This window comes from Cohnella sp. GbtcB17, from assembly GCF_019091135.1.
In the GTDB taxonomy this organism is placed as follows: Bacteria; Bacillota; Bacilli; order Paenibacillales; family Paenibacillaceae; genus Cohnella.
On record NZ_JAGXJW010000007.1, the window covers coordinates 113,430 to 166,894 of the forward strand.

General features: G+C 59.8%; 64 protein-coding genes, 1 tRNA gene and 2 pseudogenes (1 of these 67 only partly in view). 64 read left to right on the forward strand and 3 right to left on the reverse strand.

Annotated elements, in window-relative coordinates:
• The 10 genes from ytfJ to KVT38_RS05710 form a co-directional block, all read left to right on the forward strand.
• Positions 1 to 143, forward strand: partial view of a GerW family sporulation protein gene (ytfJ, locus tag KVT38_RS05665; protein WP_217592713.1) — the end only. The gene continues 346 nt to the left of window position 1, outside the view; the window shows 143 of its 489 coding nt (coding positions 347-489); the start codon falls outside the window, past its left edge; its stop codon occupies positions 141 to 143.
• 297 nt (positions 144 to 440) lie between these two features.
• Complete coding sequence (locus tag KVT38_RS05670; RefSeq protein ID WP_254639028.1) at positions 441 to 1,469, forward strand: D-alanyl-D-alanine carboxypeptidase family protein; 1,029 nt, start codon at positions 441 to 443, stop codon at positions 1,467 to 1,469.
• Positions 1,470 to 1,482: 13 nt separating this feature from the next.
• The gene (locus tag KVT38_RS05675) at positions 1,483 to 2,157 is read left to right on the forward strand and encodes a nucleoside recognition domain-containing protein (RefSeq protein ID WP_217592714.1); all 675 of its coding nucleotides are present in this window, start codon (positions 1,483 to 1,485) and stop codon (positions 2,155 to 2,157) included.
• Between the two features lie 42 nt (positions 2,158 to 2,199).
• Positions 2,200 to 2,730, forward strand: coding sequence for a spore maturation protein (locus tag KVT38_RS05680; protein WP_217592715.1), 531 nt, complete (start codon positions 2,200 to 2,202; stop codon positions 2,728 to 2,730).
• A gap of 78 nt (positions 2,731 to 2,808) precedes the next feature.
• On the forward strand, positions 2,809 to 3,549 hold the full coding sequence (locus KVT38_RS05685; RefSeq protein ID WP_217592716.1) for a pseudouridine synthase: 741 nt from the start codon (positions 2,809 to 2,811) through the stop codon (positions 3,547 to 3,549).
• Between the two features lie 130 nt (positions 3,550 to 3,679).
• The gene (locus KVT38_RS05690; protein WP_368859056.1) at positions 3,680 to 4,210 is read left to right on the forward strand and encodes a redoxin domain-containing protein; all 531 of its coding nucleotides are present in this window, start codon (positions 3,680 to 3,682) and stop codon (positions 4,208 to 4,210) included.
• A gap of 24 nt (positions 4,211 to 4,234) precedes the next feature.
• Positions 4,235 to 5,914: a cytochrome c biogenesis protein ResB gene (gene resB / locus KVT38_RS05695; protein ID WP_217592718.1), complete on the forward strand. Its 1,680-nt coding sequence runs from the start codon at positions 4,235 to 4,237 to the stop codon at positions 5,912 to 5,914.
• Positions 5,911 to 7,173: a cytochrome c biogenesis protein CcsA gene (ccsA, locus tag KVT38_RS05700; RefSeq protein WP_217592719.1), complete on the forward strand. Its 1,263-nt coding sequence runs from the start codon at positions 5,911 to 5,913 to the stop codon at positions 7,171 to 7,173. The genes resB and ccsA overlap by 4 nt, the downstream gene beginning before the upstream one ends.
• Positions 7,174 to 7,223: 50 nt before the next feature.
• Positions 7,224 to 7,940 (forward strand): response regulator transcription factor, encoded by a 717-nt coding sequence (locus tag KVT38_RS05705; RefSeq protein ID WP_282912790.1) that lies wholly within the window; start codon positions 7,224 to 7,226, stop codon positions 7,938 to 7,940.
• A 3-nt stretch (positions 7,941 to 7,943) separates the two neighbouring features.
• Positions 7,944 to 9,371, forward strand: a complete 1,428-nt coding sequence (locus KVT38_RS05710) for a sensor histidine kinase (protein ID WP_217592721.1) — start codon at positions 7,944 to 7,946, stop codon at positions 9,369 to 9,371.
• 179 nt (positions 9,372 to 9,550) lie between these two features.
• On the opposite strand, the gene serA is transcribed toward KVT38_RS05710, so the two are convergent.
• Positions 9,551 to 11,143 carry a phosphoglycerate dehydrogenase gene (serA, locus tag KVT38_RS05715; RefSeq protein WP_217592722.1) on the reverse strand — a complete coding sequence of 531 codons (1,593 nt, stop codon included), beginning with the start codon at positions 11,141 to 11,143 and terminating at the stop codon, positions 9,551 to 9,553.
• Between the two features lie 182 nt (positions 11,144 to 11,325).
• On the reverse strand, positions 11,326 to 12,249 hold the full coding sequence (locus tag KVT38_RS05720) for a hypothetical protein (RefSeq protein WP_217592723.1): 924 nt from the start codon (positions 12,247 to 12,249) through the stop codon (positions 11,326 to 11,328).
• A 94-nt stretch (positions 12,250 to 12,343) separates the two neighbouring features.
• Here KVT38_RS05720 and KVT38_RS05725 point away from each other — a divergent pair, with 94 nt between their 5' ends.
• Positions 12,344 to 12,940: a type II CAAX endopeptidase family protein gene (locus tag KVT38_RS05725; RefSeq protein ID WP_217592724.1), complete on the forward strand. Its 597-nt coding sequence runs from the start codon at positions 12,344 to 12,346 to the stop codon at positions 12,938 to 12,940.
• Positions 12,940 to 13,245 (forward strand): hypothetical protein, encoded by a 306-nt coding sequence (locus KVT38_RS05730; RefSeq protein WP_217592725.1) that lies wholly within the window; start codon positions 12,940 to 12,942, stop codon positions 13,243 to 13,245. The genes KVT38_RS05725 and KVT38_RS05730 overlap by 1 nt, the downstream gene beginning before the upstream one ends.
• A gap of 63 nt (positions 13,246 to 13,308) precedes the next feature.
• Here KVT38_RS05730 and KVT38_RS05735 read toward each other — a convergent pair whose 3' ends face one another.
• On the reverse strand, positions 13,309 to 13,941 hold the full coding sequence (locus KVT38_RS05735) for a polysaccharide deacetylase family protein (protein ID WP_254639022.1): 633 nt from the start codon (positions 13,939 to 13,941) through the stop codon (positions 13,309 to 13,311).
• On the opposite strand from KVT38_RS05735, the gene KVT38_RS34665 reads away from it, so the two are divergent.
• The 52 genes and pseudogenes from KVT38_RS34665 to KVT38_RS05990 all read left to right on the forward strand — a co-directional run.
• Positions 13,934 to 14,251, forward strand: a complete 318-nt coding sequence (locus tag KVT38_RS34665; protein WP_254639023.1) for a hypothetical protein — start codon at positions 13,934 to 13,936, stop codon at positions 14,249 to 14,251. The two genes, KVT38_RS05735 and KVT38_RS34665, sit on opposite strands and share 8 nt — an antisense overlap.
• A gap of 152 nt (positions 14,252 to 14,403) precedes the next feature.
• Positions 14,404 to 14,751: a hypothetical protein gene (locus tag KVT38_RS05740; protein WP_217592727.1), complete on the forward strand. Its 348-nt coding sequence runs from the start codon at positions 14,404 to 14,406 to the stop codon at positions 14,749 to 14,751.
• A gap of 248 nt (positions 14,752 to 14,999) precedes the next feature.
• The gene (locus tag KVT38_RS05745; protein ID WP_217592728.1) at positions 15,000 to 15,602 is read left to right on the forward strand and encodes a genetic competence negative regulator; all 603 of its coding nucleotides are present in this window, start codon (positions 15,000 to 15,002) and stop codon (positions 15,600 to 15,602) included.
• A 105-nt stretch (positions 15,603 to 15,707) separates the two neighbouring features.
• Positions 15,708 to 16,397 (forward strand): glutamic-type intramembrane protease PrsW, encoded by a 690-nt coding sequence (prsW, locus tag KVT38_RS05750; RefSeq protein WP_217592729.1) that lies wholly within the window; start codon positions 15,708 to 15,710, stop codon positions 16,395 to 16,397.
• A 56-nt stretch (positions 16,398 to 16,453) separates the two neighbouring features.
• Positions 16,454 to 16,612 (forward strand): hypothetical protein, encoded by a 159-nt coding sequence (locus KVT38_RS05755; RefSeq protein ID WP_217592730.1) that lies wholly within the window; start codon positions 16,454 to 16,456, stop codon positions 16,610 to 16,612.
• Between the two features lie 64 nt (positions 16,613 to 16,676).
• On the forward strand, positions 16,677 to 18,053 hold the full coding sequence (gene ypeB, locus KVT38_RS05760; protein ID WP_217592731.1) for a germination protein YpeB: 1,377 nt from the start codon (positions 16,677 to 16,679) through the stop codon (positions 18,051 to 18,053).
• A gap of 175 nt (positions 18,054 to 18,228) precedes the next feature.
• Positions 18,229 to 18,885 (forward strand): flagellar brake protein, encoded by a 657-nt coding sequence (locus KVT38_RS05765; RefSeq protein ID WP_217592732.1) that lies wholly within the window; start codon positions 18,229 to 18,231, stop codon positions 18,883 to 18,885.
• An 18-nt stretch (positions 18,886 to 18,903) separates the two neighbouring features.
• The gene (locus tag KVT38_RS05770; RefSeq protein WP_217592733.1) at positions 18,904 to 19,101 is read left to right on the forward strand and encodes a hypothetical protein; all 198 of its coding nucleotides are present in this window, start codon (positions 18,904 to 18,906) and stop codon (positions 19,099 to 19,101) included.
• A gap of 211 nt (positions 19,102 to 19,312) precedes the next feature.
• A complete protein-coding gene (gene cmk / locus KVT38_RS05775) occupies positions 19,313 to 20,017 on the forward strand; it encodes a (d)CMP kinase (protein WP_217592734.1) in 705 nt (234 codons plus the stop codon).
• 3 nt (positions 20,018 to 20,020) lie between these two features.
• On the forward strand, positions 20,021 to 20,608 hold the full coding sequence (locus KVT38_RS05780) for a lysophospholipid acyltransferase family protein (RefSeq protein WP_217592735.1): 588 nt from the start codon (positions 20,021 to 20,023) through the stop codon (positions 20,606 to 20,608).
• A 114-nt stretch (positions 20,609 to 20,722) separates the two neighbouring features.
• Positions 20,723 to 21,964 carry a 30S ribosomal protein S1 gene (gene rpsA / locus KVT38_RS05785; RefSeq protein ID WP_217592736.1) on the forward strand — a complete coding sequence of 414 codons (1,242 nt, stop codon included), beginning with the start codon at positions 20,723 to 20,725 and terminating at the stop codon, positions 21,962 to 21,964.
• A gap of 136 nt (positions 21,965 to 22,100) precedes the next feature.
• Positions 22,101 to 23,021 (forward strand): YIEGIA family protein, encoded by a 921-nt coding sequence (locus KVT38_RS05790; RefSeq protein WP_217592737.1) that lies wholly within the window; start codon positions 22,101 to 22,103, stop codon positions 23,019 to 23,021.
• The gene (locus tag KVT38_RS05795; RefSeq protein WP_217592738.1) at positions 23,014 to 23,193 is read left to right on the forward strand and encodes a capping complex subunit for YIEGIA; all 180 of its coding nucleotides are present in this window, start codon (positions 23,014 to 23,016) and stop codon (positions 23,191 to 23,193) included. Before KVT38_RS05790 ends, KVT38_RS05795 begins: the two co-directional genes overlap by 8 nt.
• A gap of 105 nt (positions 23,194 to 23,298) precedes the next feature.
• Positions 23,299 to 24,621, forward strand: coding sequence for a ribosome biogenesis GTPase Der (der, locus tag KVT38_RS05800; protein ID WP_217592739.1), 1,323 nt, complete (start codon positions 23,299 to 23,301; stop codon positions 24,619 to 24,621).
• 12 nt (positions 24,622 to 24,633) lie between these two features.
• Positions 24,634 to 25,254, forward strand: a complete 621-nt coding sequence (gene plsY, locus KVT38_RS05805; RefSeq protein WP_217592740.1) for a glycerol-3-phosphate 1-O-acyltransferase PlsY — start codon at positions 24,634 to 24,636, stop codon at positions 25,252 to 25,254.
• A complete protein-coding gene (locus KVT38_RS05810) occupies positions 25,244 to 26,287 on the forward strand; it encodes an NAD(P)H-dependent glycerol-3-phosphate dehydrogenase (RefSeq protein WP_217592741.1) in 1,044 nt (347 codons plus the stop codon). Before plsY ends, KVT38_RS05810 begins: the two co-directional genes overlap by 11 nt.
• A 94-nt stretch (positions 26,288 to 26,381) precedes the next feature.
• Entirely contained in the window at positions 26,382 to 26,657 is a 276-nt protein-coding gene (locus KVT38_RS05815) for a stage VI sporulation protein F (protein ID WP_217592742.1), read from the forward strand.
• 179 nt (positions 26,658 to 26,836) lie between these two features.
• On the forward strand, positions 26,837 to 27,457 hold the full coding sequence (locus KVT38_RS05820; protein WP_217592743.1) for a nitroreductase family protein: 621 nt from the start codon (positions 26,837 to 26,839) through the stop codon (positions 27,455 to 27,457).
• A gap of 187 nt (positions 27,458 to 27,644) precedes the next feature.
• Positions 27,645 to 27,824 (forward strand): DUF2768 family protein, encoded by a 180-nt coding sequence (locus tag KVT38_RS05825; protein ID WP_217592744.1) that lies wholly within the window; start codon positions 27,645 to 27,647, stop codon positions 27,822 to 27,824.
• A gap of 29 nt (positions 27,825 to 27,853) precedes the next feature.
• Complete coding sequence (locus KVT38_RS05830; protein ID WP_217592745.1) at positions 27,854 to 28,150, forward strand: 2Fe-2S iron-sulfur cluster-binding protein; 297 nt, start codon at positions 27,854 to 27,856, stop codon at positions 28,148 to 28,150.
• Positions 28,151 to 28,163: 13 nt separating this feature from the next.
• A complete protein-coding gene (locus KVT38_RS05835) occupies positions 28,164 to 28,787 on the forward strand; it encodes a hypothetical protein (protein ID WP_217592746.1) in 624 nt (207 codons plus the stop codon).
• A complete protein-coding gene (locus KVT38_RS05840) occupies positions 28,777 to 29,136 on the forward strand; it encodes a 2Fe-2S iron-sulfur cluster-binding protein (RefSeq protein ID WP_217592747.1) in 360 nt (119 codons plus the stop codon). Before KVT38_RS05835 ends, KVT38_RS05840 begins: the two co-directional genes overlap by 11 nt.
• A gap of 43 nt (positions 29,137 to 29,179) precedes the next feature.
• A complete protein-coding gene (locus KVT38_RS05845) occupies positions 29,180 to 29,932 on the forward strand; it encodes a DUF3939 domain-containing protein (RefSeq protein WP_217592748.1) in 753 nt (250 codons plus the stop codon).
• 256 nt (positions 29,933 to 30,188) lie between these two features.
• Positions 30,189 to 31,667 (forward strand): stage IV sporulation protein A, encoded by a 1,479-nt coding sequence (gene spoIVA / locus KVT38_RS05850; RefSeq protein ID WP_217592749.1) that lies wholly within the window; start codon positions 30,189 to 30,191, stop codon positions 31,665 to 31,667.
• Between the two features lie 245 nt (positions 31,668 to 31,912).
• Positions 31,913 to 33,073 (forward strand): sugar ABC transporter substrate-binding protein, encoded by a 1,161-nt coding sequence (locus KVT38_RS05855; RefSeq protein WP_368859057.1) that lies wholly within the window; start codon positions 31,913 to 31,915, stop codon positions 33,071 to 33,073.
• Between the two features lie 86 nt (positions 33,074 to 33,159).
• Positions 33,160 to 34,677 (forward strand): annotated as a pseudogene (locus tag KVT38_RS05860) (sugar ABC transporter ATP-binding protein).
• Complete coding sequence (locus KVT38_RS05865; protein ID WP_217592750.1) at positions 34,674 to 35,660, forward strand: ABC transporter permease; 987 nt, start codon at positions 34,674 to 34,676, stop codon at positions 35,658 to 35,660. Before KVT38_RS05860 ends, KVT38_RS05865 begins: the two are co-directional and overlap by 4 nt.
• A gap of 125 nt (positions 35,661 to 35,785) precedes the next feature.
• Positions 35,786 to 36,058, forward strand: coding sequence for an HU family DNA-binding protein (locus KVT38_RS05870; protein WP_090112863.1), 273 nt, complete (start codon positions 35,786 to 35,788; stop codon positions 36,056 to 36,058).
• Between the two features lie 281 nt (positions 36,059 to 36,339).
• Entirely contained in the window at positions 36,340 to 37,008 is a 669-nt protein-coding gene (locus tag KVT38_RS05875; RefSeq protein ID WP_217592751.1) for a hypothetical protein, read from the forward strand.
• Positions 36,998 to 37,522 (forward strand): accessory gene regulator B family protein, encoded by a 525-nt coding sequence (locus KVT38_RS05880; protein ID WP_217592752.1) that lies wholly within the window; start codon positions 36,998 to 37,000, stop codon positions 37,520 to 37,522. Before KVT38_RS05875 ends, KVT38_RS05880 begins: the two co-directional genes overlap by 11 nt.
• The gene (locus KVT38_RS05885) at positions 37,519 to 37,641 is read left to right on the forward strand and encodes a cyclic lactone autoinducer peptide (RefSeq protein WP_090112858.1); all 123 of its coding nucleotides are present in this window, start codon (positions 37,519 to 37,521) and stop codon (positions 37,639 to 37,641) included. The genes KVT38_RS05880 and KVT38_RS05885 overlap by 4 nt, the downstream gene beginning before the upstream one ends.
• On the forward strand, positions 37,638 to 38,018 hold the full coding sequence (locus KVT38_RS05890; RefSeq protein WP_217592753.1) for a LytTR family DNA-binding domain-containing protein: 381 nt from the start codon (positions 37,638 to 37,640) through the stop codon (positions 38,016 to 38,018). The genes KVT38_RS05885 and KVT38_RS05890 overlap by 4 nt, the downstream gene beginning before the upstream one ends.
• Positions 38,019 to 38,155: 137 nt before the next feature.
• Positions 38,156 to 38,232: transfer RNA gene (locus tag KVT38_RS05895), tRNA-Pro, on the forward strand.
• A 114-nt stretch (positions 38,233 to 38,346) separates the two neighbouring features.
• The gene (mtrB, locus tag KVT38_RS05900) at positions 38,347 to 38,574 is read left to right on the forward strand and encodes a trp RNA-binding attenuation protein MtrB (protein ID WP_217592754.1); all 228 of its coding nucleotides are present in this window, start codon (positions 38,347 to 38,349) and stop codon (positions 38,572 to 38,574) included.
• An 86-nt stretch (positions 38,575 to 38,660) separates the two neighbouring features.
• Positions 38,661 to 39,179 (forward strand): hypothetical protein, encoded by a 519-nt coding sequence (locus tag KVT38_RS05905; protein WP_217592755.1) that lies wholly within the window; start codon positions 38,661 to 38,663, stop codon positions 39,177 to 39,179.
• Positions 39,180 to 39,280: 101 nt separating this feature from the next.
• A complete protein-coding gene (locus KVT38_RS05910; protein WP_217592756.1) occupies positions 39,281 to 40,159 on the forward strand; it encodes a heptaprenyl diphosphate synthase component 1 in 879 nt (292 codons plus the stop codon).
• 5 nt (positions 40,160 to 40,164) lie between these two features.
• Positions 40,165 to 40,884 carry a demethylmenaquinone methyltransferase gene (locus KVT38_RS05915; protein WP_483298162.1) on the forward strand — a complete coding sequence of 240 codons (720 nt, stop codon included), beginning with the start codon at positions 40,165 to 40,167 and terminating at the stop codon, positions 40,882 to 40,884.
• The gene (locus KVT38_RS05920) at positions 40,881 to 41,756 is read left to right on the forward strand and encodes a UbiA-like polyprenyltransferase (protein ID WP_217592758.1); all 876 of its coding nucleotides are present in this window, start codon (positions 40,881 to 40,883) and stop codon (positions 41,754 to 41,756) included. The genes KVT38_RS05915 and KVT38_RS05920 overlap by 4 nt, the downstream gene beginning before the upstream one ends.
• Entirely contained in the window at positions 41,753 to 42,373 is a 621-nt protein-coding gene (locus KVT38_RS05925; RefSeq protein WP_483298161.1) for a UbiX family flavin prenyltransferase, read from the forward strand. The genes KVT38_RS05920 and KVT38_RS05925 overlap by 4 nt, the downstream gene beginning before the upstream one ends.
• Complete coding sequence (locus tag KVT38_RS05930) at positions 42,363 to 43,244, forward strand: menaquinone biosynthesis protein (RefSeq protein WP_217592760.1); 882 nt, start codon at positions 42,363 to 42,365, stop codon at positions 43,242 to 43,244. Before KVT38_RS05925 ends, KVT38_RS05930 begins: the two co-directional genes overlap by 11 nt.
• A gap of 15 nt (positions 43,245 to 43,259) precedes the next feature.
• The gene (locus KVT38_RS05935) at positions 43,260 to 44,234 is read left to right on the forward strand and encodes a polyprenyl synthetase family protein (RefSeq protein ID WP_217592761.1); all 975 of its coding nucleotides are present in this window, start codon (positions 43,260 to 43,262) and stop codon (positions 44,232 to 44,234) included.
• Between the two features lie 77 nt (positions 44,235 to 44,311).
• Positions 44,312 to 44,755 carry a nucleoside-diphosphate kinase gene (gene ndk / locus KVT38_RS05940; RefSeq protein ID WP_217592762.1) on the forward strand — a complete coding sequence of 148 codons (444 nt, stop codon included), beginning with the start codon at positions 44,312 to 44,314 and terminating at the stop codon, positions 44,753 to 44,755.
• A gap of 33 nt (positions 44,756 to 44,788) precedes the next feature.
• Positions 44,789 to 45,601 (forward strand): CheR family methyltransferase, encoded by an 813-nt coding sequence (locus KVT38_RS05945; RefSeq protein WP_217592763.1) that lies wholly within the window; start codon positions 44,789 to 44,791, stop codon positions 45,599 to 45,601.
• A gap of 53 nt (positions 45,602 to 45,654) precedes the next feature.
• On the forward strand, positions 45,655 to 45,846 hold the full coding sequence (locus KVT38_RS05950; protein ID WP_217592764.1) for a hypothetical protein: 192 nt from the start codon (positions 45,655 to 45,657) through the stop codon (positions 45,844 to 45,846).
• A gap of 135 nt (positions 45,847 to 45,981) precedes the next feature.
• A complete protein-coding gene (gene aroC / locus KVT38_RS05955) occupies positions 45,982 to 47,157 on the forward strand; it encodes a chorismate synthase (protein ID WP_217592765.1) in 1,176 nt (391 codons plus the stop codon).
• Positions 47,158 to 48,270: a 3-dehydroquinate synthase gene (aroB, locus tag KVT38_RS05960; protein WP_217592766.1), complete on the forward strand. Its 1,113-nt coding sequence runs from the start codon at positions 47,158 to 47,160 to the stop codon at positions 48,268 to 48,270.
• 5 nt (positions 48,271 to 48,275) lie between these two features.
• Positions 48,276 to 48,647 carry a chorismate mutase gene (gene aroH, locus KVT38_RS05965; protein WP_217592767.1) on the forward strand — a complete coding sequence of 124 codons (372 nt, stop codon included), beginning with the start codon at positions 48,276 to 48,278 and terminating at the stop codon, positions 48,645 to 48,647.
• A 348-nt stretch (positions 48,648 to 48,995) separates the two neighbouring features.
• The gene (trpE, locus tag KVT38_RS05970) at positions 48,996 to 50,579 is read left to right on the forward strand and encodes an anthranilate synthase component I (RefSeq protein WP_217592768.1); all 1,584 of its coding nucleotides are present in this window, start codon (positions 48,996 to 48,998) and stop codon (positions 50,577 to 50,579) included.
• A gap of 34 nt (positions 50,580 to 50,613) precedes the next feature.
• The gene (trpD, locus tag KVT38_RS05975) at positions 50,614 to 51,663 is read left to right on the forward strand and encodes an anthranilate phosphoribosyltransferase (protein ID WP_217592769.1); all 1,050 of its coding nucleotides are present in this window, start codon (positions 50,614 to 50,616) and stop codon (positions 51,661 to 51,663) included.
• Positions 51,653 to 52,465, forward strand: a complete 813-nt coding sequence (gene trpC / locus KVT38_RS05980) for an indole-3-glycerol phosphate synthase TrpC (protein ID WP_217592770.1) — start codon at positions 51,653 to 51,655, stop codon at positions 52,463 to 52,465. The genes trpD and trpC overlap by 11 nt, the downstream gene beginning before the upstream one ends.
• A gap of 50 nt (positions 52,466 to 52,515) precedes the next feature.
• The gene (locus tag KVT38_RS05985; RefSeq protein ID WP_217592786.1) at positions 52,516 to 53,223 is read left to right on the forward strand and encodes a phosphoribosylanthranilate isomerase; all 708 of its coding nucleotides are present in this window, start codon (positions 52,516 to 52,518) and stop codon (positions 53,221 to 53,223) included.
• Positions 53,220 to 53,465, forward strand: a pseudogene (locus KVT38_RS05990) (tryptophan synthase subunit beta); the annotation flags it as partial. The gene KVT38_RS05985 and the pseudogene KVT38_RS05990, both read left to right, overlap by 4 nt.

Consider the following 53,465-nt stretch of genomic DNA (forward strand, 5'->3'; position numbering starts at 1 on the left):
CGCATCTGTTCGAACGGCTGATCGATGCCGCGCCGACGTGGGTCGACAAGCTGCAGCGCATGTTCCGCGGCGACAAGGACGAGCTGATCGAGGGACGCGGGATCGCTTCGATGCCGGCCGATCCGGAACGCAACTCGCACTGAGCCCGTGCGCGCGAGCAAGCGAAAAAAACAAGCGCAAGGCTTGCCCGAACGGGCGTACGCCTTGCGCTTCTTTTTATGCGGACAAGCGCGAGGCAGCCGCATAAGCGCGGACATGCCCGCATACAATGGAGAGACGGTTGGCAGACAAGCAAGCCCGCAGGGAGGAAACCGTTGATGCAAGCTCGAACGAAAAGCCGCGTCCGCTCGCGCGTCGCGGGGATTGCGGCGGCCGGGGCGGCCGCGCTGTCTTTGTTTTTATCGCCCCATCCGGCAATGGCTTCCGCTTCGTCGTCCGGAATGAACGGAGCGCCGTCATCGGCGGCAACGCCCGCACTATCCGAACCTGTCAAGCCAACGACGCATGCGAAGGCGGCCGCGCTGATCGACGTGACCAGCGGCCGGCTGCTCTATAGCAGCCGCGGCGACGAGCCGATGCTGATCGCAAGCACGACGAAGATTATGACCGCGATCATCGCGATCGAGCAAGGCGATCTGGACAGCCTCGTAACGGTCAGCAGCCGTGCCGCAGGCAAGGAGGGCTCTTCGATTTATTTGAAGGCCGGCGAAAAAATGAAGCTGAAGGACATGCTGTACGGGCTCATGCTGCGCTCGGGCAACGACGCCGCGACGGCGGTCGCCGAGCACGTCGGCGGCTCTTTGGAAGGCTTCGTCTTTTTGATGAACGCCAAGGCCGAAGAGATCGGCATGTCGAACAGCCACTTCGCCAATCCGAGCGGGCTGGATCAAAAAGGCCACTATGCCAGCGCGAACGACATGGCCAAGCTCGCGGCCTATGCGCTGCACGACCCGACGTTCCGGGATATTGTGAGCACCAAGGTGAAAACGGCGCCGAATCCGGACGAGGAATGGGATTACAAGTGGGTCAACAAAAATAAAATGCTTCAATTATATGAAGGCGCCGACGGCGTCAAGACGGGTTATACGAAGCAGGCGCTGCGGACGCTCGTCAGCTCCGCGACGCGGGACGGCAGGCAGCTGGCCGCCGTGACGCTGAACGACGGGAACGACTGGAACGACCACGCCAAGCTGCTCGACTACGGCTTTTCCGCGTACCGGCTCGAGCAGGTGATCGGCAAGGGCGCCGAAGTGCAAAATTATCCTTTTGTAGCCGCATCGACGCTGCGCTATCCGTTCGCGGCAGGCGAGCGGGAAAAGGTCGAGCTGCGCGTTGAACTGTACGGCCCCGATTCGACCGATTACAAGTTTGGCTACAGGGGCAGACTCTCGTACCGGTTAAACGGTGAGCCGATCGGCGCCGTCGAGCTGTTGCCGCGGACGCCGGCACCCGAAGAGCGATCCGATTAAAGGAGGCGGTCTTATGGTCAATTGGATCTGGCTCGGCATGATCGGGCTCAGCGTGCTGTTCGGCGCGGCCAACGGGCGCATCCAGCAAGTGACCGAGGCCGCTTTTTCAGGCGCGCAGACAGGGGTCACCGTATGCTTCGGCTTGATCAGCATCCTCGTATTCTGGATGGGGCTGATGAAAATCGCGGAGGTATCGGGCATCGTGCGGCGCTTGTCGCTCCTGATGGCGCCCGTCGTGCGCTGGCTGTTCCCGGACGTGCCGAAGGACCATCCCGCGCTCGGCTACATCCTTTCCAACTTGAGCGCCAACTTGATCGGGCTCGGCAACGCGGCCACGCCGATGGGGATTCGCGCCATGCAGGAGCTGCAGAAGCTTAATGCAAACCCGGCCGTCGCGACGCCGGCGATGTGTACGCTGTTGGCGCTGAACACGGCGAGCATCACGATCGTGCCGACGACGCTGATCGCGATCCGGATGAATTTCGGCTCGGCGCACCCGGCGGATATTATCGGACCGACGCTTCTCGCGACCGCCATATCGACCGGAGCGGCCATCGCGGCCGATCGCTGGTACCGGCGCCGTCAAAGGCGCGGGGCGCCGCCAATGCTGCCGCCGATACATTCGCCGGTGCATCCGCCCGTCGCTGCGCCAAGCGGCCAGCCGGACCGTCCGCCTGCGTCGCTTTAGAACTACGGATTCTAGATTTCGAGGGAGAAAGGAGCGTTCGCCATGGTTGCCGCCTTGAACGCGCTCTCCGCTTGGGCGATACCCATGTTCATCGTCCTTATCCCGCTCGTCGCCGCTTTCCGCAAGGTTCCTGTGTACGAAACGTTCGTCGACGGCGCCAAGGACGGCTTCCAGACGGCGATCGCCATCATTCCCCACCTCGTCGGCATGATGACTGCCATCAGCATGTTCCGCGCGTCCGGCGCGATGGACATGCTGATCGGCTGGGTCGCCCCTTTATTCAGCGGGCTCGGCATCCCCGCCGAAGTGCTCCCGCTCGGCCTGCTTCGCCCGATTACCGGCGCGGGCTCGCTCGCTTTTGCGACCGACCTCATCAAAACGTACGGTCCCGACTCCCTGATCGGCCGGATCGCCTCCGTCGTCCAGGGCAGCACGGACACGACGCTGTACGTCGTCACGGTGTACTTCGGCGCCGTCGGCATCCGCAACGCCCGGTACGCGCTTAAGGTCGGGCTCTTCTCCGACGCGGTCGGCTTCTTCGCGGCCGTGTTCGCCTGCTGGCTCCTTTTTTAATCCGCCTCTCTCGGAATCCCCGCCCAAGTTGTGCAAATCCCGCCATCGGAGTATGATGGGGGATGAGGTGAACCATCAGTGGAAGAACGATTGCAAAAAATACTCGCGAACGCCGGCGTCGCATCCAGACGCAAGTGCGAGGAGCTCATCGCGGCCGGTAAGGTGACGGTTAACGGCGAGGTGATCAAGGAGCTCGGCGTCAAGGCCGATCCCGCTAAGGATGCCATCGCGGTGAACGGCAAAAAGATTAAATCCGAGAGCAAGCTTTACTTGCTGTTCAATAAGCCCAAGGGCGTCATCACGAGCATGCACGACGAAAAGGGTCGCACGGTCGTAACCGACTTCCTCAAAGGGGTCAAGGAACGCGTCTATCCGGTCGGCCGGCTCGATTACGACACCGAAGGACTGCTGCTGCTTACGAACGACGGGGAGCTCGCCAATCTGCTCACCCATCCGCGCCACCACGTGGCCAAGACGTATTTGGCGACCGTCGAGCGGGTGCCTCACGGCGACGCGCTGGACAAGCTCCAGAAAGGGATCAAGCTTGAGGACGGCATGACCGCGCCCGCCGAGATCGAATATCACGACGTCGATCCGGAAGGCAAGCAGGCGACGATCTCGATCACGATTCACGAAGGACGCAACCGCCAGGTGAGACGGATGTTCGAGGCGATCCATCATCCGGTCATCCGGCTGAAGCGCGTCTCGTTCGGCGGACTCACGCTGGACAACCTTCAGCGCGGCAAATACCGCAAGCTAACGGAGTCAGAGGTCCAATCGCTGCGCGACGCCGCCAAAAAAGCGGAGCGGGGCGGGTAAAGACGTTCTCGGCACAGGACACTAACGTGTCACGGCGTGTCACACAATGTTCAAAACCGGAGCTCCGGGCGCCTGCCTGCGAATCCGGTATTTTCGCTATAATGGAACAAAAGACGCTGGTGGTGACATAGTGAAGCGTTATCGCAAACCGATTCAATACATCATTCTGGCCGTCGTGCTGCTCGTCGGGGGATACGCGATCGGCCAGTCTTTTTTGAAGCCGAATAAAGCGCTTAAACCCGGCAGCGAGGCGCCCGCGTTCGAATTGCTCGGCCTCGACGGCCAGGCGCACAGCCTCGATTCGTACCGCGGCAAGCCGCTCGTGGTCAATTTCTGGGGGACGTTTTGTCCGCCCTGCCGCAATGAAATGCCTGCGCTTCAGGCGCAGTACGACAAATGGAAGGAACAGGGCGTCCAGCTTGTCGGCATCAATCTGAGCGAGGACCGGGTCAGCGTCGGCAGTTTTCTGAGGTCCTACGACATCGACTTTCCCGTGTTGCTCGACAAAAACAAAAAAACCGAACGCAAATACGGCCTGAAGGAATATCCGACGACTTTCTTCATCTCGGCCGACGGCAAGATTCAGGATATCGTCATCGGCGGCCCGATGAGCGAGGAGACGATCGAATCCCGCGTCAGACTGCTGCTCGGCAAGGATTAGGGCTCTGACAGGAGGCAGCAACAGTTGATACACAATACGAAGTGCGAGTGCGGTCACCAGAATCCGACGGGAACCGTGCTCTGCGAATCCTGCGGCAAACCGCTGGTGGACGATCTTCCGCTCGATTCGCCGCTGGAGATGCGCTACGACGGCGCGGCCAGACGCTCGCAGAAGAAAAACCCGGCGCTCATCGACCGCGTATGGAATTTCTTTTCGTCGGTCAAGATCGCCATCTGGCTCATCATTCTCACGCTGCTCGGTGCGGCGATCGGGACGATTTACCCGCAAGAAAGCACCTTTATCAACCTTGACGAGCCGGCCGCTTTCTACAAAGAAACGTACGGTACATGGGGTGCGATCTATCAGGCGTTGGGCTTGTCCCGCACGTACGAATCCTGGTGGTTCATCGGCCTGCTCGTCATGATCGGCACGTCGCTCGTCATCTGCAGTCTGGACCGCGTGCTGCCGCTCTACAAGGCGCTGTCCAAGCAGCAGGTCCGCAAGCATCTTACGTTCCTCACCCGTCAGCAGACCGTGCTTACGGCCGATATTCCCGGGGATGCGGAAAAGTGGGTCGCGGACTTCGGCGCCCAGCTGAAGCGCAAACGCTATCGTGTATGGACGGAAGGCACCGCTCTGCTCGCAGAGAAAAACCGGTTCAGCCGATGGGGGCCGTACATCAATCACATCGGATTGATCCTCTTTCTACTGGCCGTGCTCGGCCGGAGCGTGCCGGCGTGGCATATGGATCAGTACGTCAGCATCGACGAGCATCAGGTCAAACAGATTCCCGGCACCAATTATTACGTCGGCAACGACAAGTTTACCGTCGATTACTACAAGGACGAAGAGCTGCCGACACAGCTGAAGGGCACGCTTCGCGCCAAGCTTTATCAGACGCAGGCGACGCTGTACGCGTGCACGCAGTATTGCGACGACGACCCGCTGCACGATCCGGTGCTCGAGAAGGTAGAGTCGCACAATATCGAGGTCAACTCGCCGCTCGAATACAAAGGGCTCAAGCTGTATCAGTACAATTTCGAGCAAAAAATCCGGCTTATCGAAGTGAAGCCGATGCTGCTCGATGCCAAGACCGGCGATTCGTACGGACCGTTCGACCTGAAGATGAACAATCCGGCGGAAAAGTCCCAGGCAGGTCCCTACACGCTGACGCTGAACGACGTTTACCCCGACTTCGGTCTCGACGAAGAAGGCCGCCCGATGACGAAGTCCCGCGACTTCAACAATCCGGCATTCGTCTTTCGGATTACAGGTCCCGACCTGGACGAGAAGGGGGAGCTGTACATCTACTTCCCGATGCCGAGCGCAAGCGACAAGGGCGTTCAGCAGCAAATCAACGACAGCTTCGAGAAGCTCGGGAGCAATACGGGGCGCTTCAACTTCGAGGTCGGCAAAATGGAAAACGTGACATTTTCGCAGTACACGACTTTTCTTAACGTTCGGGTCGACCGGGCGATGCCGTACGTTTGGGTAGGGGCGGCGATCTCGATGATCGGTCTCGTGATGGGCTTCTACTGGCATCACAGGCGCATCTGGCTGCGCATCGACGACGGCAAGCTCACGCTGGGCGCGCATACGAACAAGAACACGTACGGCATCCGAAACGAAACGGCATCGGCGCTCGCCAAGTGCGGCATCGTCGTCGATCCGAAGGCGCTCGATAACAGGAGGAATTCACGTTGAATCACTGGCTCGATATCAGCAGCACCGCATTCCAGGCAGCCTTTTACCTGTACTGCGCATCCTTTATCTGCTATGCGATCGCGGTGGCCGGCAAGCGCTGGAGCAACCGGGAGCCCGAGCTCCACAACCGCCGTTGGGGCCGCTTCGGCTTCATTCTGGCGGTCGCCGGCTGGGTGTGCCATCTCACCTTCTTTTTCACCCGCTGGAAGGGCGGCGGCCATATTCCGACGAGCAACATGTACGAGTTTATGACGTTTCTGGCGATGGCGATCGTCTTCGCCTTCATCATCGTACATCTGATCTATCGCAACAACCTGCTCGGCGCGTTCGCCATTCCGCTCGTCGTCATCATCATCGCTTACGCGGCCGTGTTCCCGTCCGAGGTGCAGCCGCTCATCCCGGCGCCCAACAGCTACTGGCTCAAGATTCACGTCACGACAGCCGCTACGGGCGAAGCCTTCTTCGCAGTCGGCTTCGCCGCCGCGCTCGTGCAGCTGCTGCGGGTCATCGACTTCTCGCGCAAAGACAAAGCCGGCCGCCGCGAGCAGAGATGGGTCGAGTTCGTCCTGTTTTTCATGGTCGTCATCATCGGCTTCCTCGTGTCCGTGTTCGCCTTCCGCGGCGGCGGCTACGAAGCCAAGTTCCAGCAGGAAAAGGTGAGCATCGACCAGCAGGGCGTCCAGCAGAGCGTCACGCAAACGGTCGAATACGGACTGCCGCCGATCGTAGCGCCTTACAACAGCGAAAAGCTGTCCATGCAGCCGTATCTCGGCATTAAGGACCCGCTGTTCGAGGCGCCGTCCTGGATGAACGGCGTCAACGCGGGCCGCAAGCTGAACACCGTCATCTGGTCGCTGCTGTCCGGCGCGATTCTGTACGGCCTGCTCCGGCTGATCGCGCGCAAGCCGATCGCCGCCGTTATTCACCCGCATCTGTCCGACATCGATCCGGAGGACCTGGACGAGATCAGCTACCGGGCGATCGCGATCGGCTTCCCGGTGTTCACGCTCGGCGCGCTAATATTTGCGATGATCTGGGCGCAGATCGCCTGGTCGAGATTTTGGGGCTGGGATCCGAAGGAAGTATGGGCGCTTATCACCTGGCTGTTCTACAGCGCTTATCTGCATCTGCGGCTGTCGAGAGGCTGGCAGGGCACCCGTTCCGCATGGCTCGCGGTCATCGGCTTTATCGTGGTGCTGTTCACGCTGATCGGCGTCAACCTCGTCATAGCCGGCCTGCATTCCTATGCTGGCGTTTAACCGTTATAATAAGACAAGCTGACTTATAGTGAGGAAAGGGGCCAAACCCGATCATGAGCGCCGGAAATCGCATATTGGTAGTGGACGACGAGGAGCGTATCCGTCGCCTGCTGCGCATGTATCTGGAAAAGGAAGGCTATGTCATCGAGGAAGCGGAGGACGGCGAGACGGCGCTGAAGCTGGCGCTTCAGGAAGAATACGACCTGATCGTGCTCGACCTGATGCTGCCCGGCATCGACGGCATGGAAGTATGCTCGCGCCTGCGCCAGTCCAAGGCGACGCCGGTTATCATGCTGACGGCAAAGGGCGAGGAAGTGAACCGCGTGCAGGGCTTCGAGGCCGGCGCCGACGATTATGTCGTCAAGCCGTTCAGCCCGCGCGAGGTTATCTTCCGCATCAAGGCGATTTTGCGGCGGTCGTCCGCGACGGCTTTCTTGTCCAAAGAGCTGAACACGAGCAACAATATCGTCTTCCCGCATCTGGTCATCGAGCATGACGCGCACCGCGTCACCGCCGGCGGGCAGGAAGTGAACCTGACGCCCAAAGAATACGAGCTGCTGCATTATTTGGCGAGCTCGCCGGACAAGGTGTTCTCCCGGGAGGATCTGCTGAAGGACGTCTGGAATTACGACTTCTTCGGGGATCTGCGCACGGTCGATACGCACGTCAAGCGGCTTCGCGAAAAGCTGAACCGCGTCTCGACCGAAGCCGCCGCGATGATCACGACCGTATGGGGCGTCGGCTACAAGCTCGAGGTGGCGAAGTAAGCGATGGCGATCTGGAGAACCGTAGTCGGCAAGCTGTGGCTGACGATCATCCTGCTGGTCGCCGTCGTCATCTCGACGGTCGGCTTGTTCTTGCTCAAGATCGTCGACGTGACGGTTAGCGCGGACTCGCTAGCCGAGATCAAGCATTTATTCATTTATTCGGGCGCCGTAGGCTTCTTGCTTACGACGTTCTTCGCGTTTTTCCTGCTTACGAAAATCACGCAGCCGCTGCGGGAGATGAAGCAGGCCGCGAATCGGGTCGCCCAAGGGGAGTACTCGACGCGCCTCGTCGTCCGCTCCTGGGACGAGATAGGCGAACTGGCCAATAGCTTTAACCAGATGGCCTCCGAGCTTAATACGCTGATCCGCGACATTCAGCACGAACGGGACCAGCTCGACGGCGTACTGCGCAGCATGAGCGACGCGGTGCTGCTGTTCGACGCGAACGGCCGGGTCAAGCTGACGAATCCGGAAGGGCAGCATCTGCTCGAGATTTGGCGCGGACTGAAGTGGGAGGACGAGGGCGAGCCGGACGAACGGGTGACGGTACCGGACCCGCTGCGCGACATCTACGACACGCTTATTGCCAAAGGAACGACCCATACCGGCAAAATCCATGTGCAGAGCGGCGTATGGTCGGTCGTCATGACGCCTGTCGCCTCCGGCGAAGGCAGCGGCGGCGGTGCGGTCGCCGTGCTCCGCGACGTGACCGAGGAGTTCAGAGTGGACAAGATGCGCAAAGACTTCGTCGCCAACGTCTCGCACGAGATTCGCACGCCCGTCGCGATGGTGCAGGGCTACAGCGAAGCGCTGCTCGACGATATCGCACAGACGCCGGAGGAGCGGCGCGAGCTCGTCCAAGTCATCCACGACGAGTCGCTGCGCATGGGCAGGCTCGTGAAGGACCTGCTCGACCTTGCCCGCCTCGAAGCCGGCTACCTGGACATGACGATGCAGGAGGTCGACGTCAACGCGCTGCTGCAGCGCGTCCATCGGAAGTTCTCCGCGCTGGCGAAGGAAAGAGGCATTGAGCTGATCCGATCGGGCGAGGATAGCGGCCTGCTGCTGCGGCGGGCAGACCCCGACCGACTGGAGCAGGTGCTTACGAATTTGCTCGACAACGCGCTGCGCCACACGGCGTCGGGCGCGTCCATCACGCTCGGCGCATGCACGAGGAGCGGCGACAAAGGCGACAGGCAGATCGAGATCGTCGTCAAGGACGAAGGCGAAGGCATTCCGACGGAGGACCTTCCTTATATTTTCGTGCGCTTCTACAAGGCGGACAAGGCGCGCAAGCGCGACTCCAAGGTCGGTACGGGGCTTGGCCTCGCGATCGTGCGCAACCTGGTCGAGGCGCACGAGGGCACCATTCGCGTGTCCAGCGCGCTGGGCGAAGGGACCGAGTTCAAACTGCTGATCCCGGCCGGGTGAACGAGGGGGGAGCTCGCGCCTATGGCAGTGGTCGATAGCGGCACGCAATACCGCTAAGCTCGCCAATGTCACAACGACAACAAATACCTGTCTCTCTGTTTATACGCGTATTCGCGACAGCTTGAACATAGAAAAACCGCCAGCAACGAGGCTTGGCGGTTTTTCTCCGTAGTAAAGCATTATACGAGCTGAATTTCCTTCGCCGAGTTGAGGTCCGGCAGTTCTTCAAGCTGCGCCAGCACTTCCTTCGGGACGGCTTTGTCGACGCCGAGCACCATGATCGCAGCGCCGCCGACGATCTTGCGGCCGACCTGCATCGTCGCGATGTTGACATCGTTCGTGCCGAGCAGCGTGCCGACACGGCCGATAATGCCCGGCTTGTCGTGGTGGGAGATGAGCAGCAGGTGGCCCTGCGACTCGACGTCGACCGGGTACTTGTCGATCTGCGTGATGCGCGGACCGAAGCCGTTGAGCAGCGCGCCGGCGGCGGACCGTTCTTCGCGACCGGTCTTCAGCGTGACCGTCACCAGGTTGGTGAAGCCCTTCGCAGCCTGGGACTTGGTCGTGACGATATTCACCTCGCGCATCTTGGCCAGGTGCATGGCGTTGACGGCGTTCACTTGATCCGAGCCGAGATGGTGCGCAAGCACGCCTTGAACGACTTGACGCGTCAAAGGCTGTGTGTCCACGTCGGCCAGCTCGCCCGCATAGGAAACGCTGATCTCCTTGACCGGTCCTTCGGTAATTTGCGCCGCAAAGCTTCCGAGCTTGCGCGCGAGCGTAAAGAACGGCTCGAGCTTCGCGAGCAGGTCGCCGGGTACAGGGGGCATGTTGACGGCGTTTTTGTATGGCTCGTTGCGCAAAATGTGCAGCAGCTGCTCGGAGACGTCGATCGCGACGTTCTCCTGCGCTTCGACCGTCGAAGCGCCAAGATGGGGGGTTACGATCACCTTGGGGTGCTTCAGGAACGGGTGGTCGGCAGCAGGCGGCTCTTCCTCGAATACGTCGAAGGCCGCGCCTGCGACGCGTCCGGCGTCGATCGCCTCGATCTGCGCCTGCTCGTCGATGATGCCGCCGCGTGCGCAATTGACGATCCGAACGCCCGGCTTAATCACTTCGAATTGGGCCTTGCCGATCATATGGCGGGTCTCCGGTGTCAGCGGCGTGTGGACCGTGATGAAGTCGGCTCCGCGCACGACATCGTCGACGGTGGCCAGCGTGACGCCCAGCTTGTCTGCACGCTCTTCGGTCAGGAACGGATCGTAGCCGAGCACCTTCATGCCGAACGCCTTGGCGCGCGCAGCCACCTCGCTGCCGATGCGGCCCATGCCGAGCACGCCCAGCGTCTTGTTGCGCAGCTCGACGCCGACGAACGACTTGCGGTCCCATTCGCCGCCGATCGTCTTGGCGTAAGCTTGCGGAATGTGACGCGCCAGCGCCATCATCATCGCGAACGTATGCTCGCAGGTCGTGATCGTATTGCCGTCCGGCGCGTTGATGACGACGATGCCGCGCTTCGTGGCGGCGTCAAGGTCGATATTGTCCACGCCGACGCCGGCGCGGCCGATGACCTTGAGCGACTTGCCCGCGGTCATGATCCGTTCGGTGACGCGGGTCTGGCTGCGCACGAGCAGCGCATCGTATTCGCCGATGATGGCGACGAGCTCGTCTTCGGACAGACCGGTTTTCTTATCGATCGAAATGTCGCTTGCCTCGACGAGGAGCGAGATGCCGAGATCGCTGATCGGATCCGATACCAACACTTTAAACATAGTAATCCCCCTGTACTACGAAGTGATGAATATATAGAAAACACCCTAAAACCCCCGCGGCCCTACCGGACCAACAGCGTTTTGAGGGTGATCTCGTAAAAGCGGCGATTCTTATTGTAAAGCAACGCGCCTTGAAAATGCAATGGAAAATGTGGAACAATCGGCGCCCGTTCGACGTAATATTACGTGTCGGAAGAGAAGAAGGGCAGAAGCGGAACGAGCTCCTTCGCGTAATACCTGGATTTAAGGGACAAATAGTCCCCGCTGCGAATCGCGTCCGTGCTGTTCAGCATATCGACGATCGAACGGATCGTTTTTTGCTTCATTTTGGCGGCCTGACCCGAATTGATGAATTGATCGATCCTGGCGGTCAGATCCTGCGGCAGGTAATCGTACTCGGCCCGGTTCAGGAACATATACTGCGCGGACACCGTATTTTTGACGAGCAGCGGGAGTTTGGACCATTCCGCATTCGCGAGCACGTTAGGCAGCTCGTAGTTGTCAGGCAGGGATAGGTTGACCGTGGAGCCCCATTTGAGCATCGAATCGTAATATTGACTCTGCGCGAGCAGACCGAGCCGGACAGCTTCCGTAAAATAAGCGTTTTTGGAGACGCGGGCGAGCGCTTCCGCCGCCGAGCCTTCGTTCGCCTGCGCGGCGAGCTGGCCGAAGCTGCTCTCGTACAGCTTCAGGCTTTTCAAATAATTGTTCTGCGCGTTCATGAGACCGGGCGTCAGGCTAGACACGGTCGTCACTTTGGACTCGTTGTACTTGCTCGCGGCCAGCTTCGCCAGTTCCTTCAGTGAGGAGGCGCGGTCGACCGTATCGTCGGTCTGCCAGCGGGTGCGGGCGGCGGACCACTCGGCCATCCATTCCCGATGAGGCTGAAATACGTTATGATAGAAGGATACGAGATCCTGCTGGGAGTACGCTTTGGGAGATTCGGCCGCTTTGGAAGCCTGGGCGCCGGCCGGCTTCGCATACAGCGCTTCCGTGCGGTCGGTGCCGACCTTGACCCCGCTGAAGAAGGCGGCGATTGCGACGATCAGAAAAAACAAAAAGCCCAGGGCGAAGATCAGGTCCGTTCTTGATAGACGTTTTTCCATTGCAGACTCCTCGTGTAGATCGACATGAATAGATTAAGTATAAGGAAATGATTAGCATCCGTACATAACAAAAATTTACATCAGACGAGGTAACATGCCTAAATTCGACATCAAAAACATTAAATTAAGAAAAGTGACCGTGGACGAGCTCAGTGACAAGCTGCTTTTGGTCAATCTGTACGCCACGCAGGCGCTTACTGTCATTATCGGATTGGCTTGGGTATTTTTTCAGGGGCAGAATATATTGGAAATTTTCCGAATTCAAGGCTCGCTTTCGTTTCTATATTGGGGGGCCGGCTTGGCCGCTCTTGTCGTCGCGTTCGACATCGGCATATCGCGATGGATCCCCGATGAAGCGAAGGACGACGGAGGTGTCAACGAGCGTATTTTTCGCAACCGGCCGCTGTGGCATATCGCATTGATATGTGCGGTCGTCAGCGTTTGCGAAGAGCTGCTGTTCCGCGGCGCGATGCAGCACGCTTTCGGTCCGTATTGGACGAGCATCATTTTCGCCGCCATTCACGTCAGATATTTGCGCCACTGGATTCCGACCGGCATGGTATTCGCCATCAGCTACGGACTCGGATGGCTGCTGATGTACACGGGCACGATTTGGGCGCCTATTTTTACCCACTTTCTAGTCGATCTGACGATGGGGATCATCATAAAGTACCGGAGGGAAGAGGAGTAATGAGCGAGGAGCGTCTTCCGACAGCTTGGGATAAATACGTAGAAGCCAAGCGACATGCGCTGTCGCCGGTCGAGAAGGAAGCCGCCGTTAACGAACCGATGTCGATCGAACAGCTTGAGCTTGCGATTGCGGAAGCCGCGGCCGCTTCGGGATTGCCGGAGACGGGCATGCCGCCGAGAGCGGTCGTTCATCCGTCGGTCCGCAAAAGCTACAGCAAATGGTTTTACCGCCTGCTGCTGGTCCTGTTCTACGCGCTTGTCGGCTTTTTGCTCTGGTGGGGCTACGAACATTATTCAACGGTTTAAAACTTGAAGCGACGCCTCCGAATTCGCGCGAGCGAATCGGACGGCGTCGCTTCGTCGTCTCGTCTACGAGTCGGTCTCGATCGCCTTAGGATCGACGAACGAATACCCTTTGCCTTCAAGCGTCGTCAGCAGCTGGTCCAGCGCGGCCGCCGTCCACGCAAGCTCGTGCATCAAAATGTTGCTGCCCGCATGTAGCTGCTCCGTTACGTTGTCGATGATCGCCTTCGTTTTGTCTTTGATCTTGGTGCCGGACATCGTCCAATCCAACGAACCGTTCGACCAGGTCATGAAGAGAAGGCCGTTGTCGGCCGCGATCTTATGTACATCGTCGTTCGCGGAGGCGTTGGGCGGCCGGAAGAAAAGGGGGCGCTTGCCGATCGTAGCTTCGACGATATCCTGCGTCTTCCCGATCTGCGCTTTGATCGATTCCGCGTTCTCCTTGCCAAGCTGGATATGATCGTACGAATGATTGCCGATCGTCTGGCCTCTCCGGTCGATTTCCTTCAGCAGCTCGGGATGCGCCTTGACGCGATAGCCGTTGACGAAAAAGATCGCTTTGGCATGATGTTGATCCAAAATGTCGAGAATCGGCTTCAGCGTTTTTTCGTCCTTCGGACCGTCGTCGAACGTGAGCAGCACGACCTTGGCGCTGCTGGCGGACTTGTCGATCGGCACGATGTCATAATTTTTGTTCATTTTGTACGTTTTCGAGGCGGACTGCGGCGCTGACGTCGCGGTCGGTGAAGCCGACGGAGACGGCGAGGGCGAGACCGAGGCAGACGGCTTCGGCGTTAAAGCGGCAGATGCCGAAGGCGCAGAAAAAGCCGACGGGCTGGGAGCCGACGTGGACTTGGCGGTCGGAGCCGCGCCGGTGGCCGCCACGGTGGGAGACGCTTGCTCGTTTGCATTGCCGCCGCAAGCGGACAAGGCGACGGCCAGCACGCCGACGGCATACAAGCCTTTGGCGATTGTGGGCATGTGCATGACTTCCTTTCGGCTAAGCTGAAGCTTTCATCGATTGTACCATACCCGTCGGCTCGGGCGTCCAATCTTCTTCCTGAATTTAAGCCGGATGACGCAGCCCGGCGAAGCCAAACTAAGCGTGGATTCGCTGCACGCATTTTGGCGGTCAACTATTCGTGAAGAGGAGGCGATAGCATGAAAATGGCTGCATTCATCATGGGCGGCCTCGCGGGAGCGGCCTTGACTGTCGCGATTCGCCGCAGTCCAAGGTGGTCCGTCGCTGCCGGCATGCTCGGTCGCGAGCTAAAAAACCGCTCCTTCGGCATGAAGGAGGGAGCGCTCGGCAAAATGTTCGACATGCGCTTTAGCGCCGATCATTCTGAACGCAAAGGCGAATCCGGGAGCGAAGGCTACAAGCGGTCGGCTTCTAAAAAGTCCGACTCCGACAGCCTCGGAGAGCTTGCCGGCATCGTCTCCAAAGATCCGGGCGTACGCGAAGAAGTGAACGAGATTCTCGCGGAGAGCGGTCAGCATCGAATTTGATCGGCCAGCGGCGGCGTCGCGGCTTCCTTCCCCTTCGGGAGGCGCCAGACGCCGTTTTTTAATGCGGACCGGCCTCAGTAGGCAAAATTTCGCGTATACGGTTCGTTCCATACTTAAAATTGTGGGTTTTGGCTAGTGCATTTCGAGGGTAGAAGTGATAACATATGTTAAAGCACAAAATTCACACGTATCGCCTGCCGCGTCATACGCTGTTAACACCCATCGTGTGCAGAAGGGAGGATCCTGTCATGAGGATGGAGCGGCTTAGCCAAGACAAGATTAGGATTTTCCTTACCTTTGACGATCTGTCGGAACGCGGGATCCAGAAGGAAGACATGTGGCGGGAAATTCCGAAGGTACACGAGCTTTTCAGCGAAATGATGGATCAGGCTTACAGCGAGCTTGGCTTCGACGCTTCCGGTCCGCTGGCCGTCGAGGTGTTCGCAATGCCCGCGCAAGGCATGGTCGTCATCGTCACGAGGGGCAAGATGGAGAGGGATTCCGAGGCGGGCGCCGAGGAAGAGCTCGACGAAGAAGTGTACGAAATGGAAGTCACGCTTGAACAAAGCGAAGCCATTATATATCGGTTCCGGGACATCGAGGACGCCATTGGCGCCGCCAAGATGCTGAAGTCCCAGATCACGGACGAAGGCCGGATGTACAAATATCAGAATCACTGGATTTTGTGCTTCGATCCATCCTCCGGCGAAAACGCGAACGACAATGCGCTGATCGCGATTCTTGCGGAATACGGCGAAGCGACTTCCGTCACGCCGGCCGTGCTCGAAGAATACGGCCAGTTGGTCATCCCGGCCCATGCCGTGCAAGTGCTGACGGAGCATTTCGCCTGAATCGGGCGCTCTCAGACGGACATGCTGCATAAAAACGGCGATCGTTTTTAATGCGGCTGTCCTTTTTTGCGCTTAGGATACTCGTATGAAAGGAGGGGATTCGCCGTGCTGATCTTCTCCGTGCTGGCTGCGGCCATCGCGCCCGGCCTCGCCTTGCTCGCTTATTTTTACTGGAAGGACCGATACGATACCGAGCCGCTGTCGATGGTGTCCAAAATGTTCGTGACCGGCGCGCTTATCGTGCTCCCGATCATGATCGTGCAGCGCGGACTGCTGATCTGGCTTGGCGAATCGCCCTTCGCTTTCTCGTTCGTGATCTCTGCGGGCGTAGAGGAATTTTTTAAATGGTTCGTTCTCTATCATATCGTCTTCAATCATACCGAGTTCGACGAGCCGTACGACGGTATCGTTTACGCGACGGCGGTATCGCTCGGATTCGCGACGATCGAGAACGTGATGTATGCGTTCGCCGAGCCCGCCACGTTCGGGTCGCTGCTCGTTCGCGCGCTGCTGCCGGTATCCGGACATGCGCTGTTCGGCGTCGTCATGGGCTACTTTATGGGCAAGGCGAAGTTTTCGACGGGCAAACAAGCCCGCTTGTTCCAGTCGATGGCGTTCGTACTGCCTATCGCCTGGCACGGCATATACGATTTTCTGATGCAATCGCTGCCCAAGACCTGGATGTGGATCATCGTGCCTTTTATGCTCCTGCTATGGCTGCGCGGCATTCGCTACGTTCAAAGCGCCAACGACGTCTCGCCCTTCAGGCTCATGCATCGCGAAGAAGGCGGTTAAGGCGCGCCCTTCGTGGCTATAATGGTTTTTAGTAGATTCGGGAGCGAGGGGAACCATTGAACAGCGCGCGCGTCAAAGTGACGATCCGATGCAGGTCCTGCGGCGACAAGTTTGTATTAAGAGGCAAGCGCGAACGCGGGAAAATCGATACCGGATTCAGACAGTGTGTCTGCGGCAACGCGGACCGATTCGACATCGAAGAGAACGATGCATAAAGGCGGCTCCTCATACCCAAACTAACGGCAATCCGTAGTCTGGGAATGAAAGGGGCCGTTTTTCATGTACAAACGCTTGAGCGCCGTTATGTTTCCGCTTTGCGCGCTGCTGCTCGCTGGCGCCGTATTCTGGGGATACCAGGAGCATCAGGAAAAAAACGCGGTGCTGATCAAAGCGGAAAATCAATATCAGCGGGCATTCCACGATTTGACGAACCATATGAGCAGCCTGCAGGAGCAGCTCGGCAAGACGCTTGCGGTCAACAGCGCCTCCTACCGCATGCAGCGCAAAGGCCTGGTCAACGTCTGGCGGCTGACGAGCCAGGCGCAAAACGAGGTGAACCAGCTCCCTCTCGCGCTGCTGCCGTTTAATCAGGCGGAAAGCTTTTTGAGCCGTATTTCCGATTTTGCGTACCGCACGTCGGTAAGGGACTTGACGAAGGAGCCGCTGTCCGAGAAGGAAACGCGGACGATGCAGTCTCTTTACGCGAAGGCGGCCGACATCAACAAAGAGCTGGGCAAAGTTCAGGACGCGGTATTGTCCGACCATCTAAGGTGGATGGACGTCGAGGTCGCGATGGCGAGCGCCGATCAAACAGCGGACAATTCCATTATCGACGGCTTCAAGACCGTTGACAAGAAAGTATCCGCCTATCCGGAAAACGACTGGGGCCCTTCTTCCGCCTCCCAGCATGTCCAGCGCGCGCGCGCCAACGTCTCAGGACCGAGGATCACGGCGGAGGAGGCGCGTCGGAATGCGCTCGATTTCCTCGGTCTTTCCGCACAGGCCGCCGGCCGCGAGATCCATGTTACCGAGAACGGCGCCAAAACCGATCATCCGACCTATACGGCTACCGTAACAACGGGCAAAGGCGCATCAAAGACCGAGGGACAGCGAATCGTCATGGACTTTACGGCGAAGGGCGGCAAGCTGCTCTGGTACATGAATCCGCGTCTCGTCAAGACCCGGAGCTTGAGCGTAGGCGCCGCCAAACAAAAAGCGATCGAATTTCTGAAAAACAAGGGCTACCCGTCCATGACCCCGGTCACGTACGACGAATACGACCATGTCGCAGTCTTTACGTTCGTCGCCGAGCAAAACGGCGTATTGATCTATCCCGACAAAGTGACGGTGCGCATCGCGCTCGACAACGGGGAAGCAGTCGGTCTCCAGGCGGCCGACCATGTCTACCACGAAGCCAGCATCGGTGTAGGCAAAGCGACCGTCGACGAAGCTAAAGCCAAATCCGCGCTTCACCCGAAGCTGCAAGTGAGCGGCCATCGTCTGGCGGTCATCGAGAACGACGAGGACAAAGAGGTGCTGTGCCACGAATATACGGGCAAAATCAACGGCTCGCAATATCGCATTTATGTGAACGCAGGCACGGGCATCGAAGAAAAAGTGGAGCAAATTCCCGATTCGGCAAGAGCGATTTTGTAGCCTCGCTGCCGATGAAGCGCCGGACCGTAAGCCGGTCCGGCGCATTTCTGCATTTTGACCGCTTGGCATCTGCCGCCAGACAGACGATCGTGCTATAATGCAAAGGATAATGCGGACAAGAGGACGAAGTTCGCATTATTAACGGCATTATACAGCAGTCGCATGGAGGTGCAGCGTGCTTCCCAAGATAGGTCAAATGCTTTATATTCAGCCCCATGCGGCGACGAACGACGGCGGGACGCCCGGCATGCTCAGATCGCGCGTCATGGACGCGGACGATCGCTTCTTGTATGTGGATATCCCGATGGACGAACAAACGCGCAGGCTGCATCGGACCCAGCCAGGGGACGAGCTCAGGCTTACATACTTTACGTCCGAAGGCGTCAAGCACCAGTTCGCCGCCCATGTCCAATCGATACGCAGGGAAGGCACCAGCCAACTCGTCATCCCGAAGCCCGACCCGGATCAAATCACCAGGGAGCAGCGCAGAAGCTTCCTGCGGGTCGAGGCGCAGCTCGAGATTGCCGTCCGGCTCGGGGAGAAGCTGCGATTTACGGCGCTTACGGACGATGTCGGCGGCGGCGGCGTATCGTTCCGATGCGACCGCAAGTGGCCGATTACGCCGAACATCAAAGCGAGCTGCTGGCTGCTTCTGAACTACAAATCCGGTGCGGTCTCGCATGCACAGTTCGAGGCGGAGATCGTTCGGATCGTGCCCGTCGAACCGCATCACAACTTGGTCATGATGCGATTCCAGGACATTCTGGATACCGATCAGCAGAAGATTATCCGTTACTGCTTCGAAAAGCAGCTCGAACGCAGGAAGGATTAGCGAAAGAGAGGCCAAAGCATGAGGGACGGTCAAGGTCGCCGCCGGCGAACGGACGCCGGACAGGCGGCTGAGCGCTTCGACGGATACTTGCGTGCGGCGGCTTTGGCCTGCGTCGTCTTGCTCGTTATCGCGCAGTTGCTCCTGCGTATACCCGCGATCAGAGCGTGGATCGCGCCCGGCGAACGCGCCGAAGGAATACGTTACGAAGCCGGATAGACCCTCGTCTGTTCGGCTTGCTTTTTTGCATCTGAAAATAGGCTGTGGTATAATTTGTTCATTCGTGCGCAGGCGGTCGCCGGCTGGTTTTATGCTTATGCAGGCGTTGCCGGACAGCTTCGTCTCCGCCTTGCCGCAGGCCGATGGACCTCCTGTCTGATCGACCGGATGCATCAATGTTTGTGCGCTCTAGGAGGCTTGTTGCTACTTCATGAATGAACGTTATCCGCACCGCATCAACATCGCGATCGACGGACCGGCCGGAGCGGGCAAGAGCACGGTTGCCAGGCTGGGCGCAAGCACGCTTCGATACGTATATGTGGACACCGGCGCCATGTACCGCGCCGTCACCTATGTCGCACTCTCTCGCGGCGTCCGTATAGACGACGAGGCGGGTCTGGCGTCGCTCGCGTCCGGACTGGACATCGCGCTCCTTCCGGGCGAAGACGGCCAGATCGTATTGGCGGACGGCGACGACGTCACCGGATCGATCCGTACGCGCGAGGTCACGGCATCCGTTTCGCTCGTGTCCGCGAATGCCGCCGTACGGTCGCGAATGTCCGAGCTTCAGCGCCGGATGGCTGCCGCCAAGGGCGTCGTCATGGACGGCCGCGACATCGGTACGCATGTGCTCCCCGACGCCGAGCTCAAGGTGTTTCTGACCGCGTCTCCGAGGGAACGCGCGACTCGCCGGTTTTTGGAGCTCGGGGATAAGCCCGGCGTGACGCTCGATCAGCTCGAAGAAGAGATCGCCCTGCGGGACCGGATGGACAGCGAACGCGATATCGCGCCGCTTCGCCAGGCCGAGGACGCATTGCTGATCGACTCGACGGGCCGCTCGATCAATGAGATCGTGGACGAGATCGTCTCGCTCGGCCTTGCGGCCGCGCAGGCGGTCGGCACAAGGGAGAATTGACCGATGCTGTACCGATTCGCGAGAGTGCTGCTCAGAGTCCTGTTCAAGCTTCTTTATCGCTTTGAAGCCGTCGGCGCGGGGCGAATTCCCGCGGAGGGCGGCGTGATCTTGGCGAGCAACCATACGAGCCTTCTCGATCCGATCGCGCTCGGCATCGGCGTCGATCGGAAGGTTCACTATATGGCGAAGGCGGAGCTGTTCAACATTCCCGGCTTCGGCGCGATGATCACGAACCTGGGCGCGTTTCCGGTCAAGCGCGGCGGCGTCAGCAAGGAGGCGATCCGCACGGCGATCGGCATTCTGCGCGAAGGCAAGGTGATGGGGATCTTCCCCGAAGGAACGCGCAAGGACGTTGGACTCATGGGCAAGCGGGGCGCGATGAGCATGGCGCTGCGGGCCGGCTCGGCCGTGGTGCCCGTAGCGCTCATCGGCAGCTACCGCCCTTTTACGAAGATGAAGGCCGTATATGGCGCGCCGCTCGATATGGAGAAGCTTGCCGGCGACGGTTCGCCGGAGGCGCAGGAAGCCGCTACCGAGTTGATGATGTCGAAGATCAGAGAAATGCTGAACACGGGCAAGCCCGCGCAATAATTTAATTCTTTCGGCACATACTACGGTCGTTCGTCCTATTTTTATACTTAAGTGATTTAAACCCCGCGATGCGGGTTTAAATAAAGTTGTGGTAGAACTGTGGAGGTTATTTCCATGTCTGAAGAAATCAATGTCCAGGAATCCGCCGCGCAGGAGCCTGTCGCTGCCGACAACGCCGCAGAGACGGTCACGCAAGACGCGCTGGAGAACGTTGTATCGCTGAAGAAGGGCGATACCGTGAAGGGAACCATCGTTAAAATCGAAGACAACCAAGCATACGTAAGCCTTGGATATAAATACGACGGTGTCATCCCGCTCCGCGAGCTCTCCAACGTCAACCTGGAGAATGCTTCCGACGCCGTGCAAATCGGTCAGGAAGTCGAAGCGAAGGTCGTCAGCATCAACGACGAAAAGGCGAGCCTCGTCCTCTCCAAGCGTCAAATCGACGGCGCGAAGGCTTGGGATGATCTCCAAAGTAAGTTCGACAACGGCGAAGCTTTCGAAGTTACGGTCGCCGACGTCGTCAAAGGCGGTCTTGTCGCCGACGTGGGCGTTCGCGGCTTTATTCCCGCGTCCATGGTCGCGCGTACGTTCGTCGAAGACTTTTCCGATTACAAGGGCCGTACCCTTCGCGTTAAGGTGAAGGAGATCGACCGCGAGAACAATAAAGTGATTCTGTCGGCCAAGGAAGTGCTCGAGGCCGAATACGAAGCGCAAAAGCAATCGGTCATGGCGTCGCTGCAGCCGGGCCAAGTGCTCGAAGGCACCGTTCAACGCCTGACCCCGTTCGGTGCATTCGTCGACATCGGCGGCGTAGACGGTCTGGTTCACGTTTCCGAGATCGCTTGGACCCACGTGGCACACCCGGCCGACGTCGTCTCCGAAGGCCAGAAGGTCAACGTGAAGGTGCTGAGCGTCGACCCGTCGATCGGCAAGATCAAGCTGAGCATCAAGGCCGCCCAACCGGGTCCTTGGGAATCGGTTAACGGCAAGTTCAACACCGGCGATACTGTGACGGGCGTCGTGAAGCGTCTTGTTAGCTTCGGCGCATTCGTCGAGATCGCGCCAGGCGTCGAAGGCCTCGTGCACATTTCCCAAATTGCACACCGCCACGTCGCTACGCCGCATGAAGTGCTGAAGGAAGGCCAAGAAGTTCAAGCGAAAATTTTGGACTTCAACCCGGCCGAGAAGCGCGTATCGCTCTCCATCAAGGAGACCGAAGAAGCGCCGGCTCAACCGGAGCGCGCACCGCGCGAGCCGAGAGGCAGACGCGAAGAAGCGAACCTTCCGGCTCCGGAAAGCATGAGCTTTACGCTTGCCGAGAAGTTCGGCGACAAGCTGAGCAAGTTCAAGTAAGTTCGAACCATACACAGTTTAGGCGCTGCAGGAGTTTTTCCTGCAGCGCTTTTTTGCGTTCGCCGTTTTTTTGGCATACGGTCAAGCTGCGCATACTAACGAATGGAACGGGATCCGATTCGAGGAGGACTAGGGCATGATTACGGCAAAGTGGCTGGCCGGCCACCACGAATTGATGGGCGTAACCCTGGGAACGCTATTCGGCTTTTTGGCCCGGGTAGTGATGCTGCGCAGCGACTACAGGCAGTACCCGGCCTATCCGCACGGGAAAATCATTCACCTGGCGCTCGGCTTGATCGCAGGCGCGCTTGGCGCGGTCGCCGTCCCCGCATTGATGAGCAAGGATTATACGGCCATTACATTTCTATCGCTCGCTGCGCAGCAGTTCAGGGAGGTGCGCAACATGGAGCGGGGGACGCTGACGGCCATCGATCATCAGGAGCTCGTTCCCCGCGGCGCCACCTATATCGAAGGCATCGCCGTCGTTTTCGAAGGACGCAATTATTTGTCGATCGCGACAGCGTTGCTCGTCAGCTTCGCGGCGACGATAATAGGCTGGATCTGGGGCGTTCTGCTCGGCGTCGTATGTATGGCGATCGTGCTGAGGTTCATGAAAGGGAAGACGATCGAGGACATCGCAATTGTCTCTTTCGCGCCGGTCGAGGCGAAGAACGCAAGCGTCACGGTGGGCAATGTCTACATCATGAACGTGGGGCTTGAACCCGACCTTGCCGTCATCCGCAAGCAGGCGATGGGCTTCTTGCTCACGCCAGTGAGCGACGACGCCAAAGTGACGCTCTCCAACCTGGGACTCAGGCAAGCGATATTGCACGACCTGTCGACAAGACTCGGCGTATATCGGGACGACGGCGAGCCGGCGCTTGTACCCATCGCGAAGCTTGACCTAAGCACAGGAGCGCTCGCCGTGCTGCTGCTGCCCAGGGAACAAGACAAGGACAAGGCACTCAAGGCGATGCGCGATGTGCCGCTGCTCGAATCGGCCGTCCGCAGGCCGACGAAGGCCAACAAAACGAAGGGAGAACCGAACTATGGCTAAAATCGTCATGTTTCTCACGACGGATCCGACCAATGTGTCGGAAGGCTCAGCCGCGCTGATCGCCAAGTCGGAGGAGGAGCTGCAAAACTTGACGAATTTGCTGGAAAAAATATTGGACTGCGCCGCACATAAATTGAAGGATGGGCTGTACATGGTCGTCGATCGGCACTAACAAAAACGCGGGCGATCGCAATTGAAGGTACCGTTAGCCAAGGCGGGGTATTTTTGTTATGATACTCTTTGTATGATTCAGAGGAATCCCTTAAGGAGTGAAAGCATGGCAAGACCTGTCATTGCCATCGTAGGACGACCCAACGTCGGGAAGTCGACGATTTTTAATCGCATAATCGGTGACCGCCTGGCCATCGTGGAAGATAAGCCGGGAATTACGCGCGACCGCATTTACGGTACCGGCGAATGGAGCGGCCGCAGCTTCAGCGTGATCGATACGGGCGGCATCGAGATCGACGGCGAAGACGGCATGCTTCGTCTGGTTCGCATGCAAGCCGAGCTCGCGATCGAAGAAGCCGACCTCATCGTATTCATGGCCGACGCCAAGTCTGGCGTCACGAACGCGGATGAGGAAGTCGCCCAAATTTTGTTCCGTTCCGGCAAGCCGGTCGTCGTAGCGGTTAACAAGGTGGACAATCTTCAGCGCATGGACGATATTTACGAGTTTTACAGCCTCGGCTTCGGCGACCCGATCGCGCTGTCCGGCTCGCACGGCATCGGCATCGGCGACTTGCTCGAAGCTTGCGTGGAACGGCTGCCCGCCGGCGAAGATCAGGAGTATGACGACGACGTGATCAAGGTCGCCCTGATCGGTCGCCCGAACGTCGGCAAGTCATCGCTCGTCAACGCCATTCTGGGCGAGGAGCGCGTCATCGTCAGCGAGGTCGCCGGCACCACGCGCGACGCCATCGATACGCCGTTCGTCAAGGATGACCAGCGGTATGTGCTGATCGATACGGCCGGCATGCGCAAGCGGGGCAAGGTGTACGAGACGACCGAGAAGTACAGCGTGATGCGGTCGATGAAAGCGATCGAGCGCGCGGACGTCGTGCTCGTCGTCATTAACGGCGAAGAGGGCATCATCGAGCAGGACAAGCATATTGCCGGGTACGCGCACGAAATGGGCAAAGCGTCCGTCTTTGTCGTCAACAAGTGGGACGTCGTCGAGAAGGACGACAAGACGATGCAGCACTTTACCAATTCGATCCGCGATCACTTCCTGTTCATGTCTTATGCGCCGATCGTATTCCTGTCAGCGCTCACGAAGTCTAGACTGCATCGGCTGCTGCCCGTCATCGACCGCGTCGCCGAGCAGCACGCGATGCGCGTGCCGACGCATCTGCTCAACGACGTCGTCGCGGACGCGGTGGCGATCACGCCGCCGCCGACGGACAAGGGCCGGAGATTGCGCGTGAACTACGCGACCCAGGTGTCGGTCAAGCCGCCGACGATTCTGATTTTTGTGAACGATCCGGAATTGATGCACTTCTCGTACGAGCGTTACTTGGAAAACAAGATTCGGGCCGCGTTCGACTTCGAGGGCACGCCGCTGCGCCTCTTTACGCGTCGCAAGTCCGACCAGGAATAGGAGAGAACCGTGTTGCTGCCAGCCGTCATCGCTGTCGTCGTCAGTTATTTGCTCGGTTCCGTATCCTTCAGCATTCTGTTTGCCCGCTGGCTGCGCAAGATCGATATTCGCCAGCACGGAAGCGGCAACGCCGGCGCGACCAATACGCTGCGCGTGCTCGGCAAAGGGCCGGCGATCGCCGTGTTCGTGCTGGACATCGCCAAGGGACTCGTCGCCGTCGCGATCGGCCAAGCGATCGCGGGCGAGCAAGGCTCCTGGCTCGCGGTCGCCTGCGGCCTGGCTTCCATCGCCGGCCACAACTGGCCGCTCTATTTCCGCTTCAAAGGCGGGAAGGGGATCGCGACGACCGTCGGCGCGCTCATCTATCTGGCGCCGCTGCCGGTCGTGGCAGCGGGCGTCGTAGCCATTATCCTTATCGTCATTACGCGGTACGTTTCGCTCGGATCGATGGTATTCGCCGCGCTCGTGCCGGTTATTCTCGGCTTGGCGGGCGAGATCGGCCCCGTGTTCTGGGGCTCGCTCGTCTTGGCGCTGCTCGCGATCGTCCGCCATCGCAAAAACATCGTCAAGCTGATGAACGGCACCGAAAACAAAATCGGCGCCAAAAAGAAGGAGGATTCGCATGGCATCTAGCCAAGTTAGCCAAGTTACCGTCCTGGTAGCCGGCAGCTGGGGCACGGCGCTGGCTTGCGTGCTCGCGGACAACGGCCACCGCGTGACCGTCTGGACGCGCGGCGCCGCCCAGGCGGAGGAGATCAACGAATCCCATACGAATCGCAAATATTTGAAGGATGCCGAGCTGCCGCATACGCTGCGCGCGACGACGGACATGGCCGAGGCGTGCCGCGATGCGGACGCCGTCGTATTCGTGGCGCCGTCGTCTGCCATGCGCGAGGTCGCAAAAGCGGCCGTACCGCATCTCAAGCCAGAGGCGCTTGTCGTCCATGCGACCAAAGGCTTTGAGACGGGCAGCTTAAAGCGGATGACCCAGGTGCTCTCCGAGGAGCTGGGTCGACCGGAAGGCTCCATTGTCGTGCTGTCCGGACCGAGCCACGCCGAAGAGGTCGTGCTGCGTTTGCCGACGACGGTCGTCGTTGCCGCGAGCGAGCTCGAGCAAGCGGAAGCCGCCCAGGATTTGTTTATGAACGACGCCTATTTCCGCGTCTATACGAATCCCGATTATGTCGGCGCGGAGACGGCCGGCGCCATTAAGAACATCATCGCCCTTGGCGCGGGGCTGTCCGACGGTCTCGGCTTCGGCGTAAACGCCAAATCCGCGCTCGTCACGCGCGGTCTGGCCGAGATTGGCCGTCTAGGCTCCGCCATGGGCGCCCATATGCTCACTTTTGCGGGCCTCGCGGGCGTCGGCGATCTGATCGCGACGTGCACGAGCAGGCATAGCCGGAACTATCGGGCCGGCGAGCTGCTGGCGCAAGGGCTTGGCTACGAAGAGGTTCAAGAGCAAATCGGGATGGTCGTCGAAGGCGTCCGCACGACGCTCGCCGCGTCCAAGCTCGCAGTGCAGTACGGCGTCGAGATGCCGATTACGGCGCAGCTTCACGCCGTGCTGTTCGAAGGGAAGCCGCCGCTGCAGGCGGTGGAAGCGCTCATGGGAAGAGTGCGCACGCACGAGATCGAAGAGACCGTCCTTTTTAACCGTACATAACGGCTGTGAAGCTTAATACGTCTGCGAGCCCGCCCACACCGCCGCCCTCCGTGCCTCATAGGATACAAAGCATGAGCTGCGGAGGAGGGGAAGCATGGACAAGAAGATCTCCAAAGATGTTCTGAATTCGGTGAGCAAGAAGACGGGCAAGCCCGTCTCGGAAGCGTCGCTCAAAAAAATCGCGCAAAAGGTGTCCCCGGACATCATGCAAAGCGAAGCGCAAATCCGCCAGCTGATCAAGCAGGTATCCAGCACGGCGGGCGTGCCGGTGTCGGAAGATACGATCAAAGAGATCGTGGGCGCCGTCAAAAAAAGCGGGTTGAACATCGGCAATCTCGAAGGACTTATGAAAATGATGCTCAAAAAATAAGGGACGAAGCCGTAGAAGCCCCCTTCCTTTCAAAGGAAGCGGGGCTTTTTCGGCATTTGGCGCATTCGATTCGCAGCGCCGGCTTTGGCGAATCATTCCATTCATTGATTTCGCGCAATCGGGCAACCTGAAGCAGAACGTCATTCAGAACCGATTGCCGAAAGGGGATGCAAACTGCTATGACGACGGATACGAACGTCCGCGACCACTTTCTGACAGCCGTCAGACAGCGTCGCAGCTTTTACGGCATCAACGACGAAGCGATCGTGCCGGACGAGCGGATCGAAGAGATCGTCAAGGAAGCGGTGAAGCATACGCCGTCTTCGTTCAACTCCCAGAGCGCCAGAATCGTGCTGCTGCTGAAGAAGGAGCACAAAAAATTCTGGAACATCACGACGGAGACGCTTCGCAAGGTCGTCGCCGATCCCGAGCAATTTCAAGCGACCCAGGAGAAAATGAACGCGTTCGCCGCCGGCTACGGCACCGTGCTCTTTTTCGAGGACCAGACGGTCATTGAGGATTTGCAGCGGCAATTCGCATCGTACAAAGACAACTTCCCGAAGTGGTCGGCGCATTCCTCGGGCATGCATCAGTTTGTCGTCTGGACGGCACTCGAGACCGAGGGGTTAGGCGCTTCCCTGCAGCATTACAACCCGCTCGTAGACGAAGAGGTTAGGCGGACGTGGGGATTGCCGGACAGCTGGCTGCTGATCGCGCAAATGCCGTTCGGCAAACCGGTCGCGCAGCCCGGGGAGAAAACGTACAAGCCGCTCGAGGAAAGAATCAGGATTTTTAAATAACAACGACAGGCCGCCTTTGTTCGCCAAGGCGGTTTTCGTCATTTTTGCCGGCGAAACGCGAATGTCCGCCAAGAATGTGGTATAATATGTTCCGTTTTATAGCATCGAATGCCGATCGTTCGCTTCATCGCGCAAGGATCGTCGTTATACATAGCTGCCGGGTCAGGGAAGGGACTGTTCGCTCGTTATGGATCCGATGATGAAAATGTGGGTGTCGTTCGTCGGCATCGGACTGATGGTGCTGTCCGCGGTGCTGATCATGCTCGCGCGGGCAAAGACGAAGGGCGCGCTGCGGTTCGCCATTTCTTTCGTTTCTTTTATAATGCTGCTCGTCGGCATGGTATGCGGACTTATATCGATCATTTGACAACGAAGAATCGGGCCGGAGGATTAATGATGCTGACGTTAAAAGGTAGGACGATCGAAAAGCGTATCGAGCCCCGGGCGGGCGCTACGCTGCTGGAGCTTGCGCTCGGCGCCGGCGTCGATTGGCAGTTCAACTGCTCGAGAGGCACTTGCGCACGCTGCCGCTGTCTCGTCACCGAAGGCGGCGAGCATCTGGAGGAGTCGACCGATGCCGAGTGGGACCGTCTCGGTCCGGACGAGCTGGACGCCGGATACCGCCTCGGCTGTCAGGCGCGCGTCGCGGCGGACGGCGGCGCGATCGCGGCCGTCAATCGGACGTACTTCTAAGGAGCTGACAACCATGCCGACTGGAGGAGCGGGCGAGAGCATAGTGCAAGCGTTGTCCGCATTTGCGGCGATGACGGAAGCCTGCGGTGCGCGATGGGTGGTGGGCGGCAGCGCGGGACTCGCGCTTCGGGGAGCGCGGCTTGCCGCAGCGCCGAGAGACCTGGACATTTATGCGGACGCCGCGTCCATCCCCGCTTTGCATGACCGCGTTGCCGGATGGACCGTGGACGAGCCCGCATGGGACGAGAGTGGGCGATACCGGTCGCTGCTGTCACACTACCGGTACGGCAGCGTCACGATCGAGCTGGTCGGCGACTTCGAGATTCGAGCGCCCGGCTCTATTTATCGGACGGAAGTCGACGCTTTTTTGTACGCGCACGGAGACGATTGGACCCCGATCGATGGCGGCCGGCCGATCCGCCTCATGCCGCTCGGACATGAGCTGATCTTTAACCTGCTGCGCGAACGCCGTGACCGCGCGCTCGAGGCCGCCCGGCTGATCCGGGAGGCGCGGGGCTCGCACTTGATTGCGCTTCGGCAGCTGGTCGCCGGACAGTCGCTGTCCGACGGCATCAAGAGCGAGTTGTCGTATCTGACGGCCGCGGAGCCGAAGGAGGGCGCGCGAGATGGGCGATAAAGGCGGTTGCGACGTCGAGTTCGGACCGGAAGGGCAGATCGTCAGCGTCAGGACGGGCACGACGCTGCTCGATGCGGCCAGACGGGCGAGAGCGCCGGTTCGCACGCGATGCGGCGGCGTGGCGGGCTGCCTCATGTGCAAGGTGGACGTGCCTCCGGCATACGCGGATGCCCTCTCGCCGCCGACGGAAGCGGAACGGCGCAAGCTCGGGCCGCTGCTGGAGCAAGGCGTCAGGCTGTCCTGCCAGGCGCGGGTCCGTCGTCCGATTCGGGTCGAGGTTCCCGAGGATCCGCTCAAGGCGGCCGTTCGGCGTCAGCTCGAGCGGCAGCGCTCGGACGATCTATGGTAAACGAAATGCCGATACAGAAGGCGAACACGGGGGGCTTTTACAATTGATCAGATCGCAATGGATGATTAACGGCCGGCTGGCGGCCAAGCGAGCCGCGGCGTTGGCAGCCGCGATTATGCTGCTGCCGCTGGCAGGCTGCTTGTATCCGGACGAGTATACGCCTTCCAATCAGGTGTCGGCCAAAGAAGCGGTGAGCGCCATCCAGGCAGCGGTCGACAGCTATCGCAAGGATACGGGACTCCTGCCGATCGAGAACGCTTCGGAGGGAACGCCGCTATACGAGAAGTTTCGTTTGGACTTCGCCAAGCTCAAGCGAATGGGCTACGTCACCGATATTCCGAAGGAAGCTTTCGAGAGCGGAGGCGCCAATCAATTTCTTATCATCGACGAAGAAAGCGATCCCAAAGTGAAGCTGCTCGATCTGTCCGTCTACCAGACGATCGGCACGGTTCAGACGAAGGTGAACGCTTACGTGCTCAAACATAAAGGGAAGCAGCCGGTGTCGGACGAGAAGTATCCCGACTTTCGCGCCATCGATTACAAGGCGCTCGGCATCGACGATCCCGCGATCCGCAGCATGTATACGGGCCGGGTGCTGGAGCTGATGATCGATCCGGGCAGCACCGTGTACGCGGATTACGGCATCGACATCGTCAAGGCGCTGGAAAAATCCGCGGCGAAGCCTAGCGAAAGCGACGATCTGCGGTCACTGCTCGCGGACGAATCGTTTTACGTGCCCGTCAAGTCGCCGGTATACCGCCTGGTCGGCGGCGAGCCGCAGGCATTTCTCAAATAGCGCCGGCCGCGTGAAGGACAAGCCGAACCGTTCCGCTGTCGGAACGGTTTTTTTGTTGTTTCTTCGGACATAGGCGCCCCTTTCCCGACATAAGATCATTTGGATGAGCGAACGGCAGGCGGGACGTTTAAAAATTACGATCTCCCGTCATATTCGCCGGCATGGCACATACAATGATACTAGTCCAAGTTCATGTACGAGTCCGTCGCGCTGGCGGAACCGCAGGCTTCGCGATTACGATGGGGAGGGAATCTCAGTGGAAAAAGTGGATATTTTCAAAGATATCGCCGAACGTACGGGCGGCGACATCTACCTCGGGGTCGGCGGCGCCGTCCGGACAGGCAAATCGACCTTTATCAAGCGCTTTGTGGAGACGGTCGTGCTGCCGAACATCGCACATGAAGCGGATCGCGTCAGGGCCGTCGACGAGCTGCCGCAAAGCGCGGCGGGCCGTACGATCATGACGACCGAGCCCAAGTTCGTGCCGAACAACGCCGTTCAGATCAAGGTCGGCGAAGGCCTCGAAGTCAACGTCCGGCTTGTGGACTGCGTCGGCTACGCGGTCGAGGGCGCCAAAGGCTACGAGGACGAAAACGGTCCTCGCATGATCACGACACCTTGGTTCGAAGAAGCGATTCCGTTCCAGGAAGCGGCCGAGATCGGCACGCGCAAGGTCATCCAGGAGCATTCGACCTTGGGCGTCGTCGTGACGACCGACGGCACGATCGCGGAAATTCCGCGCAGCTCTTATGTGGAAGCGGAAGAGCGCGTTATCGCAGAGCTTAAAGAGGTCGGCAAGCCGTTCGTGCTGATCGTCAACTCGACGAAGCCGAAAAGCGATGAAGCGCAAGCGCTTCGCGCCGAGCTTGCCGCCAAATACGATATCCCCGCCATTACGCTGAGCGTGGCTTCGATGGGCGAAGACGAAGTGCTCGGCGTCCTGCGCGAGGTGCTGTACGAGTTCCCCGTGCACGAAGTCAACGTCAACCTGCCGAGCTGGGTCATGGTGCTTCAAGAGCAGCACTGGCTGCGCTCGAGCTACGAAAATTCGGTCCGCGACACCGTGCGGGACATTCGCCGCCTGCGCGACGTAGACCGGGTCGTCTCGCAGTTCCTCGAATACGACTTCGTCGACCGCGCCGGCCTCAGCGGACTGAATATGGGCCAGGGCGTCGCCGAGATCGACCTGTACGCGCCGGACGAATTGTACGACCGCATCCTGCAGGAAGTCGTCGGTACGGAAATACGCGGTAAAGATCATCTGCTGCAGCTGATGCAGGAGTTCTCCCATGCCAAACGGGAGTACGACCGGTTCGCGGAGGCGCTCGAGATGGTGAAGACGACCGGCTACGGCATCGCCGCGCCGACGCTGGCGGAGATGCAGCTCGACGAGCCGGAGCTGATCCGGCAGGGCTCCCGCTTCGGCGTGCGGCTCAAGGCGACGGCGCCTTCGATCCACCTCATCCGTGTCGATGTCGAGTCCGAGTTCGCGCCGATCATCGGTACGGAAAAGCAGAGCGAGGAGCTCGTGCGCTATCTGATGCAGGACTTCGAGAAAGATCCGATCAAAATTTGGGATTCCGACATCTTCGGGCGCTCCCTGCACTCCATCGTGCGGGAAGGCATTCAAGGCAAGATCGCCATGATGCCGGACAATGCCCGCTACAAGCTGCAGGAAACGCTCGGCCGCATCATCAACGAAGGCTCAGGCGGTCTCATCGCCATTATCCTTTAAATGCAAAAAGCCCGCGCGCCGTCCAAGGCGTGCGGGCTTTTTGCATGGCGAGGATCGAACAATATCGGGATGCGGTCAGGTACTTATTTTATTCTTGTTAAATCGACATTGTTCGCCTAAAATAGACTCTTGTGTATACAGCACTCTCGACGCCACTGATAATCTTAAAAACCAATTGACATACTTGGTAATAATCCTTATGATAATTTATCAGAAGGATTTAATAGATTAGGGAGGCCATTCTAGTGAAAAAGCAATTTCGATTCGGGACGTGGCTCGCGCTGACGATGGCGCTTGTGCTGCTTCTGGCCGCATGCGGCAACAAAAACAACAACAGTGCCGCGCCAAGCGGCTCGGCATCGGCATCGCCGTCCGCTTCTGCATCAGCGTCGCCGTCCGCATCTGCATCGCCTTCCGGCTCCGAAGCCGGCGGAGAAGCCGAAGCGCTTAAAGGCAAGAAGATCGCGCTTATCATGCGCCTGAACACGGGCACCTTTTCCGCCCAATACGTCGACGGCGTCAAAAAGCAAGTCGAGAAGTTCGGCGGCAAGGTGACCGTCATTCCTTCCGACAACAAGCTCGACGTCATGGCCACGAACCTCGACGCAGCCGTTACCCAGAAGTACGACGGCATTCTGATCGACCATGGCGATGCGAACGCGCTGACCTCGGGTGTCGACAAGGCGATCGCGGCCGGCATCCCGGTCGTCGCGTTCGACTCCGGCCTGACCAACACCGGCGTCACGAGCCTCGCGCAAAACGACCAGAAGATGGCCGAGCAGACGCTCTCGGCGCTCGCGAAGGATGCGGGCGGCAAGGGCAGCATCGTGAAAATTTGGGTCGCCGGCTTCCCGCCGATGGAGTCGCGCCAGATCGCCTACAAGGCATTTCTGGACGCCAACCCGGACATGAAGGAGCTGGCGGCTTACGGCACCGCGGACGGCGCGCAGTTGGACGCGCAGACGAGAACCGAAGCGATCTTGAAGCAGTATCCGGAAAAGGGCAGCATCACTGCCATCTGGGCGGCCTGGGACGAATTTGCCAAAGGTGCGGCCAACGCGGTCAAGCAAGCCGGACGCGACGAGATCAAGATCTACGGCATCGACCTGAGCGACGAAGACCTTGCGCTCATTCAAGATCCGACGAGCCCATGGGTCGCTTCCGCAGCCGTCGATCCGGCAACGATCGGTCAAGTCCAAGTTCGCTACCTGTACCAGAAGCTGCACGGCGACGAAACGCCGCCGACGGTTCAGCTCGACTCCGTCTACGTGAGCCGCGACGCGCTCCCGACGGACAAAAAAGTAACGACCGCCGATCTGTCCCAGTACGTGGACGGATGGGGCGCGAGCGACACCGGCAACACGGATTATCTCAAGGCGCTTGAGCAATCCGTCGGCGCCAAGTAAAATAAGCTAGGGACGAGGACGGCGCGGGATTCTGACCGCGCCGTCCTGTATTGCGATCGGAAGGAAATGCGCAAGGAGGAGCGGATATGAGCGTCGCCTTACAACTAGCGATGAACGATATATCGAAGTCGTTCGCCGGCGTCAGCGCGCTCGGCGGGGTGGATTTCACGCTGCGGCCGGGGGAAGAGGATGCGCTGCACGGCGCGAACGGCGCCGGCAAGAGCACGCTGATGTAGATCCTGTCCGGCGCCGACGCGGCGGACGGGGGCACGATCCGGATCGGAGAGCGCGAGCTGTCGATCGCCTCCCCGGCGGACGCGAAGGCGGAAGGCATTCACTGCGTTTACCAGGAAGTCGATACTTCACTCGTGCCGCATCTCACCGTAGCGGAGAACATGATGCTCGACCGGATCGCCGCCGACAAAGGATCGATGTGGATGAACTGGTCCGCGATCGGCAGGGAAGCAGAAGCGGTGCTTAGCCGCATCGGATCGCGCATACCGGTCGCGCGCAGGGCGGACGAGCTTACCCTGGCGGAAAAGCAGATCGTGCTGATCGCCAGGCTTCTCGTGCAGGAGGCCAAATTCGTCATTCTCGACGAGCCGACGGCACCGCTGAGCCTGGAAGAAGCGGACAGGCTGTTCGGCATTATGGACGAGCTGAAAAAGCAAGGCATCGGCATCGTCTTTATTTCCCACAGGCTGCCCGAAGTCAAGCAGGTCAGCGACCGGATCACCGTCATGCGCGACGGCAAGGTCGTGCTGTCCGAGCCGGCTGCCGCCGTGGAAACGGGTGATATCGTCCGGGCGATGCTCGGCCGCAGCTTCGAAGAGGAATATCCGAAGGCGACCGTGCCGATCGGAGAGACGCTGCTTGAGGTCGAGGACATCGCCGCGGGACACCGCGTCCGTGGCGTCAACCTGAGCGTCCGCCGCGGCGAGATCGTCGCCGTCGTCGGCCTCGTCGGCGCGGGCAAGACGGAGCTGTCGAGGCTGCTTTTCGGCGCGGATCCGGCAGATCGGGGCAACGTCAAAATCGCCGGCAAGACGGTGAGCGCGGCTTCGCCGGCGGACGCCGTCCGCGCCGGAATCGCGCTTGTGCCGGAAGAGCGGCGCAAGGAAGGCATTCTGGTCGGCTCTTCGGTCCTTCATAATCTGAGCTTGCCGATTTTGAAGCAGCTCAGCGGCGCGCTGGGCTTTCTCTCGCGGCTGTCGGAGCGCAAGCACGCGGAAGGCATGGTCGGCCGGCTTGGCATTCGCACGGCTTCGCCGGGCCTGCTCGTCGGCTATTTAAGCGGCGGCAACCAGCAGAAGGTGGCGATCGGCAAATGGATGGCGACCGACGCCGAAGTGTTTATGTTCGACGAGCCGACTAAAGGCGTGGATGTCGGCGCGAAGCGCGACATTTTCCGCATCATCGGCGAGCTGGCCGCAGCGGGCAAAGGCGTCCTGTACTTGACCTGCGAATTCGCCGAGGCGCTGGGGCTTGCGGACCGCATCCTCGTGATGTGCGACGGCGCGATCGTCAAGCAATTCGACCGAGGCGGCGTAACCATGGAAGAGCTACTTTATTACGCAAGCGCAGGCAAGGAGGATCTGGCGTGAACAACCGGCTGTTGCAATTTTCGTACAAATACGGCGCGCTTATTTTTATCGGGCTCGTCATTTTGTTTTTTTCGCTGCGCAACGAGTACTTTTTTACGTATTCGAACCTGGTGGACATTTTGCGTTCGATCTCGATTCTCACCTTCGTGGCGATCGGCGTGACGATCTCGCTCACGGTCGACGGCTTCGACCTGTCCGTCGGCTCGACGGTATCGCTGACTACGGTCGCGACGGCCACCATGATGATCTGGTACGAGTTGCCGCTTGCGGTCGTACTCATCGTGCCGCTGCTCATCGGCGCCGTCGTGGGCCTGCTTAACGCCTTCCTGATCGTCAAGGTCCGGATTCCCGACCTGCTCGCCACCTTGGCGGTCATGTACATCGTGAGCGGCATCCACAAGACGTACACGAAGGGCTACTCGATCTACAACAACATGCAGTTCCAGGACGGCACCAAGGCACCGGGCGTCATGAATCCCGATTTTCTGTGGATCGGCCAAGGCAAGCTGTTCGGCGTGCCCTTTCCGGTCATTTTGATGGTTCTGGCGGTGATCGGCGCGCATGTATTCATGAAGTACACGCGTTTCGGACGCCGCACGACGATGACCGGCGGCAACGAGGAAGCCGCGCGCCTGTCGGGCGTCCGCGTGCGCCGCGTCCGCGCCTGGGCGTACGTCGCTTCGGGCGTCTTCGCCGCCATCGGCGGCATTCTGTACACCGCGCGCGTCGGCTCCGGCCAGATCGACGCCGGCGCGCCGATGCTGATGGACGCCGTCGCGGCCGTATTCGTCGGCTACTCCGTGTTCGGCGCGGGCCGCCCGAACATTATCGGGACTTTCGTAGGTGCCGTCCTGACGGGCATTCTGATCAACGGCTTGACGATGCTGCACGTCCAGTATTATACGACCGATATCATTAAAGGGGCCGTGCTCGTGCTTGCCTTGACGGTCACATTCGTCCATTTGAGCCGCCGCAGGGCTTAAATATAAGGCTCTCGATAAAGCTCGCGCCGCTTGCCGCTTGCGGTGCCGCCGTTTTCATGTGTATAATTTTCGTTGAAACGGATAAACAGATACTACGCCAGTTGTCCGTATGGGAGGTGAATGCATTGAACAAGACCGAACTGATCGCGAAGGTTTCCGAGCTTGCGGACCTTTCCAAGAAGGACGCGACATCCGCGGTGGACGCCGTTTTCGACGTCATCTCCGAAGCGCTCCAATCCGGCGACAAGGTACAGCTCGTCGGCTTCGGCAACTTCGAAGTCCGCGAACGCTCCGCCCGCAAAGGCCGGAACCCGCAGACCGGCGACGAGATCGAGATTCCGGCAGGCAAGATCCCCGCGTTCAAGCCGGGGAAGGCGCTCAAGGACGGAATTAAATAATAAGACTAAGCGTAGGCGCTAGCGATACATACCGCGTGCCGGGTACGCTGCGCACGGGAAGCCATCTTTGCCTGAATTCAAGGCGGAGATGGCTTTTTCTATGTGCGCGCGTCCCTTGCAAGGCTGATTCATATTTTGCGATAAAGCGATTTACACGCATCGACACGAATGTTAGTATTTTATCAGAATAGGTATTCGGGTGGATTTTGTAAAATAATATCTTCCAGCAGTGGATGATTTTATCGTTTTATAGTATTTTAGATAAAAGGGGCTCAAAGCCAATGCATTATGTACCATTCGTAATAGGAGCCGCCATCGAATGCTTTGGCGTATTTCTGGTCATGTTTTCCCTTTTTCGTTTCCGACTCAACCGGAGAGCCTTCATCACCGTTTCGATCGTTGCGTTCATGATGAGCCAGGTTTCCTACTTCACGCGTTTGAACCCGGAGACGGTGAACCTTTCGACTTATATCCAGTTTTTCCTATACGTCATTATTTTGTGGATTTTGTTCAGGGTCCCGATTTTTTATTCGATCATTATGAATTTCGCCGGTCTGTCGCTGCTTATCGTCGTTCAGGGCATTACGATCCTCGCGCTCGGCCAGTACAACTCGATATCCGTCGAGACGATCAAGGACGACGAGGCGATCAGCGTATCCGCGCAGCTGCTCACTTTTATTCTTATGTTCGTCGTCGCGCGCGTCATCAAGCGATTCAATTGGGGATTCGACTTCGTGCCGACCTCGCGCAGACACGACTTGGAGTTCAAAGGCACCAATGCGACCTTGATTGCGGTCATCATTTCGGCGATCGTCGCTTTTATGGTGCTGGCTTATGTATTTCGGAATGAGTTCGAAGATTATGTCGTCTACGCGAGTCTCGTATTCATATTAACCTTGCCGCCGTTTCTTTATATCGCGTTAAGGAAGGACAATGAGGATGCTGCGTAAATATTCGGAAGGACTCAATTTCAGGATGACCGAAGCCGGCGTCCAGGCGCCTTCGGTGGACGTCATCGAATACGCGCTGAAAATCATCGTCAATACGGTGTTTATCGCGACGGCGACGCTCGTCCTCGGACTGGTGACGGGCGAGCCTGCGGCGACGCTGGCGGTGATCGTATCCTTTGCCGTGCTGCGTCTTGCGACGGGAGGCTATCATCTCCACTCGAACGTCGGCTGCATCGTCGGCTCTACGATCGTGTTGACGTTAATTCCGCATATTCATCTCGCCAATGCATGGTCGCTCGGACTTACGCTTTTCGCCTTGGCGATGGTCGCCATCTTTGCGCCCTCCAACTTCGACAAGTACGCGTGGATCAAACCGAAGCACTATCCGATCCTCAAGGTGATCGGGCTTGCGATCGTCGCTTCGAATCTGTGGATTCGCTCCGATCTGCTCGCCTTGACGTTTGCGGTTCAGACGCTGCTGCTCCCCTTTAAGGAAGGAGGTGAAGAAAAATGAAAAAACGCGCATACAGCGTGGTAGGTTCCCTGCTTGTAGCCGTCGCTTCCTTGTTCGCATTCACGGGCTGCTACGTCTTTCTGAACAAACCTACAATGCCGAAGGAGCTCCGCAGATGAGCAAAATGATTCCGGTTTCCATTCGTCGCGGCAAAGAGGTTGAAGTGGTCGAGATTCCGCTCGAAGATGTGCTGTTCCAGTTCATCGAGAACGGGGTCATCAAGTTTCAGACAGCGTACGGCGTGTTCAGCCATCTTAGCACCCTAGAAGAGTTCGACCGCTATTTGTCCGGCGAAGGCTTCCGAAAAGTCGAGCGCGGCTATTTGGTGCAGACGGACAAGATCCAGCGATACGACGGAGATCTCGGGCGCGTGTTTTTTGAAGGCGGCATCAGCGCGCCGGTATCCAGGGCCCACCACAAGGACCTCGTTGCTTTCTTGCGGGAAGACTCAGGAGCGCCGGCTTACGGATTGAATCTCAAGCCTTCCAAAGCTTAAGAGCATTGGCCGGCGGCATACCAGACAGCCGCCGGCTGCCCGGCTGCGGGGTTTTCGAATGACCCTGTCGAATGAATGAGATAGACTTGCAAGCAGAACGTATCGCGTGCTATAATCACATACGTTCGCTGTTATTCCGGGACGTAGCACAGTCTGGTAGCGCGCACCCTTGGGGTGGGTGAGGTCGTGGGTTCGAATCCCGCCGTTCCGACCATTACATAAGTGAACAAGACTGCTTCCCGCGGCTTCACCCGGGGAGCCGTTTTTATTAGTAGAGGCGCATTCTGCTCGAACCGTTCAGCTAGCGATCACAAGGAGGCAAGCCGATATGGAGCTACCGAATCAAGCGGATTATATCGTCGTCAAGGCCAAAGAGAGCGGCGTTAACGTGATCGGATTGACGCGCGGACAGGACACGCGATTCCATCACACGGAGAAGCTGGACAAAGGCGAAGTGCTGATCGCACAATTTACCGATCATACCTCCGCCATCAAGATCCGCGGCAAAGCGACGGTCTTGACCAAGTACGGCATCGTCGAGACGGACAACGAATAAGCATGTCTCGAAGAGCAGGCATAGCCTGCCCTTTTTATTTATACAATGGAAGGAGCGAAGGCCGGACGGTCACGGGAGGGATAGCGATGCGTCATTGGTGGAGCGGGCTCGCACTGCTTGCGGCGGGCGTGATCGTCATCGTGCTGCTCAGTTTGATTCAGCCTGCGCGAACGGAGCGTTCCCGGTCGGACCGCGAGGAGCTGTTCGCCCCGATTCGCAGCGAGCGGCTCGTGGACGAAGGCGTCGTCGACCTCGTCGACCCGTTGCCGCTGGCCCATTCGCTCAGCCGCGTCCGATGGGAGCCCGGCATCTTGAGCGTGGATCTGGAGGTCTCGCCCGGCGATGGAGATGCGCAAGCGCTTATGGGCGATATTTACGAGCTGTCCAGGGCTTCGTTCGAGCGCGTGAACAACGTCAGGCAGCTGTTGATTCGCGTTTATGCGCCTCGGGGAGCGAGCAAGGTTTTGCTCGCTTCGGCCGATATCAAGGCTTCGGATTGGACGGCATTGAACGCGGCCATGCTGTCCGATGGCGCTCGGACTCCTAACTTTCGCTTGAGTTGGACGGCGGCCGGGCGGTCCTGGCTCGCAAATTTAGCATTTTAATGAACGGTTGAAGCGTCTCATGCGGCGCGCAAACGGTTATGTTATAATTAATCAATTGAAAAAGCGACGACACCCGCGTTTTGCAACTCCGGAGGCTGAACATGACACGTAAACCGATCGCGCAATTAGCCCGCAAATATACAGAATACGATATGATTACGAGGCATACGGACCTGCCCGAGTTCCCGGAAGGGCGCGTTCGTCTTCTTCAAGCCGTGCTTGCGGACCTGCAGGAGCTGGGCGGGCAGGCGGAGCTGTATCCGCTCGCGACCTCTTTGGTTCAGCTCGGACTCGATACGCACGATCTCGTCGAGAACGAAGAGAGCGGCGCCAAGGCGCAAACGAAACAAATGCGAGCTCGGCAGATGAAGGTGCTGGCAGGCGATTATTTCAGCGGCCGCTTTTACCATCTGCTGTCGCAGGCCGGTCAGATCGAGACGGTCAAGCGGCTGAGCGAAGCGGTATGCGAAGTGAATCGGATCAAGATGTCGTTGTACGGCAAAATGAAGCAAATGCGCGTGAATGCCGAAGAATACGTCAGCTACGGATCGGCGATCCGGGGCGTTCTTTTCATGTCGTTCAGCCATCTGATGAGCGGCATGTACGCCAAGCTGTGGCCCGAGCTCGTCGAACGCTTCTCGAGGTGCGAGCTTTTGCTTCAGGAGCTGCTGCGGCTCCAGCGTCCGGATGATTTGAGCGGGAGCTGGGGCGTTTGGCATGTCCTCGGCGAAGGCAGCCCCGAGGATCGGAGAGCGATCGAGGAGCGTGCGGACGATCACGGCCTGCTGCGGCAGCTGATGGACAAGTACGGCGTAGCGGACAAGCTGGTGGCGCTGCTCAGGCAATCCGCAGGACAGCTTCAGGCGATGCTGCCCAAGCTGCCGTCCGACAAGCTGGCAGCGGAGCTGTCGAATTTAATCGAACCGTTTCTTCACGGACCGGCATGGATGCCGGCCACGGCGATCAAGGAGTTGGGATGACCAGAATGGATGCGAAGTCCAAGCAGAATCACGTTCATTCCGTCTTCGAGAGCATCGCGCCGAAGTACGATATGATGAACGACATTATCAGCTTCCGCCGCCATAAGGCTTGGCGGAAGTTCACCATGCGCAAGATGAACGTTAAAAGCGGCGAGACTTCGCTCGACCTGTGCTGCGGCACTTGCGACTGGACGATCGCGCTGGCCGAGGCGAGCGGCACCGGCCGAACCGTCGGGCTCGACTTCAGCGCCGGCATGCTCGCAGTCGGCCGGGAAAAGGTCAAGCAAAAAGGATTGGACAAGCAGATCGAGCTCGTGCAAGGCAACGCGATGGAGCTTCCGTTCGCGGACGACACGTTCGATTACGTTACGATCGGCTTCGGCTTGCGCAATGTGCCCGACTATGCCAAGGTGCTCTCCGAGATGCACCGCGTCGTCAAGCCGGGCGGCCAAGTCGTCTGCCTGGAGATGTCCAAGCCGGGCTGGCAGCCGTTTAAGGCGATCTATTATTTTTACTTTAAAAAGCTGATGCCCCTGCTAGGCAAGCTTGTGGCGAGCAAGTACGAGCAGTACCGCTGGCTGCCCGAGTCCTTGACCGATTTTCCCGACCTGCCTAGGCTCGCCGAGATGTTCGGGGAGGCGGGTCTTCAGGAAGTGCGCGCTTATCCGCTGGCCGGAGGCGTAGCCGCGCTGCATATGGGGAAGAAAGGGAATGAACGGGCATGATTCGGAAGTTGAAGATTTTCCTCGAAATGATTAAGTTCGAACATACGATATTTGCCCTGCCGTTCGCCTACGTAGGCACGATTCTAGGTTCCGTCACCGTCAACCGCGAGCTGCCCTCCTGGGCGCAGTGCGGCTGGATTCTGCTCGCCATGGTCGGCGCGCGGACGGCCGCGATGAGTTTGAACCGCATTATCGACAAAGCGATCGACGCGCGCAACCCGCGAACGGCGGGCAGGGCGATCCCCGCGGGATTGCTGAAGTCGTCCGAAGCGGTGCTGTTCGTCGTCATCTCCTTCGCTTTGCTGTTCTGGGCGGCATCGCAGCTGAACCCGCTGGCGCTCAAGCTGATGCCGATCGCGGTATTCATGACCGTCATCTACTCTTATACCAAGCGTTTCACATGGGCCTGCCATCTTGTGCTCGGCCTCACGCTCGGACTCGCACCGCTGGGCGGCTGGGTCGCCGTCACCGGTACGATCACGTGGCCGGCCGTCGTGCTGTTCGCGGCTGTCGCGCTTTGGTCGACCGGCTTCGATATCATCTACGCCAGCCAGGACGTCGACTTCGACCGCAAGGAAGGCCTGTATTCGTATCCTGCGCGTTTCGGCATCGCCACGGCGCTAATGACCGCCAGAGTCATGCACGTCGTCACGCTCGCCGGCTTCATTTTGCTGCTCGCGATGACGGACCTTAGCTGGTGGTATTTGGCCGGCACGCTGGTGGCGGCCGTACTGCTGTATTACGAGCATCAGCTCGTCAAGCCGGACGATTTAAGCAAGCTGAATGCCGCTTTCTTTACGATGAACGGTGTGCTTAGCACCGTATTGTTCGTTTTCACCTTCATCGATCTCGTATTGGTGCGCGCATGGTGAGGCCGGGAGAACGTCCTCGTCGTTGGGCGGTCGGGATCACCGGCGCGAGCGGCGCCGTTTACGGCATCAGCTTGTGCAGGGAACTGTTAAAGGCGGGCATCGACGTTCATCTGGTCATCTCCGAGGCCGGTTGGCGCGTACTTAAGGAGGAGCTGGGCTGGAACGCCGCCAAGCGCGCCGCGTCCGTGGCCGATGCTTTTGCCGGGATCGAAGGCGGCGAACTGGTCTACTATCCGCCCGGCGATATCGGCGCCGCGATCGCGAGCGGCTCCTTCCGGTGCGAGGGGATGGTCGTCGTCCCGTGCTCGATGGGGACGCTGTCCGCGATCGCCCACGGCAGCTCGGACAACCTGATGACGCGGGCGGCCGACGTCGCGATGAAGGAGGGGCGTCCGCTGCTGCTCGTGCCGCGGGAGACGCCGCTGAACGCCGTGCATCTCGAGAACATGCTGAAGCTGGCGCGGATCGGCGTTCGCATCATTCCGGCGATGCCGGCCTTTTACCAGGGGCCGCAGACGTTGGACGACGTCGTCAGGTTCATGACCGGCAAGATTATGGACGTCATGGGTCTCGATCATCATTTATACAACAGATGGGGCGAAAGCAATGAATCATGACCGAACGGAGCCGATCCGGATCGGCAGAATCGACTATACGAACGTATGGCCGGTATTCCACCACTTTGAGCCGACGCTGCTCCGATGTGCACCCAAGCTGGTGCGGGCGATGCCCGCCGAGCTCAACCGGCGGCTGCGAGAAGGCGCGATCGACATGGCCGGCATTTCTTCGTTCGCTTACGGCCTGAACAGCGAAGACTACGTGCTGCTGCCGAATCTGTCGGTGAGCGCCCGCGGTCCCGTGCAGTCGATTCTGCTGTTCCTGAAGTCGCCGCTCGAGAGAGTGCTCGACGGCGGCACGATCGCCATGACGACCACTTCGGCAACCTCGGTCAATCTATTGAAGATTTTGATGGAGAAATTCCATGGCGGGCATCCGGTATACGAATCCGCCGAACCGGATCTCGAGACGATGCTGGCGAAGGCGGACGCGGCGCTGCTCATCGGGGATCACGCCATTCGGGCTTCCTGGCAGCGTCACGGCTACGAGGTCATCGACCTGTCGGACAACTGGTACCGGTTCACCGGCATGTGGATGACCTTCGCGGTATGGGCGGTCAGACGCGAAGCAGCTGCCGCGAAGCCTGCGGACATCGGAGAGGTCTACGAGGCGCTGGTCGAGTCGAAGCGGCTTTCGTACGGCGACAAGCAGCCGGTCATTGCGCACGCGCTGCATACCGTCGGCGGGACAGAAGCTTATTGGAAGTCATATTTCGGCGGCTTGAACCACGATTTCGGCGCAGGTCAGCGCGAAGGCTTGTCCTTGTTTTTCAAATACGCCCGCGAGCTTGGCTATATGGACAAGGCCGTCTCGATCGAGGAATGGGGCCCGGCCGGACCGGTCGCGGCGCCGGCGGCACCACCACAATGAACCGAAGGTGACTATATGAAGTTGATGCAGCTCTACGCTTCACTCAAATCCGATCTGCAAGCGATCGAAGACGCGCTGGCCGGCAGCGTCGCCAGCGACCTGCCGCTGCTGAACGAATCGGCGCTGCACCTGCTCAAGGCGGGCGGCAAGCGGCTGCGTCCGGTGTTCGTGCTGCTGTCGGGTAAGTTCGGCCAATATTCGCTCGATCAGCTCAAACGCGTCGCCGTGCCGCTCGAGCTCATACATATGGCATCGCTCGTGCACGACGACGTGATCGACGACGCCGACACGCGCCGCGGGCAGCCGACGGTGAAGGCGAAGTGGGACAACCGCATTGCGATGTTTACCGGCGACTATCTGCACGGCAAGTCGCTCGTCATCGCGACGGAGCTTGCGCATCCGCGCATCCATCAGATTTTGTCCGGCGCGATCGTCCAGATGTGCATCGGCGAGATGGAGCAGATCCGGGATTTTTTCAATACGGAGCAGAGCGTCCGCAACTATTTGCTGCGCATTCGCCGCAAGACGGCGCTGCTCATCGCCATCAGCTGCCAGCTCGGCGCGATGGCGGCGGGCGCACCCAAAAAGCAGTGCGACATCTTGTACCGCTACGGCTACAACGCCGGCATGCTTTTTCAGATCACGGACGACCTGCTCGATCTGTGCGGCACGGAAAAAGCGATCGGAAAGCCGCCGGGCAGCGATCTCCGTCAAGGGAACATTACGCTGCCCGTGCTCTACGCGCTGCAGGAGCCTGCGCTTCGGGACAAGCTGCTGGGCGAGATCGCGAAGATTCAGGCCGCCGGCGGGAATGCCGACTCGAGTGCGGCCGTCAAGCTGGTGCGGGGCAGCTCGGGCATCCGGCAGGCCGAAGCGCTGGCCGAGCGATATATGGCGAAGGCGCTCAAGCTGCTTGAAGGCTTGCCGGCCATTCCTGCGCGCAAAAATTTGGCGGATATCGCGAGATTTGTGGCGCAAAGAAGCTATTAATCGGTACGGTTGTGGTAAAATGATGGAAATACCGCGGATGTGCCGGACAGGCCTTTCGTATCACAGGGGGTTGAATGATGGAACGCACGTATCTCATGGTAAAGCCTGACGGCATCGAGCGGGGGCTGATCGGGGAGATCGTCGGCCGCTTCGAACGCAAGGGATTGAAGCTGATCGCCGCCAAACTTATGCGGGTAACGCCGGAGTTGGCCGAGCGGCATTACGCGGAACACAAGGGCAAAGTCTTTTACGACCGGCTCATCACATTCATCACTTCCGGTCCCGTGTTCGCCATGGTGTGGGAGGGAGACGACGCCGTGACAGCGGCCCGCCAGCTGATCGGCAAGACGAGCGGGATCGAGGCGGCGCCCGGCACGATTCGCGGAGATTACGCGATACATACCAATTATAACTTGATTCACGGCTCGGATTCGCAAGAGAGCGCGCTTCGCGAGATCGGCATCTTTTTTGCCGAGGATGAGCTGCTTGACTACGACAAAGTCATTCAAGTGTGGATCTAGACGCTTTACAAGCGCGACGAACCGACGGGGAGCATGGGCATGAGCGAACATTTAGCGCGGATGACGCCTGAGGACGAGGATTTCGCCAATTTTATCGCGAATGTCCGCAAGGCGACATCGATCGATCTTTCGCAGTACAAAGAAACGCAGATGCGCAGGCGGCTCACGACGCTGCGCGTCAAAAATGGCTTCGCCGATTTTAATTCCTATTTTAAAGCCATTATGGACGAGCCCCGTCTCCGCAACGAATTTTTGGATCGCATGACGATCAATGTCTCCGAATTTTGGCGCAACCCGAATCGCTGGAGCATGCTCATGGACCGGTTTCTGCCGGACATGATCAAGCGTTCGCCGAAGCTCAAAGTGTGGAGCGCCGCATGCTCGACGGGCGAAGAGCCCTATACGATCGCGATGATTCTCGATCGGCTCGGCGCCCTGGGGCAGGCGACGCTGCTTGCGACCGACATCGACGAAGGCGTGCTCGCCAAAGCCAGGACCGGCATCTATCCCGAGCGTTCGATCCGGGAAGTGCCCAAGGACATGGTGGAGGCTTACTTCAAAGGCGGCGGGGACGCCTTTCAGGTGGACGAACGTTTGAAGCGCGCCGTCCGGTTTCAGAAGCAGAATTTGCTTTTCGATTCGTTCCAGGACGGGTTCGACCTGATCGTCTGCCGCAACGTCATGATTTATTTCACCGAGGAAGCGAAGCAGCAGCTGTACGACAAGTTTGCCAAGGCGCTGAAGCCCGGCGGCATTCTTTTCGTCGGCAGCACCGAACAGATTTTCTCGCCCGGCCAATACGGACTCGAGACCGCCGACACGTTTTTCTACCGCCGCCTCGTATGAAGCGGCCTCCCCTGCGCGATACTAGGAGCGATTCTGAGGCAGCGGAGGGTGTCATGGACAAGCGCAAAGCGATCGAAGCCTATCGGAGCGGGCTCATCACGGCGCAGGAATGCGCGCAAATACTCGGGCTCGAGCATCCGTCGCTGCTCGGTCTGGTGCCGGAAGCGGTACAAGCCCGTCTCTCGCCGAAGGACACATCCGTCCTCGGAGAAGGCAAGCGGGACATGGCCGGCTCTCGCGACTGAAGCGGCGCCGGCAGGCGCCGCGCCGACTTTCGGTCCGTCCGTATGGGCGGGCTCTTTTCTTGTCAAAAGCTTTAACGCTGTACTATAATAAACGAAAGTATTCGGGTCGCCGCAAGATTCGGGGAGGAACTCAACTTGACACTACGCTACTTAACCGCGGGCGAGACGCACGGCCCGCAGCTTACCGCTATTATCGAAGGCTTGCCAAGCAATCTCGAGCTGGACTTCGAAGCGCTTAACTTCCAGCTTCAGCGCAGACAGAAGGGACATGGGCGCGGCCGTCGGATGCAGATCGAACAGGATACGGCCCAGATCGTGGGCGGCGTGCGTCACGGCCGCACGACCGGCGCGCCGGTCGCGCTCGTCGTCGCCAACAACGACTGGAAGCATTGGACCTCGGTCATGAACGTCGAGCCGATCGAAGGCGGCGACGAGGCCAAGCGCCGCGTGCATCGTCCGCGCCCCGGCCATGCCGACCTGAACGGCGGCATCAAGTACGAGCAGAAGGACCTTCGCAACATTTTGGAGCGCTCCAGCGCGCGCGAGACGGCCGCGAGAGTGGCGGTCGGCGCCGTCGCCCGGCAGCTGCTGGCCGAATTCGGCATTCGCGTGGCCGGCCATGTCGTCTCGATCGGCGGCATCAAGGCACCGCCGCTTCCCGCGGACATCGGCGTCGACGAGCTGATTGAGCGCACGGAGGCTTCCTCCGTTCGCGTCATCGACGCGGAGACGGAGCAGCGGATGATCGAGCTGATCGACAAGACGAAGGCGGACGGAGATTCGATCGGCGGTGTCGTCGAATGCATCGTCACGGGACTGCCGATCGGTCTCGGCAGCCACGTGCAATGGGACCGCAAGCTCGACGGCCGGATCGCGCAGGCGGTCGTCTCGATCAACGCGTTCAAGGGCGTCGAGATCGGCATCGGCTTCGAGGCTGCGGACCGTCCGGGCTCGCAGGTTCATGACGAGATTTTGTATACCGAGGAGAAGGGCTACCACCGGGCGAGCAATCGTCTGGGCGGCTTCGAGGGCGGCATGACGAACGGCGAGCCGATCGTCGTGCGCGGCGTCATGAAGCCGATCCCGACGCTGTACAAGCCGCTCAAGAGCGTCGATATCGATACGCGCGAGCCTTTTACGGCCCAGGTTGAGCGTTCAGACGCCTGTGCGGTGCCGGCGGCGAGCGTCGTGATGGAAAACGTCGTCGTCTGGGAAGTCGCCAAGGCGTTTATTGAGAAGTTCGGCGGAGATTCGATGGAAGAGATTCGCGCGAACTACGACAATTATATGAAGCAGACGAGGGACTATTAAATGGCTGCGGCAGGAGAAATCCGCGAGTTGACCGTCGACCTCGGCGATCGCTCGTATCCGATCTACATCGGGTCCGGTCTGCATGCGGAGTCCGGCGCGTATTTCAAGCGGCTAGGCTTGCCTGTAGGCTCACCGTTGCTGCTCGTCACCGACGCGTCCGTCCACGGCTTGTACGCGGATCGGATCAAGCAATCGCTCGAGGACGCGGGGTACCAAGTCCACATGTCCGTCGTACCTTCGGGCGAGTCGTCCAAGTCGCTTGCGCAGCTTGACGCGCTCGTCGCCGATGCGCTGACGGGCGGTCTCGACCGCAAATCGACGGTCGTCGCACTCGGCGGCGGCGTTGTAGGCGACCTGGCCGGCTTTCTCGCCGCCGTCTACATGCGCGGCGTCCGCTTCGTGCAGATGCCGACGACGATTCTTGCGCACGACAGCAGCGTCGGCGGCAAGACGGCAGTCAACCACAGTCTCGCGAAAAACATTATCGGCGCCTTCCACCAGCCCGAAGCGGTGCTGTACGATCTGGACGCGCTCGTCAGCCTGCCTCTGCGGGAGGTGCGTTCAGGCCTGTCCGAGGTGATCAAGCACGGCTTGATCTGGGACGCCGCCTTCGTCGATTGGTGCGAGGAGAACGCGGAGCGGCTGCTTGCGCTCGACCCCGATGCGCTCGGCTACGCGCTGTACGAAGGCTGTAAGGTCAAGTCGATCGTCGTCTCCAGGGACGAGCGGGAGAACGATCTACGCGCCATACTTAATCTCGGCCATACGATCGGGCATGCGCTCGAGGCGGCGGCCGGGTACGGGGAGCTGCTGCACGGCGAAGCGATCGCGATCGGCATGGTCGGCTCGGCCCGGCTCGCCGCGCGGTTCGGATACGGCGACGACATCGCGATCCGTACGGAAGCGATTTTCCGCAAGTTCGGCTTGCCGGTTCGCATCCCGGCGCATCTCGCCGCGGACGAGATCATGAAGGCCATGCAGCACGACAAGAAGTTCAGCGAGGGCAGCATGGTGTTCGTCGTGCCGACGTCGATAGGCAGCGTCGAGATCAGGCGCGACGTGAGCGCGGCCTGGGTAAGAGAGATCGTCGAAGGGTTGACAGAGGAGGCTTGAAGCGCATGAGCATGAGAGGCATTCGAGGCGCCATTACGGTGGACGTCAATGAAGCGACGCCTATATTGGAAGCGACGATTGAGCTGCTGGGCGCGATCGTCGAGGAGAACGGCACGCGTCCCGAGGACATTTGCAGCGTGTTCATCACGGTGACGCCGGATTTGGACGCGACGTTCCCGGCGAGCGCGATTCGCAGAATGGCGGGCTGGGAGCTGGTGCCGCTGATGTGCTCCGTAGAGATTCCCGTCAAGGGCGGTCTTGAGCGCTGCATTCGGCTGATGGTTCACGTGAACACCGAGGCGACGCAAGCGGAGATTCGCCATGTGTACCTCGGCGAAGCCGTCAAGCTTCGGCCGGATCTGTCGTCCGCCCGTTGACGTCCGCCCTCCGGCGATGCTATAGTAGACACATTACTTGGCGCAGAACCGTCGGCCGGAGGGACGATGACTTACGCGCGGGTGAGACGAGCAGAGCAGAGATGAGCGGAGCGGCCGATACGGTTCCTTGCGGAACGCGAAGTCGGCATAGGCGGCGAACGAACCGGCGGCATGAGCCGGGCGGTAGCTTGTCTACATATCCCTTATCTATGAGATCGCCTCTGCATGTGCAGAGGCGATTTTTTCGTTTTTCAAGGTTCATGGCTCGTGCATTAATCGCCGGCATGAGAGGCCGGCGCATCGGCGGGACCGCACAGGCTGCGGCCCTGGAGAGGGGAGATACAAGAGATGGAACAGCAGCGCGGGAAAGAGCTTCAGGAGGTAATCCGGCTGTCGGCCGCCTACAATGTCATTCCGGTCGTCAGAAGATTGATGGCGGACACGGAGACGCCGATTCGCGTTTTCCAGCAGCTCGGCCAGGGAGGCCGCGCCTTTTTGCTCGAGAGCGTGGAGGGCGGCATCAAGTGGGCGAGATATTCGTTTATCGGCACGGACCCGTTTATGGTGCTTCGGTTGAAAAAAAACAAGGTATCGATCGACCAGGGGGGCCGCGAGGAAACGTACGAAACGACGGATCCGTTGAAGCTGCTGCGTGAGCGACTCCGGGGCTATCGCAGTCCCGCGCTGCCTGAGCTTCCTCCGTTTACGGGCGGAGCGATCGGATTTTTCGGCTACGATCTGCTGCAATATTATGAGCGCAGGCTGCCCGCGCATCGCGAGGACGACCTGAACATGGACGACATGCACTTCATGTTCTGCGACCGCATCGTCGTTTTCGACCACTTCAAGCAGCAGGTGCTCGTCATCGGCAACGTGCATGTGACGGACGGCGCCTCCGACGCCGACATCGAGCGCGAATACGCGAAGGTGTCCGCCAGCATGGACGAGACGATTGCGCGCATGCGCCAGCCGCTGCCGCCGTCGGCCCCGGCCGTCGGCACGCCGCCGGTAGACCCCGAGCTTGGCGACGTTCGCTCGAACCTGACCAAGGAGCAGTTCCTTGCGAACGTGAACCAGGCCAAAGATTACATTCGGGCGGGCGACATTTTCCAAGTCGTGCTCTCCCAGCGCTTCCACATCGAGACCGAGGTCGATCCGCTTCAGGTATACCGGATGCTGCGGACGATGAACCCGTCGCCTTACATGTACATGCTGAAACTGGGCGACGAGGTCATCGTCGGCGCTTCGCCCGAGCTGCTCGTCAAGGTCGACGGCGACCGCGTCGAGACCCGGCCGATCGCGGGTACGCGTCCGCGTGGCCGCACGCCCGAAGAGGACGCCGCACTCGCCAAGGAGCTGCTGGCGGATGAGAAGGAGCGCGCCGAGCACGTTATGCTCGTCGATCTGGGCCGCAACGACCTGGGCCGCGTCTCCGAATTCGGTACGGTACGCTGCGATTCGTACATGGAGATCGAGCGTTACTCGCACGTCATGCACATCGTGTCCAACGTCACGGGCAAGCTCGCCACCGACAAGACATTTTTTGACGCTTTCCTGTCGTGCCTGCCGGCGGGCACCGTGTCCGGCGCGCCGAAGCTGCGGGCGATGGAGATCATTTCCGAGCTGGAGCGGGAGGCGCGCGGCGCTTACGCGGGCGCGATCGGCTACTTCGGCTTCTCCGGCAACATGGATACGTGCATTACGATCCGCACGATCGTGTTCAAGGGCGGCAAAGCGTACGTGCAAGCCGGCGCCGGCATCGTATGGGATTCCGTGCCCGAGAGCGAGTACGAGGAGACGGTCAACAAAGCCAAGGGCTGTCTGAAGGCGATCCGCGCTGCGGAGGCGATGTTCCCGCCGGCGGCGAAGCCGAAGCCGGGCAGGCTGATCGTCATGGCGGGCGACCGCAGCACGAATCTGGACTACGATTGATCGATTCCATACTTAAACGCGGGAGGGCATGACGATGACGGTAATAGACGCGAACATAACGATGCCGCAAGCGATGGCGAAGCTGATGGCCGGGCACGATCTGCTGAAGGAAGAGGCGCACGGCGTGATGAGCCTCATCATGCGCGGCGAAGCGACGCCGGCCCAGATCGGAGCCGCGGTGGTCGCGCTCCGGCTCAAGGGCGAGAGCATCGAGGAGATCACCGGCTTCGCGGAGGCGCTGCGTGACTTCGGCAACAAGGTAGCGGCGCCCCACGAAGATCTGCTGGACACTTGCGGCACGGGCGGTTCGGGCATCCATAAATTCAACATTTCCACCTCCTCGGCGATCGTCGCGGCGGCGGCCGGCGCGAGAGTGGCAAAGCACGGCAACCGCGCGATGAGCGGCAAAGCGGGCAGCGCGGACGTGCTCGAGGCGCTCGGCGTCAACATCCAGCTGACGGCGGAGCAAGCTGCGGCTTGCCTGCGCGATACGGGCATTACGTTCATGTTCGCCCAGCTGTACCATCCGGCGCTGAAGCACGCTGCGGCCCCTCGCAAAGAGCTCGGCATTCGCACGATCTTCAATATGCTCGGACCGCTCGCGAATCCCGCCGGCGCAGACCGTCAGCTGATGGGCCTGTACGACAGGACCAAGACCGACGTCGTCGCTGCCGTGCTCGGCCGGCTTGGACTGAAGCGCGCGATGGTCGTCGGCAGCCATGACGGACTTGACGAGATCAGTGTGTCCGCGCCGACGCAGGTGTCCGAGCTGAAGGACGGCGTCGTCACGACGTACGACATCACGCCGGAAGACCTGGGGCTTGCGACGCTGCCGCTCGGCGCATTGATCGGCGGCGACGCGGCCGAGAACGCCGACATCGTCCGCCGCATTCTGGCGGGGGAACGCGGCGCCTATCGCGACGTCGTGCTGGCGAACGCCGGCGCGTGCATCTATGTCGCCGGACGGGCGGACAGTCTCGCGGACGGCGTCAAGCTTGCGGCGGAGACGATCGACTCGGGCGCGGCGGCTGCGAAGCTGTCGCAGTGGATCAAGCGGACGGAGGAGCTCGGACATGTTTCTTGATCGAATCGTAGCGACAAAAAAAGAAGAAGCGGCGGCACTGAAGGCGTCGATGAATTTGAACGCCGCCGAGCGCGAGATCGCGGGCCTGCCCGCTTGCCTGGGCTTCGAAGCTGCGCTTCAGGCGGGTCGGCGCCGCCGGCCGGTCGGCCTCATCGCCGAAGTGAAGAAGGCAGGCCCCTCCAAGGGGCTCATCCGGCCGGACTTTCATCCGGTACAGCTCGCCAAGGCGTATGAGGCTGCCGGCACGGACTGCATCTCGGTGCTGACCGACGTTCAATATTTTCAAGGCAGCAACGATTATTTGCGCGGCGTCCGCGAGGGCGTGAACGTCCCGCTGCTGCGCAAGGACTTTACGATCGACGAGCGGCAAGTGTATGAGGCGCGACTGATCGGCGCCGACGCGATCCTGCACATCGCGGCGATCCTGGACAAGCGGCAGCTGGATGCCTATCATCGGCTCGCGCGCGACATCGGGCTGGACGTGCTCGTCGAGGTGCATAACCGCCCCGAGCTCGAGACGGTGCTCGAAGTCGGGCTCGCGACGCTGATCGGCGTCAACAACCGCAACCTGCACACGTTCGAGACCGACCTTGCGGTCACGGAAGAGCTGATCGCGCTTATGCCGCAAGGCGTCACGGCGGTCAGCGAGAGCGCGATCGCCTCGCCGGACGATATCGCGTATGTCGGCAAGGCTGGCGCGCAGGCCGTGCTCGTCGGCGAGCACTTCATGCGTCAGCTGGACGTCGGCGCCGCGATCGAAGGCTTGCTCGGCCCGGTCGTCCAGGCGGGAGCGGCGGGATGAGCGCTAACGGCGAATGGGATCTGACGCGTAGGGAGACGGCAGTAGCCAAGATCACGCGTCCGGCGGTCAAAATCTGCGGCATCATGCAAGCGGAGACGCTGCGCGAGATGGACGGGCTGCCCGTCGACTACATCGGCTTTATCTTCTCGCCGAAGAGCCGCCGCTACGTGACGCCCGCTGCGGCGGGCGAACTGATCCGTCAGTCGCGCGAATCCAGGATGGCAGGCGGCCGTCCGCCGCTCGCCGTCGGCGTGTTCGTCGACCCGACGCTCGAGACGCTTGAGGCCACGCTCGCCGCAGCGCCGCTTGACGTCGTGCAGCTGCACGGCAAAGGCGAAACGCCGGATTTTTGCAGAGAGGTCGCCCGGCGGTTTAAAGTAGACGTGTGGCGCGCGCTGTCCGCCGGCGGCGAAGAACAACGATCGGACGGGGCGGCGGAAGGCGCCGAAACGCCCGATGCCGGCCCCGCGCGGCTAGCGGCTTATGCCGGCGCCGTATCCGCCGTGCTGATCGACACGGCCGGCGGGGGCACGGGACGCGCTTTTCCGTGGGAAGTCATTCCGGCCTACGAGCGGGCCGCCAAAGCAGCCGGCATTCGGCTGTTTGTCGCGGGCGGACTCGATCCGGACAACGTAGGGGAACTGCTGTCGGTCTATGCGCCCGACGGCGTCGACATATCGAGCGGCGTCGAGACGAACGGCGCCAAGGACGCGATTAAAATCGCCGCATTCGCGGAAAGGGTGAAGCAGCAATCATGACGACGACACAATTGCCGGACACGTACGGCCGATTCGGCAGCTTCGGCGGACGCTACGTCCCCGAGACGCTGATGAACGCGCTGTACGAGCTGGAGGAAGCCTACAACCGCTACAAGGACGATCCGGATTTTCTGGCGGAGGTTCGTTATTTGCTCAAGCAATATTCGGGCCGGCCGACCCCGCTGTATTATGCCGAACGCCTCACCGGGCATCTCGGCGGCGCGCAGAACTATCTTAGGCGG

Bases quoted from the DNA above. Each gene is read 5' to 3' on its own strand.
- KVT38_RS05875 (WP_217592751.1), top strand. From the start codon at position 36,340: ATGCATTATGTACCATTCGTAATAGGAGCCGCCATCGAATGCTTTGGC.
- KVT38_RS05945 (WP_217592763.1), top strand. From the start codon at position 44,789: ATGGGCATGAGCGAACATTTAGCGCGGATGACGCCTGAGGACGAGGAT.
- KVT38_RS05780 (WP_217592735.1), top strand. From the start codon at position 20,021: ATGCTGTACCGATTCGCGAGAGTGCTGCTCAGAGTCCTGTTCAAGCTT.
- KVT38_RS05840 (WP_217592747.1), top strand. From the start codon at position 28,777: ATGGGCGATAAAGGCGGTTGCGACGTCGAGTTCGGACCGGAAGGGCAG.
- KVT38_RS05950 (WP_217592764.1), top strand. From the start codon at position 45,655: ATGGACAAGCGCAAAGCGATCGAAGCCTATCGGAGCGGGCTCATCACG.
- trpC (WP_217592770.1), top strand. From the start codon at position 51,653: ATGTTTCTTGATCGAATCGTAGCGACAAAAAAAGAAGAAGCGGCGGCA.
- KVT38_RS05835 (WP_217592746.1), top strand. From the start codon at position 28,164: ATGCCGACTGGAGGAGCGGGCGAGAGCATAGTGCAAGCGTTGTCCGCA.
- KVT38_RS05675 (WP_217592714.1), top strand. From the start codon at position 1,483: ATGGTCAATTGGATCTGGCTCGGCATGATCGGGCTCAGCGTGCTGTTC.
- ndk (WP_217592762.1), top strand. From the start codon at position 44,312: ATGGAACGCACGTATCTCATGGTAAAGCCTGACGGCATCGAGCGGGGG.
- trpE (WP_217592768.1), top strand. From the start codon at position 48,996: ATGGAACAGCAGCGCGGGAAAGAGCTTCAGGAGGTAATCCGGCTGTCG.
- KVT38_RS05825 (WP_217592744.1), top strand. From the start codon at position 27,645: ATGGATCCGATGATGAAAATGTGGGTGTCGTTCGTCGGCATCGGACTG.
- KVT38_RS05915 (WP_483298162.1), top strand. From the start codon at position 40,165: ATGGATGCGAAGTCCAAGCAGAATCACGTTCATTCCGTCTTCGAGAGC.
- KVT38_RS05670 (WP_254639028.1), top strand. From the start codon at position 441: ATGAACGGAGCGCCGTCATCGGCGGCAACGCCCGCACTATCCGAACCT.
- serA (WP_217592722.1), bottom strand. From the start codon at position 11,143: ATGTTTAAAGTGTTGGTATCGGATCCGATCAGCGATCTCGGCATCTCG.
- mtrB (WP_217592754.1), top strand. From the start codon at position 38,347: ATGGAGCTACCGAATCAAGCGGATTATATCGTCGTCAAGGCCAAAGAG.
- KVT38_RS05710 (WP_217592721.1), top strand. From the start codon at position 7,944: ATGGCGATCTGGAGAACCGTAGTCGGCAAGCTGTGGCTGACGATCATC.
- KVT38_RS05770 (WP_217592733.1), top strand. From the start codon at position 18,904: ATGAGGGACGGTCAAGGTCGCCGCCGGCGAACGGACGCCGGACAGGCG.
- KVT38_RS05680 (WP_217592715.1), top strand. From the start codon at position 2,200: ATGGTTGCCGCCTTGAACGCGCTCTCCGCTTGGGCGATACCCATGTTC.
- KVT38_RS05810 (WP_217592741.1), top strand. From the start codon at position 25,244: ATGGCATCTAGCCAAGTTAGCCAAGTTACCGTCCTGGTAGCCGGCAGC.
- ypeB (WP_217592731.1), top strand. From the start codon at position 16,677: ATGTACAAACGCTTGAGCGCCGTTATGTTTCCGCTTTGCGCGCTGCTG.
- KVT38_RS05735 (WP_254639022.1), bottom strand. From the start codon at position 13,941: ATGAACAAAAATTATGACATCGTGCCGATCGACAAGTCCGCCAGCAGC.
- aroB (WP_217592766.1), top strand. From the start codon at position 47,158: ATGGCTGCGGCAGGAGAAATCCGCGAGTTGACCGTCGACCTCGGCGAT.
- KVT38_RS05920 (WP_217592758.1), top strand. From the start codon at position 40,881: ATGATTCGGAAGTTGAAGATTTTCCTCGAAATGATTAAGTTCGAACAT.
- KVT38_RS05790 (WP_217592737.1), top strand. From the start codon at position 22,101: ATGATTACGGCAAAGTGGCTGGCCGGCCACCACGAATTGATGGGCGTA.
- cmk (WP_217592734.1), top strand. From the start codon at position 19,313: ATGAATGAACGTTATCCGCACCGCATCAACATCGCGATCGACGGACCG.
- KVT38_RS05720 (WP_217592723.1), bottom strand. From the start codon at position 12,249: ATGGAAAAACGTCTATCAAGAACGGACCTGATCTTCGCCCTGGGCTTT.
- trpD (WP_217592769.1), top strand. From the start codon at position 50,614: ATGACGGTAATAGACGCGAACATAACGATGCCGCAAGCGATGGCGAAG.
- KVT38_RS05905 (WP_217592755.1), top strand. From the start codon at position 38,661: ATGCGTCATTGGTGGAGCGGGCTCGCACTGCTTGCGGCGGGCGTGATC.
- KVT38_RS05820 (WP_217592743.1), top strand. From the start codon at position 26,837: ATGACGACGGATACGAACGTCCGCGACCACTTTCTGACAGCCGTCAGA.
- aroH (WP_217592767.1), top strand. From the start codon at position 48,276: ATGAGCATGAGAGGCATTCGAGGCGCCATTACGGTGGACGTCAATGAA.
- der (WP_217592739.1), top strand. From the start codon at position 23,299: ATGGCAAGACCTGTCATTGCCATCGTAGGACGACCCAACGTCGGGAAG.
- KVT38_RS05910 (WP_217592756.1), top strand. From the start codon at position 39,281: ATGACACGTAAACCGATCGCGCAATTAGCCCGCAAATATACAGAATAC.
- KVT38_RS05730 (WP_217592725.1), top strand. From the start codon at position 12,940: ATGAGCGAGGAGCGTCTTCCGACAGCTTGGGATAAATACGTAGAAGCC.
- KVT38_RS05795 (WP_217592738.1), top strand. From the start codon at position 23,014: ATGGCTAAAATCGTCATGTTTCTCACGACGGATCCGACCAATGTGTCG.
- rpsA (WP_217592736.1), top strand. From the start codon at position 20,723: ATGTCTGAAGAAATCAATGTCCAGGAATCCGCCGCGCAGGAGCCTGTC.
- KVT38_RS05885 (WP_090112858.1), top strand. From the start codon at position 37,519: ATGAAAAAACGCGCATACAGCGTGGTAGGTTCCCTGCTTGTAGCCGTC.
- KVT38_RS05935 (WP_217592761.1), top strand. From the start codon at position 43,260: ATGAAGTTGATGCAGCTCTACGCTTCACTCAAATCCGATCTGCAAGCG.
- KVT38_RS05930 (WP_217592760.1), top strand. From the start codon at position 42,363: ATGAATCATGACCGAACGGAGCCGATCCGGATCGGCAGAATCGACTAT.
- KVT38_RS05740 (WP_217592727.1), top strand. From the start codon at position 14,404: ATGAAAATGGCTGCATTCATCATGGGCGGCCTCGCGGGAGCGGCCTTG.
- KVT38_RS05890 (WP_217592753.1), top strand. From the start codon at position 37,638: ATGAGCAAAATGATTCCGGTTTCCATTCGTCGCGGCAAAGAGGTTGAA.
- KVT38_RS05745 (WP_217592728.1), top strand. From the start codon at position 15,000: ATGAGGATGGAGCGGCTTAGCCAAGACAAGATTAGGATTTTCCTTACC.
- KVT38_RS05830 (WP_217592745.1), top strand. From the start codon at position 27,854: ATGCTGACGTTAAAAGGTAGGACGATCGAAAAGCGTATCGAGCCCCGG.
- KVT38_RS05725 (WP_217592724.1), top strand. From the start codon at position 12,344: ATGCCTAAATTCGACATCAAAAACATTAAATTAAGAAAAGTGACCGTG.
- KVT38_RS05880 (WP_217592752.1), top strand. From the start codon at position 36,998: ATGCTGCGTAAATATTCGGAAGGACTCAATTTCAGGATGACCGAAGCC.
- KVT38_RS05815 (WP_217592742.1), top strand. From the start codon at position 26,382: ATGGACAAGAAGATCTCCAAAGATGTTCTGAATTCGGTGAGCAAGAAG.